The sequence below is a fragment of the Bifidobacterium sp. wkB338 genome (assembly GCF_003688325.1).
Taxonomy (GTDB): Bacteria; Actinomycetota; Actinomycetes; order Actinomycetales; family Bifidobacteriaceae; genus Bombiscardovia; species Bombiscardovia polysaccharolytica.
On the sequence record NZ_NPOR01000003.1, the window covers coordinates 1 to 57,671 of the forward strand.

The following is a 57,671-nucleotide window of genomic DNA, read 5'->3' on the forward strand; positions in this document are numbered from 1 at the left end:
CCGCATTATTTTCTCTTTACTGATAACATTTTGGCGGTGATGGTGATTTAAAGCTGAACCTGTGGTTCAACATAACCATTGGCAAAACACTCCAATAGGAAAGCATGAATGACTTCACGACAAAACCCGCGGGACCATCCTCATCAATCGGATACTCAATTACTGCTGACACGCTACTAGCTCGTCCACGAATTCGTCTACTGCTAGCATGCCGACATCACCCAATCGGGAGTGCACGAGCTACGCCTGGAGGACCTAGCACAATGAGAAAACTGAACTCAAGATCTTAGAGTCAGTCGAATACCACGCAGATGAAACCATATACCAAGAAAATTCCTATCAAATCGTGTATGAGCGCGACGTGCCCTCTAGATCATCCAAGACTACCCACAGATACTTTACTCAAACCGCTAGTATCACAATGCAAATTGGCAGCCAAATCAACTATGCCTTTCTGCAGAACGGCTAAATAATCTACTGATAGTCACAGCAAACAGAGAGATAAACCGTGGAAGCTAGTCGCTGCCAGCACAGCCGCGTTGACTCTTGCACTGGTTATGTTAGCTACGGTGCAGCCACCAGCACTACAACTCAACCAATAAACTAAACAGCAGATACTTCGCAGAACCGAAGAAAAATAGTAGAGGCAATGTTTTCAACCATGTAAATGACGAAGTTAACTTCATCGTCGAGAGTGCCGAGGGTCTGGCGTCTTGGACTGTCGCTGTAATCGATCTGAACGTGCAATGCACCGAATCCTACCAAGCTCAAGTAAAAAAAGGTCACCTTATTGCGCTTAACCTGACAGTCTCAACAACTCCGAAACTCACGAACCGCATATACTATTCTTTCGGCATAAGTTCAAGCAACCTATGTAAGCGCATCCAAAAAGACGGCACACTATGGAACGAGGAGTTGCTTAACAACTCTACCGAATTCCACGTACCCCCGAGATTAGAGCCTGCCAACGGATATCGGTCTTGGTGCCAAAGTACAAGGAAAGTTAATACTTGAAGTGCTCGCCACAGCCTGGTATCTGGCCCCCTCGGATAAACACGAATGAGAGCATCTGTTCCAATAAAGTGCCGCATGCGTACCCACAGCTCCAGACGCTAGCTCAGCATGGGCCAAGGCAAAGTCGAAGAGCCAGTGAAGAAAGCCATAAGGCCCTGATACAAGAAGAAGGGCGTGGGCTTGGTAAGGAACCCGACGAAAGCCGCTCACAACGAGGTATACCAAAAGACCACATTTAGCATGTGGAGCCTGTTCGAATAAGGCAACTGGTCGGCCCCGCTTCAGCGGGGGTTTCTTTTGCGAGGACTTTTGTCACTCAAATGTCACACAAAAAGCGAATTGTGGGAGAATTCCCTAAGCAAAAAGCCCCGCAGCCTTTGTGGCTGTAGGGCTTTCGTGTGGTGCGCCAGACAGGATTCGAACCTGCAACCTGCTGATCCGTAGTCAGCTGCTCTAATCCGTTGGGCTACTGGCGCATGTCATCTTGACGAGGAACTCGTTTTTGACAACTCATTTATACTACCGCAATTGTGGATTCTGTCCAGCCTGGTGTGTCGCGAAGGAAGCAGGAAACCGCAGGCTTCAGGCCGACTGTGACCAAGACAACCAGAGCAGATATTCAACGTTGCCATGGGCTCCGGTTATGGGCGATGGCATGGTAGCTCGGACAGCAAATCCATGCTCACGTGCACAGGCCAAGACGCGCTCCAGGGCCTCTTGCCTGCGGTCCTCGTCCGTCACTATGCCATGATGGCCCAGCAGGCTACGTCCGACCTCGAACTGGGGTTTGACCAGCAGCAAGCAGTTGGCAGCAGGCGCGAGCAACCTAGGCAGGACAGGAATGACATAGGTCAGCGAGATGAAGGACACATCCGAGACCACATATTCCGGGCAATACGGCAGGTCTCCCGACTGGACTTCGCGTATGTTGACACCGCTCATGTCAATCACCCTAGGATCAGCGGCAATCCGTTCCAACAACTGTCCGTGGCCCACATCAAGGGCGATAACACGCCTCGCACCATGTCTGAGCAGAACGTCAGTGAAACCGCCCGTGGAAGCCCCGATATCGAGGCAAAGCCTGTCACACGGACCAGGCATTCCCTGCGCCGCAAAAGCCGCCAGGGCACCCTCCAGCTTCAACGCCCCCCTTGAAGCATAGTCATCGCCCGGGTCCAGAAGAATCACATCGCCTGGCTGGACGCTCTGAGAAGGCCTCGATGCCGGATGATCGTTGACCGTAACCCGACCCTGACGAATCAGAGCCTGGGCTCTGGCACGCGAATCCGTCAGCCCCTGCGCAGACAGGATGCGGTCAAGCCGATCGCGGGTGAGAGCCACGGTTCTTCTATGACCGGCCCCTGCGCTGACGACCGTGTCCTCATCGTTCACTGACCCTCCCGGTTCAGGTCCTGCTGGAGCCCGGCCAGCACCTTGCCGAGCAGCTCAACCTGTTGGGCATCGTCCAGATTGTCCAATTGAGCCAAATCAGGAAAACGCTCCAAAAGAGGGGCCATGGCTTGCTTATCCATGGGCTCTTCAGGTGCTGATGCAGTCGTATCCTCATCATCTGCCTGTGAGAACCGTCTAGAAGGCTCATGCTCTACAGGCTGCTCAGTCTGGCCGGACTGCTCATGCGGCCCGCAGTGATTTGATTCCTGGGATGATCCACTCGCTCCGAGCTGTCCAGACTTGACATCTTCCGACATGGCCGTTATGCCCCTACAACGAAGGCGGGCAAATCCAGCGAGTCCATGTCCCCGCCGCGATCCTGGTACTCCCAGAGCGCACAGGCACAGGCTCGCACAGCATCCAGATCTGACAGGGGATCGCCGCCGCCCTCAAGAGCACGCAGGGCGACATGCCCGTCATCATCTACTTTTGCGGTTTGACCGCCGCAGTGCCAGGTCTGGTCTGCTTCCTTACTGGGTTGGGGTTGTGGCATAGTCAGGCCGCGCAGGTCTTCAGCCAGATAGGTCGGCCGCAACTTGGCAGGTGCAGTCAGAATGGCGGGGGTTCGGGCCACGCCTGTCAGGACGACCATGGAGTCGTACCCGCCCCTGTTAGCTGCCTCGATGTCGGTGTCCAGACGATCACCTACAGGCAGGCATCGGTCAACGTCCAAGTTCTTCTCCTGGCTATCGGCCAACAGCTGTCGAGCCTCGTCATACATGGCCGATTCCGGCTTGCCGGCCGAGTCCTCCGGCTGCTTGCCAGTAGCCAGAATCACCGGTTGGAGCATGGCTCCATTGCCTGGTGCCATACCACCTTCGCGGGGCAGGGTTTGATCCTTGTTGGTAGTGAAGTAACGTGCACCGTTTTCGATGGCAAAGGCAGCCTGGGCCAGGTCCTGCCAACTCAACTCGGGATACCAAGCCTGGATGACGGCCTCTGGCTGATCTGCAGCCTTGTCTACAGGCACCATCCCATTGAGGCGGATCTGATCTCGTAGATGATCGGATCCAATGACCAGTACCCTGGCGCCATCCTGCAGGTGTCTGCGCAGCATTCGTGCCGCAACGACGGCAGAGGTGATGACCTGGCCATCGTCCAAGGTCAAACCGAAACCGCGCAGTTGATCAGCCACCACATGCGGGAACCGGGATGCATTGTTGGTGGTGTAAGCCATGCGCATGCCAAGCATCTGAGCACGGTCAATGCCCTCGGCCGCATACTCTACAGGGTCAGCGCCCCGGTAGACCACCCCGTCCAAGTCCAGTAGAGCCAGACGGTAGGTCTTTGCCGGAGCGTCATCAGTCCCTTTGAGAAAGACTGTCACTATTCAGCCCTGTCTTCATCAGATGTACCGGATTCCTTGACCTGCGCATCCCTGACCTGCTCATTTTGATCATCGGTAGTGTCCGCATCGGATCCTGCATCCTGGACATTCACATCACTATCGTCAGCAACTGATTTATCGGCAACCGCCGTGCCGGTTTCGTCACCAGCTTGATTGCTTTGAGAACCATCGTCCGAAGTTTCTGCATTAAGGTGAGAAGGCTCTTGCTTGGATTGCTCCACAGCATCTGATGATTCCGACATTTCAGATTCCGACATTTCAGATGAACCAACTAAGCCAGACGAACCAGTTGAATCAACTGCGTCAGATGTGCCAGTCGAGTCAGTTGAGTCATCTGTGTCGACTGAATCCGTTGAGTCAACTGAATCGTTCGAAGCTACCGATTCGGGAGATTCCTCACCCTTACTGTCGTCAGCACCCTGATCAGACGCATTAGTGGCATTAGACTCGGCATCTTCAGTCTCATCCTCATCCGAGTCGTTCTCACCGCCATCCGGGTCAATGGAGAGCTCCTCCATCATGGCCGAATCCAGGTGCTCCAGGTCGTAGTCAATCAGGATCTCCTCGGACTGTCCGTCCTTCTGGCTATCTTCGTCTTCATCCTCGTCGGCATACTCCGCTTCCAGCCGATCCAGTAGGGGTTCCAACTCCAGAGCCTCCTGGCTGCGACCAGCCTGTTCAAGGAAGTTCTGCTCGGCCTGCACGGCACGCATCCGATAGTCACCGCTGAGCCCGCGGGCCTTGGCCAGGGCCTGAACAGTCTCGATGGCTTTATCCCACAAGCCCAAATCGCCCAGTGCTCCGGCATAAACCAAGAACATCTCCGCCTTGGACTCGCCCTGCAGCTGGCTGCCCTCCTCGGAGGTAGCCTCCTCAATGGCCTTGCGAGGATTGCCCAGACCACGTTCACAGTCGGCGATGAAAGGCAGGTAATCAGAATAGCCGTTCATGCGGTGTGCAGTGCGGAACTCCTTCAAGGCCAGCTTGTAATCGCCCTGACGGTAGGCCACCAGCGCCAACGTCTCACGGGCAAGATCGATCCGCGAAGCCTGCCGAGCAGCCCACTTAGCATGGGCCAGAGCACCTTGGGGATCAGTCTCTTCCAAGGCATAGGCGGCCAGGATGTGCAGGCCGATGTTCTCTGCGTGCTCCTTGCTCAGTCCGCGCAGGCGCAGGCGATCATCCTTGGAGAGCATGGACCATTCCAGGCCCTTGGGCATCTTGGGCTCGCCAGGCCGACGATCAGTGTAGGGGTTCTGCGAGGGGTAGGAGATGGTCCCGTCAGAGTTGCGGCGACCACGGTCATAGCCATTCTGGCGGTCACGCTGATAGGCCCCGCGGCGGTCGTCATGGCGATAAGCGTCACGACGACGGTCATCACGGCCATGCTGGCCCTGATACCTGTCACCACGGGAACGGTCGCCCCGATAGCCCCCTTGACGATGATCATCACGGGAACGATCGCCATAGGAGTGGTTACCGTAGGGACGATCCCCATGTGAACGGTCCTGGCGTGGACGGTCATCACGGGAGCGGTTGTTCCAGGGGCGATCCCCACCGGACCGCTCATCCTGCCGACGATCAAACCTCCGGTCGTCATCCCGACGGCGGTCCCCGTGGAAACCCTGGCTACGATCACGGTCACGGTCATGCCGCTGGTAGCCATACCCCGACCGACCGCGGTTGTTGTCACGATCACGATGCCCATATCCGCCATTCCCGTTGGCATGGAAGTCGCGACGTGGACGGTCGCCATCCTGCCGACGGCCGTGGCGGTCACGGTCGGAATCCCTGTGGAAGCCGCCGTGACCATCCTGACGGTCATGTCTGTATCCGCGATTGTCGCGCTCGAACCGGTCGTGACCGCGCCCGCGGAAGGGCCGCTGGTCATTCTTGTTCTCGGAACGGCGCTCTTCGCCGCCCTCGCCGTCATGGTTGTGGAAGTTGCCGGAACGGTGACCCCCCGAACGATAGCCGCCAGAGCGGTATCCGCCCGAGTGCGAACCGCCCTTGTGGAAGCCCGAAGAGCGACGACCGCCCGACCGGAATCCGCCCGGACGCGAACCGCCCCGGCCCCGTCCGCGATCGCCCCGGGAATGATTGTGTTCTTCTGCCATCAGTGTCCTTAATTCCTACGTTCCTACTTGCCGGCCCGACGCTCAAGTGCGCCCAGGGCCTTCTTTCCTCTGCGAACCAGGGCGAAGCGCCCATGCAGAAAGTCTTTGTTCCCCAATACCTGATCCGGATCCTCGATCCGCTGGTTATTCAGGTAGAAACCACCCGATGCCACAGTCTTACGAGCCTCGGAGACTGAACGGAAGAGTCCGGCCGCAACCCCGGCCTCCACCAGACGCTGGCCCTCGCTGGCTGCGGGCAGGGCTCGCCCGCCTTGACCATCATCGACCTTGAGCCCGTCCAGAGCAGAATCCAGCACATCCTCGTCCAGCTCCTCCAGGGTCTTGCCACGACCGAAGAGGGCACCAGAGGCATCAATGGCCCCCTGAGCGGCATGCTCGCCGTGCACATAGGAGGTCACCTGCCAGGCCAGGACCTTCTGGGCCTCGCGAGCGCCCGGATCCTGGGCGGTCTTCTCCTCCAGACGCTCAATCTCGGCCTTGGGCAGGAAGGTGAAGGTCTTCAGCAGCTTGACCACCTGGTCGTCAGGCTGGTTGAACCAGAACTGGTAGAAGCGGTAGGGGCTGAACATGGTGGGATCCAGCCAGACTGCATTGCCCTCCGACTTGCCAAACTTTTTGCCCTGGGAGTCGGTGATTAACGGGCTGGTCATAACATTGACAGATGCATTGCGCACCTTGCGAATCAAATCCAGACCGCTGGTCAGATTCCCCCACTGGTCGCTGCCGCCAAGCTGCAGACTGCATCCGTAGCGGTCAAAGAGCTCCAGAAAATCGTTGCCCTGGAGCACTTGATAGCTGAACTCAGTAAAGGAGATGCCTTCGTCGGAGTCCAGACGGCGGGCCACCGTGTCCTTGGCCAGCATGGTGCCCATGCGGAAGTTCTTGCCCACATCGCGCAGGAAGTCGATGGTGCTCATGGAGCCGGTCCACTCGTAGTTGTTGACGAACCGGACGGGGTTGTCTCCCTCGGTATCCAGGAAGCGACCGATTTGCCCACGAAGGCGCTCGGTCCACTCGGCCACGGTCTGCTTGGGATTCAGGGTGCGCTCCCCCGACTGACGAGGGTCGCCAATCAGCCCAGTGGCCCCGCCCACAACGGCGATGGGATGCAGACCGGCCGCCTGCAGGTGGCGCATGTTGAGCAGCTGGACCAGATTGCCCACGTGCAATGATGGGGCCGTGGGGTCAAATCCGCAATAATAGGTCACCGAGGGATCGGCCAGCACCTTTCTGAGCTCGGACTCGTCCGTGCACTGGGCAATGAGACCGCGCCACTTGAGTTCGTCGAAAAGCGAGTCGAAACCCGCCTGCCTGAAATCGGTGACCTGCGACATGAGAGGCTACTCCCTATCGAATATTTGATGAATGTATGCTAAACCCTACTATTCTTGCAACAGATACCGACACGGCAGACCCGCAGACCGCCGCAAACAAGGCCTGACCAAGCCGGACTGATTATTCATTGCCAATCAGCCGCTGTTGATTGACTATTGACCGCTAACCGTCTCGCTAAGGCAGAACGACCAGCGGGAACTTCTCAGAGCAATCGTTGCATTCAAATCAGGAATGCGCATTCACGGACAACTGATCAATTAAGTCTTGGGGAATATGGTCGACCACACAGGCAGCCATGCGCCGGTAACCTTCTATCCCCGGATGGAAGTGATCGATGCCCCAGAAGTCGGGTCGGTCAGTGCCGACATCGTCGCGGGTAGCATCCACGAAGGGCACCGAAGCCTCTTGACAGACCCGACGGCTGGTCTGCGTCTGGCGGGCTATCCGACGCTCCACCTCGACCCTAAGCGCCCGGCCCAGGGCAGGATCCCGATAGAGCTGACCGGAGCTGAGGACCAGCACCTGGCGGCCCTTGTCTTTAGCCAGCTCGATGCTGGCTGCCAGGTCATCCCGCCACTGCTCATCGGTGCGGTTGGCCATGATGTCATTGGAACCTGCACACAGGACCAGCAGATCAGGATAGTCCTGCAAGGCGGGCAGGAACCGGTAGCGGACCCTGCGGATGGTGGCCCCCAGCCGACCCTGGGTCGACCAGGAGACCGGACGCACCAGCCGAGTGGCCAGGCATGATGCTATGTCAGGGACGAAGCCCTGACTCTGGTCCTTTACCCCGCAGCCGACCGCCATGGAGTCGCCCACCACCAGCATGGTCAGCGGCTCCAGGTCACGGCCTTGGTCCGGAGGTGAACACAGTCCTCGGCGTGAGCCGGGCGGCTCTGTTGCTAGAGTGATGTGCTCCTTGGCCCACCAAGCCTGGACCAGTGCCACCGGATTCATGTACCCGCCGCCTTTCGCCGTTTGCCGTCCCTCTTGGGGAATTGCCGTTCGGAATTTTAACGCGGACACCGGCCTGGCGGAAACCAGAAAGCTCACCTGGGCGGATGATAGGCAGGCCCATCAGACTGCGAGTCAGCGAAGGTCTTCAGCTCCTCCAACGCATGTGCAGCCTGATCCATCTGCTCCTTTACCCTCTCCGGTGCAGTGCCCCCCTGGCCCTGGCGAGCACGCACGGCTCCCCCGGCGGTCAGGACTGAACGGACCTCTGGGGCTTGATCGGCAGGTACCCAATCAGCGAAGACCCTGACGAAATCGTCATCATCCAAGTCAGCCAGCTCGCAACCACGACCCTCGGCCAGCTTGACGCAGGCCCCAGAGAGTTCGTGGGCATGCCGGAAGGGCACCCCCTGTCTGACCAGCCACTCGGCCAGGTCGGTGGCCAGAGCAAATCCTGTGGGGGCTTGCTCCTCCAGGCGATCCTTGTTGAAGCTCAAAGTAGCGACCATGCCGGCAAAGGCGGGCAGCAGGACCTCCAGGGTGTCCACCTGGTCGAAGACCGCCTCCTTGTCCTCCTGCAGGTCGCGCGCATAAGCTGTCGGCAGCCCCTTGAGAGTGGTCAGCAGGCCAGCCAGATCCCCGACCAGCCGACCGGCCTTGCCGCGAGCCAGCTCAGCCACGTCCGGATTCTTCTTTTGAGGCATGATGGAGGACCCGGTCGAGTAGCCGTCGTCCAGGCGGACAAAGGCGAACTCCTGGGTGTTCCAGATGATGATCTCCTCGGCCAACCTGGACAGATCCACGCCGATCATGGCAGCGACAAAGGCGAACTCGGCCACCACATCCCTTGCTGCAGTCCCATCGATGGAGTTGGCACAGACTCGGCTAAAGCCCAAATCCCGTGCCACTGGCAGTGGGTCCAGACCCAGGGTGGTGCCGGCGAGTGCGCCGGATCCATATGGACTGGCATCGGCACGCTGGTCCCAGTCCCTCAGGCGTTCCAGGTCACGGATGAGAGGCCAGACATGGGCCATGAGCTGGTGGGACAGCAGGACAGGCTGAGCGTGCTGCATGTGTGTGCGGCCAGGCATGACTGTGGTACCCGCCGCACGGGCCTGATCCATCAGAGCCTGTGCCGTGCGCAGCAGATCCTTGGCCAGCACCCGGGCGTGACGGCGCAGCCAGATCCGAATAAGGGTGGCGATCTGATCGTTGCGCGAGCGCCCGGCCCGCAGCTTGCCGCCCAGCTGATCCCCCGCTATGTCAATCAGGCCCCGCTCCAATGCTGTGGCCTCATCCTCATCGCCAGGTTCAGGGGCGAAGGCGCCGGAATCCACCTGGTCCTGGAGCTCATCCAGGGCCTTCTCCATGCGTGCCAGTTCGTCATCATCCAGCAACCCAGCACGGTTGAGAGCCCGAGCGTGGGCCCGGGAACCGGCCAGGTCGTCATCGGCCAGTCGCCAATCAAACTGGGTGGACCGGCTCAGCTCGACCAGCGCCGGTGAGGGACCTCCGCTGAAGCGCCCGCCCCAGAGAGCCATGGGCTTGTCGCCGGTGCTCACTGCTCTTGTCCGTCCTGCGCGATGCCGTTGCCGAAGCGCATATCACGGGCGGCGGCCACCTTGTCGGCCAGGCCATAGATGGCGATGAACCCGTTGGAGGCATTCTGGTCGAAGCTGTCACCGGACTCGTAGGTGGCCAGGCTGTAGTCGTAGAGGGAGCTGTCGGAGTGCCGACCAGTGACCACGGCCCGTCCCCCGTGCATGACCATGCGGATGCGGCCGGAGACATAGCGCTGGGTCTCCTCGATGAAGGCGTTCAGCGAGCGGACGGCCGGCGAATACCACTGGGCATCGTAGACCAGCTCTCCCCAGCGCTTGTCGATGTCGCGCTTGATCCGGTGCTGTTCGCGCTCCAAGCAGCAGTTCTCCAGCTCCTGGTGGGCGGTGATCAGGGCCACGGCGCCAGGAGCCTCATAGAGCTCGCGGGACTTGATGCCCACCAACCTGTCCTCGATCAGATCCACGCGTCCGATCCCTTGGGCTCCGGCGCGCCGGTTCATCTCCTCGATGGCCTCCAGAGGCGTGACAGCCCTGCCGTCGATGCGCACGGGGATGCCCTGCTCGAAGTCGATGGTCACCTCATCCTCGACCGGCGGGAAGGCAGGATCGTCGGTGTAGGAGTAGACATCCTTGGTGGGCCCATTCCAGGGATCCTCCAGGTAGCCGGTCTCGATGGCCCGCCCCCAGACGTTCTGGTCGATGGAATAGGGGCTCTCCTCGGTCTGCTCGATGGGCAGATGATGCTCCTTGGCGTAGGCGATCTCCACATCTCGCATCAATCCCAGATCACGGATGGGGCTAATGGCCTTCAACGAGGGGTCGATGGACATGATGGAGACCTCGAAACGGACCTGGTCATTGCCCTTGCCGGTGCAACCGTGGGCTATGGTGTCGGCACCGTACTGGTGGGCCGCCTGAACCAGATGCTTGGTGATCAGCGGCCTTGAGATGGCCGATACCAGCGGGTAGACGCCCTCGTACATGGCATTGGCCTTGAGCGCCAGCATGCAGTAATCCCGGGCGAACTCGTCACGGGCATCCACCACGACGGACTCGACAGCCCCGCAGTCCAAGGCCCGCTGGCGGATGGTCTGCAGACGCTCGCCGCCCTGCCCAACATCCAGGGAGACGGCCACCACATCCTTGCCGGTGCGCTCCTTGAGGTAGGGAATGGACACCGAGGTGTCCAGGCCGCCCGAGTAGGCCAGCACGATGCGATTGTTTTCGGTCATGGCGATCCTCTTTCCTTCTAATTTCACACTTTTAGATATTCAGTTCGTGCTTTCAGCGATCATCGGGCCCGGGGGTCCTCCTGGCCGGAGACGATGGTCATCAGCCAGTCGGCCCGGGATGAAGCCGATTCATCGTCTGCAGCGATGATCAGAATCGTGTCGTCCCCAGCTATGGTGCCTAGGATTCCATTGATAGGCTGGCGGTCCAGGGCGGAAGCTGCATACTGGGCGGCGCCGGCCGGGGTTCTGACCACCAGCAGGTTGCGGGCCCTGGCCACTGAGGTGATCAGCCCGGTCAGAATCTTAGCCAGGTAAGCATCGGTCTTGTTCTCCCCCTCGACCTCAGGCCCTTCGGCGGCAGCGGCCTCCATGGCCTGCTGATCGGTAGTGGCGGGAATCCAATAGGCCATACTCCCGTCTGCATACCGCAGCTTGGTGGCATGCAGGTCGTCCAGGTCCCGGCTCAGGGTGGCCTGGGTCACCTCGATGCCTTGCTCCGCCAGCAAGGCCGACAGTTGCTGCTGGGAATTGACCCGATGCCGGTTCAGGGCCTGGCGGATGGCATCCAGCCGGGCCACCTTGGTCGTCGGACGCATCAGCACACCCCTTGCAAAAGGGATTCATCACCCCAGGAACGGGCCACCAGCCAGGTCATCAGGGCCTTCTGGGCGTGCAGCCGGTTTTCAGCCTCGTCCCAGACCACGGACTGTGGGCCGTCGATAACCTCGGACGTAACCTCCCGACCCCTGTAGGCGGGCAGGCAGTGCTGGAAGAGGGCATCCGGACGGGCATGGGCCATAAGTGCGGTATTGACCTGGTAGGGCTGGAAGGGATGGGAGCGGATTTCATACTGGTCCTCCTCGCCCATGGAGACCCAGGTGTCGGTGAAGACGCAGTCGGCGTCCTCGACAGCCTGAACCGGATCCGTGGTGACCAGAATGGATCCGCCGTTTTCAGCGGCCAGGATCCGCGCCTGATCCACCAGTCTTGGATCGGGCAGGAAGCCGTGGGGGCCGGCAATCCGCACGTTCATGCCGGCCACTGCCCCGCCCAGCAGATAGGAGTTGGCCATGTTGTTGGCTGCGTCTCCCAGGTAGGCGATGGTCATGCCAGCCAGGGCATCGACCCCACCCCGATGCTGTGCCAGGGTCAGGAAGTCTGCCAGAACCTGGCAGGGATGGAAAGAATCAGTCAGCGCGTTGATGACGGGTACGGTAGCATGGGCAGCCATGGTCTCCACCCGATCCTGCCCAAAGGTGCGCCAGACTATGGTGGATGTCATCCGTGTCAACACGTTAGCGGTGTCCGCCACAGGCTCGCCACGGCCAAGCTGCGAGCCTGAGCTGTCAATGACCATGGGATAGCCACCCAGCTGGGCAACGCCCACGCAGAAGCTTGTCCTGGTGCGAGTGCTGGGCTTGTCGAAAATGATCGCCACGGCCTGAGGCCCATGGTAAGGCTGGGATAAATAGGGATTAGTCCTGAAGGCCATGCCTAGTCGAAGCACCTCCAGCTGCTCCTCGTGGTTGAGGTCGTCGTCACGCAGCATGTGCCGCAAACCGTTGCTCATCTCTGCCTCCCTATCGCTATGATTACGCACGTCATTGATGGCTGATCTCACTGACCATCCTGCCGCAAGCCCTTCCCGAGACTGACCGGAGCCTTAGACAGGATATCCACGGCCAGGTCGATCTGGTCGGCTTGAATGATCAAAGGCGGAGCCAGACGCAAGGCATCAGGAGCCACTGCATTGACGATCACCCCATGGTCCAAAGCCCAGGAAGCCAGATCCCCGGCACAAGGAGCGCTTAGCTGGACCGCATCCAGCAGCCCCCTGCCTCTAACCTGGTTATAGAGGGGATTCCCGCAATCGGTAAGTCCAGCGCGCAGCCTCTCCCCCATCTGCCGTGCCCGTTCCAGCAGGCCCTCCCGCTGGATGGTCTCCAAGGTGGTCAGTGCCAGGGCCGATCCCAGAGGATTGCCTCCAAAGGTGGATCCGTGCATGCCAGGGGTCAGCAGACCTGATGGCCCAGGACCGAAGGTGATCATCCCGCCCATGGGGAATCCGCCTGCGACCCCCTTGGCGAAGGTGAGCACATCAGGACAGGCTCCCCCGGACAGGCTCTGGTCCTGAAAGGCAAACCAGTGACCGGTCCTGCCCATGCCGGTCTGCACTTCGTCCAAAATCATCAGGGCCCCATGCCGGCTACAGAGCTCACGCACCTGCCGAACGTAGTCAGGATTCAGTGGTAGCACCCCGGCCTCTCCCTGGATGAGCTCCAGAATGACGGCAGCCACCGGCTCTCCTGAGGTCTCCCCCTGTGCAAAGGCCTCCTCTATAGCATCGCCGTCTTCTGCCGGCAGGAAGCCCATACCCGGGACCAGGGGTTGGAAGGGCTCACGGATGGCCGGCTTCCATGTCAGGCTCAAGGAGCCCATGCTACGGCCGTGGAAACTATGGGTCAGAGCCAGGATCCGGCCAGGGTGACCGCCCATGCGAGCGCCATGCAGCCGGGCAAGCTTGATGGCCGCCTCATTGGCCTCGGTTCCCGAGTTGGCGAAGAAGACGCGGGACCCCTCCGGAGCCTGAGCCAGGTCCAACAACCGTTCGGCCAGCTCGATCTGAGGCTGGGAGGCGAAGAAGTTGCTGATATGGGCCATCTTTCCGGCCTGCTCAGTCAGGGCCTTGTTCCAGGCAGGATGGGCGTAGCCCAGGGCATTGACCGCGATTCCGGCCATCATGTCCAGATATCGGTTACCATCCAGGTCCCAGATCCAGGCGCCTCGGCCATGGTCCATGACTCTGCCTGGGCGTCCGAAGACCTGCATATGGACGCGGTCATAGCGGTCTGCCCATTGACTGCTCTGCGGCCCTTCGGGAGTCCTCTTGGGCTCAGCAGTTTTGGCAGTGGGCGCATCAGCCTTCGTCATGGCTCCTCCTCATGATCATTTCCCGGCCCGGCACGACCACCGTGCCGATGCCGTTGCGGGTGAATATCTCGTTGAGCATGGAATGCGGTCGCCGTCCGTCGATGACGTGCGCCTCGCCCACTCCGGAGCGTACAGCCTGCAGGCAGGCCTCCATCTTGGGGCGCATCCCCTCATGCATGTCCTCCAACATATCCTCGAGCTGATCCACGCCGATGCTGGAGACCAGGGAATCGGCTTGGGGCCAGTTGGCATACAGTCCCTCTACATCGGTAAGAATGACCAGTTTCCGGGCACCCAGAGCTACTGCCAGAGCAGATGCGGCTGCGTCGGCATTCACGTTGAGCACCTGGGTGGGATCCTGCTCGTCAGGAGCCACGGAGGAGACGACAGGGATCCGCCCGGCATCAATCAGGTCTTCGACGGCCGAGGCATCCACGCCCACGACCTCGCCCACCAGGCCCAGATCGACCGGCTGGCCATCCGCCATGCCAGTACGGCGGGCCGCACTGAACAGGCCGGCATCCTCCCCTGACAGGCCGACAGCCATGGGACCATGAGCATTGATGGCGCCGACCAGATCCCTGCCTACCTGTCCGGTCAGCACCATGCGAACCACCTTCATGGTCTCCGGAGTGGTTACCCGCAGGCCGCCACGAAAGACTGATGGAATCCCCAAGGCCTGAAGCATGAGGGATATTTGCGGGCCGCCACCGTGCACCACCACCGGATGCATGCCCACCTGCCTCAGGAAGACCATGTCCTGGGCGAAGCACTGGCGCAGATGGTCGTCCACCATGGCATGGCCGCCGTATTTGACTACGATTCGCTGGCCGGCGAACTCCTCCAGCCATGGCAGGGCTTCGATGAGCACCTGGGCCTTGCGGGCGTCGTCCAAGGCCTTTTCAGCTTCGGCATCCTGCTCGTCATCCGCCATCCTCTTCCCCTTCCTTATGACCATCTTCCGATTGCTGCGGCTCTCGGCACTGCGTCCGATCAGGCCTGCTGTCAGGTGTGGTAGTCGGCATTGATGGTCACGTATTCGTGGGTCAGATCATCGGTCCATACCGTGGCTTGGTTGTCGCCCTGGCCAAGGTCGATGTCGATATGGACCTCGGGAACGTGCAGGTCGACCAGCTCTGGGTCCTGGCCGGGACGACCTCCTTGGCAGACCTTGATGCCGTTGAAGCTGACATCCACATGGGCCGGATCATAGGCCGCCGTAGAAACAGGCACAGTGCCCAGGGAAGATACCACTCGACCCCAGTTAGGGTCTTCCCCGGCCACAGCGCATTTGAGCAGCGTGGAGCCGGAGACCGCCCGGGCGCAGGCAAGGGCTGCATTCTCGCTCTCGGCACCGTCCACACGGATGCGGATCCGATGCCTGCTGCCCTCGCCGTCAGCCACGATCCGATGAGCTAGATCCGTGCATGCCTGACCGAGCTTTTCCTGGAACTGCTCAGAGTCCGGCCGTACACCAGAGGCCCCGGAGGCCATCAGCAGGACGGTGTCGTTGGTAGACATACACCCGTCCACGTCGATTCGGTTGAAGCTGAGCCGGCAAGCCTCGGATAGGGCTTGACGTGCCTGTTCCGGCTCCAGAATGGCGTCAGTGGTGATTACACAGATCATGGTGGCCAGCTGCGGGGCAATCATCCCGGAACCCTTGACCATGCCCCCCAGCCGCCAGCCAGACCCGTCCACGGCCACAGTCTTGGTACAAGTGTCGGTGGTCAATATGGCCTTGGCGGCCGCTTCACCAGCCTCCTGACTGGACGACATCCCCTGGGCAGCTTGGTCGATGCCAGTCAATATGGAATCCAGATGGAGCAGATGACCGATAATCCCGGTGGAGCAGACAGCGACCCGATTGCTCGGCAGGCCTAGTTTCTCTCCTGTCCGCTCGGCCATGGCTCTGGCCTGGTCCAGGCCCTCAGGACCAGTACAGGCGTTGGCATTACCAGAGTTGATGACCACGGCTCCGGCACGGCCTTCTTCAAGGATCCTGCTGGTCCAGATAACCGGAGCGGCCCGGAAACGGTTGGGCGTGAAGACTCCCACAGCCGTGTCGATGGGTCCGCTGTTGACGACCAAGGCCAGGTTGCGGCGCTGTGAGCCTCCCGGACGATGGGCGATAGCGGTGCCGGTCCGGAAGCCTGCAGGGTAGGTGATGCTCATGGTGCCACTCCTATAGTTGTCAGTCCGGTCTCCTCAGGTAGGCCCAAGGCCAGATTTACGGCCTGGAGAGCCTGGCCTGCGGTGCCCCGGGTCAGGTTGTCGATGGCTGCAAAAGCGTAGAGGCGGTCAGCGCGCTGGTCCACAGCTACCTGGACCTGGGCCCGGTTGGAGCCGTAGACATCGGCCGTGGAGGGAAGCCTGCCCTCGGGGAGCAGATCGACAAACTGCTCCTCGGCATAGACCTCTTCCCAGATTCCGCGAACATCAGACAACCCCATGCTCCGTCCACGCGTGCTCAGCTTGGCTGAGACCACTGCCAGAATCCCCCTCGACATGGGGACCAGTATAGGGGTCAGCCCCATGCGGATGGGTTGTTTCCCAAGACCCCCTATGCTCGGGTTCGCGGATGCGGCTTTGCGCAGATTTTGCAGAATCTCAGGGATATGCCGGTGGGTGCCTCCGACCGAGTAGGGATGGGCTGAATTGATGGCCTGGGCTGCCAGCAGATCCATTCTGCCGCCTGAGCGTCCGGCGCCCGAGTAGCCAACCGCCAGGTCAGCAACCAGATCATCGGTCTGCACCAGTCCTGCAGCCAAAGCAGGCTGGAAGGCCAGAGTGACTGCCGTGACATTGCAGCCAGGACCAGCGATCCGCCGAGTCTGTCCAAGCAGCTGACGCTGGCGACCGCCGCCCGGATTGAGCAGCTCAGGCATCCCGTAGGTCCACGGGCTTGAGAAAGGTCCGCCGTAGTAGTCTTGCCAGTCGTCCGGATCCTCCAGCCGGTGATCAGCACCCAGGTCGACCATCAGCGATTGCGGATCCATCTGCTCTGCCAGGGGACCCGAAGCCCCGTGAGGCAGTGCCAGAACCACCAGATCGTGGCCGGCCAAGATCTTTGGATCGGTATCCTGAATCTGCAGCGAGGCTATCGACTCCGGTAGGTTGGGCGAGAACTCCCCCAACAGCCGGCCGGCCGAGCCATGACCGGTGACCGTGCAAACCTGAAAGGCTGGATGGGCCGCCAATAGACGGATCATCTCCGAGCCGGCATACCCCGAAGCTCCCGCTACAGCCACCGTGTATTGCCGCATGAGTGCTCCCTTCATCGGGCACCATCATACATACTCATGCAGTAAAACGCATATTTATGCAATTCGGCGTGTCGCTATATATCTGCTCTAGCTGTGCAACACTTTCAACTATGCGAAGGGGTCATAACCGGAGTCTCTGTTGCGGATATATTCCATTTGCATGCTGGCCTTTTCCGCAGCCTCGGACCCGCACGCCTCCTCTACAAAGGCCAAGGCCATATCGATGCCGGCCGAGATACCCGAAGATGTACGAAACTTGCCATCGACCACCCAGCGCGCATCCTTGATCCAGTCCACACGCTTCCCTGTGCTGACGACCCAGTCAAAGGCCAAGTCATTTGAGGTCGCACGCCGACCGTCGAGCACACCAGCGGCAGCCAAGAGAGCCGAGCCTGTGCAGACCGTCATTACCTGCGGCGACCTGGCGGCCAAGCTTGCCAGCTGCCCTGTCCATTGGTCGTCCCCAACCAGAGTTCGAGTACCGGACCCGCCGGGTATCAGCAGAACCCCTTGGGAATTGATATCTTCTGGCCCCACAGTTTCGACCCTGACACCGCCCTCACCGACATTCATACCGGGCCCGTCAAGAGAGAAAAGCCGCACTCGGGCACCATCTGTATTGATGAAAACCTCAAAGGGGCCAAAAACATCCAAGGGTTCAAACCCGTCGAATACGACGATATTGACATCCAAACCCATCTGATTGAACATCCCCCTCGTAGATCTCTATATCCCAAGGCTGACAGCATATGCACAAACATGAATTCCGGCTAACGCAAATGCATAATCGCATCCAGAAGGAGCCAGCGCCTTGAGTTTTCAGGCACTGACGCCACCTGAGCCGGATCCGCCGCCCGTCGAGGGCGATGGCATCATCTGCTGATAGAAATCATTCAGGGAGATGCCGTTGACCAGCAGCCAGATCCAGGCAAGCGTGAAAAGCAGGTTGATGATCAGGGCAGCCATGGCCAATCCATAGCCCTTCATATGCAGTCGACGGGTCCGATACATGGAAACGCCACCCAGCAGAGCAGGAATCACAGGCATGGGCAAGAAGAGGGCCATAAGGAAGGCGATGATGGCGCAGGGATCCCAGTGGCCGTAGGCCGGATTTTGGGAGGGATCGTTCAGATCGGGCATGCCCTGGGAAGGCCAGACCGGAGCGCCGGGACGGGCTTGAGGATTCCCGGGATTTCCGCCGCGTCCTGGGGCCGGCTGCCCCGCCATGGGCATAGGCCGGTTGGCGGGGTTGCCTTGTGACGAATCGGATTCCTTGGCCTTAGGTTCGGGGTCTGGGCGACCGTATATGTACGGATTCCACCCTGGATAACGATCGGCGCGTGCGCCGTACAAGGGCTGGTCACCTCCATCATGATCCTGGCGGTCAGGTCCACCGGCTGTGCCCTGTTCTTGAGAATCCGTCATGCCCCTCGGCCCCCTTGTGATGCCCGGTCAAGCGCGCAGTACGGCGCCCAGACCCGCAGTCTTGTCAACGATGGCCTGACGCAGGGATTCGCTGTCCTCGGACGCCAAGGTGCGGTCCGGGGCGCGGAAGGTGACTGCGAAGGCCAGTGATTTTGCATGCTCACCGATCTGATCGCCAGTGAAAACGTCGAACAGCTCGATGGATTCAAGACTAGACCCCGCCGCTTCTCTGATGGCGGAAGTCAGATCGGCTGCCGAGACCGTGTCCGGCACAGTGAAGGCCAGATCCTGACGGACCGGCGGGAAGGTCGAGACCGGCTTGGCCTGCAGGGGTGTGTAGTCCAGGTGGTCCAGCACCATGTCCAGGCTCAGCTCGAAAGCGGCAGAATGGGCAGGGAAACCCAGAGCCTGATCAACCCGAGGATGCAGCTCGCCCACCATGCCGACAAGCGTGCCGTCACCCAGGACCAGCCTGGCGGTACGGCCCGGATGCCACTGGTCAGGCACCTGCTCGGCTGAGGGCTGCTCCAGCCGATAATCGGCACCCAGCCTGTCCAAAACCCGGCGAGCCGATTCGACTGCATCAGTCCAGTCCACGTCCCTGCTGTCCTTAAGCCAGCCGTCTTCCTGGGCCCGGCCGGTCAGCAAGGCCGCCACATGCAGCCGTTGCTCTGGCAGACCCTGGTCCAGGCGGGCCAAATCCTCGTCGCTGGGCCGCACGCCGCCCGGAAGTGTAGGCACCGCAGGAGCCTTGGGATCGCGACGGAAGACATAACCAATCTCGAAGAGACGCACATCAGTGTTGCCACGTCGCAGGTTGCGCTCCACGGTGTTGGCCAGCGGCAATAGCAGGCTCTGCCTCAGATAGGGCCTGTCAGCGGCCATGGGGTTGGCCAGCTCCACGCTGTTGATATGGACCTCATCAGGATCCATGCCGAAGGCCTTGAAATCATTGTCACCGACAAATGGATAGTCCAGAACCTCGGTCAGCCCATACTCGGCCAGGGTGTCAGCCACCCAACGGCGACGCTGCTGACGATCGGTCAGACCAATTGCTCCGGAAACCTTGGGTGATGGCACGGTGACGGGGATACGGTCGTAGCCCACCAGGCGGGCCACCTCTTCGACCAGGTCGCAGCCCTCGCCCAGGTCGGGCCTCCAGGTTGGCGGAGTCACCGACAGCCGGTCCTGAGGATCGCCTTGGACCGTGCAGCCTATGTCGCGCAGAATGGCCACAATGCGCTGGGGTTCCACATCCAGTCCAGTCAGCCTGGCCACCTCGCTGACAGCAAAGTCGATGACTGACATGGGCTTGGTCTGGTTCATATCCAGCGGAGCATCCAGGTCCTGGCCACCGGCAAGGCGATGCAGCAGGTCAGCGGCCATAGCCGCGGCAGCCGGCTGCATCTGTGGATCGACCCCGCGCTCAAAGCGCTTGGAAGCCTCGGATGGCAGCTTGTGGCGACGTGCGGTCCTGGCGATGGTCACCTGGTCGAAGTGGGCGGACTCAATCAGAATGTTCCGCGTCTGATCGGTCACCTCTCCATACAGACCGCCCATGACTCCGGCCAGACCCAAGATACGGGATCCCTCTTGCCCCTCGGGCGAGTCGGTAATGAGCAGATCCTCGGTGCTGAGCTCGCGATCCTTGCCATCCAGAGTGGTCAGGTGCTCACCCTGCCTGGCCCTACGGACTACGATGGGCCCGCTGAGCTTGTCCAGATCATAGGCGTGCAGGGGCTGGCCCAGATCCAGCATGACATAGTTGGTGATGTCCACCGGCAGACTGATGGAGCGCATGCCGGCACGTACCAACCGCCGACGCATCCAGCTGGGAGTGGCCGCCTTGGGGTCACACCCGGTCAAGGCACGCAGGTAGTACCGATCACAGCCTGGCTGACCGTGAATAGGGTTCTCGTCCTGAATGTGCACGGCCAGCGGAGCCTGATCCTCCTGAGCTGCGGGGGCCGGCACTGTCTTGTTCAGCTCAATCACCGGATCCGTGTACTCAGCACCCGTGGAGTGGTGGTATTCCCTGGCAACCCCCCGGTAGGAGAAGGCATAGCCGCGGTCGGGTGTGATGTTGATCTCAAGAACAGGCCTGTTCATATGGAGCAGAGCTATGGCATCGTCACCTGGCTTGAGCTGCTCGTACTGCTCGGGGGTGAACCCGTAATTGCGCAGCAGGATGATGCCCTGATGGTCCGAGCCCAGCCCCAGCTCACGCTCTGAGGCGCACATGCCGTCCGAGATGTGGCCATAGGTCTTGCGCGGTTCGATACGGAAGTCCCCAGGCAGGACGGCCCCTGGCAGGGTCACCACCACCTTTTCGCCTGCAGCCATGTTTGGGGCCCCGCAGACTATGCCCCTAGGCACCTTGTGACCCTGGTCGTCCACAGCGTTGTACTGCTCGCCCACATCCACATGGCACCAGTTGATGGTCTTGCCGTTCTTCTGAGGTTCAGGCTCAGCATCCACCACATAGCCGACCACGATAGGACCGGTCACCGTGGACTCATGAATGTCCTCCTCCTCCAGACCGACCCGAACCAAGTCCTTGGCCAGCTGTTCATAGGTCAGACCCTCAGGGACCTGCACATGCTCCTTGAGCCAGTCGATATCTACCATTGGCATCTGACGGTCACTCCCCCATCTCGAACTGCTGGCTGAACCGCACGTCACCTTCGACCAGGTCGTGCATATCGTTGATGTCATGGCGCAGGAGCAGGGTGCGCTCCATGCCCACGCCGAAGGCGAAGCCTGAATAACGCTGCGGATCCACGCCGGCCGACCTCAGAACGTTGGGATTGACCATGCCGCAGCCTCCCCATTCGATCCATCCAGGGCCGCCCTTCTTGTCGGGGAACCAGAGGTCCATCTCGGCGCTGGGCTCGGTGAAGGGGAAGTATGAGGGACGCAGTCTGGTCCGGGCCTCGGGACCGAACATGGCAACGGCGAGCTTGTCCAGGGTGCCCTTGAGGTCGGCCATGGTCAGGTGCTCGTCGACGGCGATGGCCTCGCACTGGTGAAAGACCGGGGTGTGGGTGGCATCCAGTTCGTCGGTGCGGAAGACCCTGCCCGTGCAAGCCACATAGAGCGGCACGCCGCGGGTTATCAGAGAACGGGCCTGGTCGGGCGAAGTATGGGTGCGCATAACCATGTTGGAGCCGACGAAACCGGCGGCGTCCCTGGCCTGGCTGCCCTTGACATAGAAGGTATCCTGCATCTGGCGGGCAGGATGGTCAGGGCCGAAGTTAAGGGCATCGAAGTTGTACCACTCGGCTTCCAGCTCGGGGCCCTGGGCGATGCTCCAACCCATGGAGACGAAGAAGTCCTCCACGTCCTCCATGAGCTTGGACAGTGGATGCCGGGCACCCTGCGGATGGCGGTTGACCGGCAGGGTCATATCCACCTGCTCGGCAGCCAGACGGCGGGATTCCTCCTCCTGGCGCAGCTGCCGCTCCTTGAGCCCGTAGGCGCGGCCAAAGTCAGCCTTGAGCTTGCCAGCTAGGCGGCCGGCGGTCTTCTTCTGATCCGCTGGCAACGTACCGATAATCCGACCGGATCCGGCCAGGGCTGAACCTGTCCCCGCATACCGGGCCTTGATCGCCTTGAGCTCCTCCAGATCAGAGGCCTCGCGAATCCTGCCGATGCCCTCGTTGACCTCGTCGGTCATCGCCGCGGGGTCGAATTCTTCCTGTGCCACCATGGACCTTTCCACTGTTGCCAATGCCGTATCCGGGCCGCAAATCAGCGGAAATCCCGGTCGTTGACGCCTTCACATTCTTTCAATACGACTCGACATGGCTATGGCGTAGAGCAGCACCGCAGCCGAGGTGGCCAAGTTGAGGGATTCAGCCCGCCCGTATATAGGGATGCGGACGATCTGATCCATGGCCTGCAGCAACTCGTTGGGCAGTCCGCGTGCCTCATTGCCGAAGAGCAGGACCATGGGCTGACCCGCCGAGTCTGGCCTGGTCAGGGCTCCGCTCGCCATCAGATCGGTCAGGGAGCGGACGGGTTTGTCCGGTGTTCCATAGACATCGGCCGCCACCATGGTCCGACCCTGCCGTCTGCACAGGGCCAGGAAGTCCTCGGTGCCCATGGTCATCAGGGGTATGTGAAAGGCCGATCCAGCCGTGGAGCGAATGACCTTAGGATTGGTGAGTTCCACGCACTGGTCCACCAGGATGACTGCCTTGCAGCCAGCGGCATCGGCAGTGCGGATCACAGTGCCAGCATTGCCCGGATCACGAATCTGCCAGAAAGCTGACACCAGGTCGGGCCCCTCTTTCGTCAGGCGCTGGGGATCTTCGAAGTCCATCGATTGTGTCAGAAATCCGTCCGTACGCGCCTGGGCCACGATCCCCTGTGCATTGCCGCTGATGGCACGCATGACCCTGGCGGAGACGAAATGTCCGTAGCAGTCAGGCAGCTCCCGAGCCTGCTCCATGATGGCGCCCACAGTCTCGTTGAGCGGCCGCGGATGACCGCCCCGGGCTGCAGGAGAGGATTCGTCCGACTGAATATAGAGGTCAGTCAGCAGGTCAGAACGCCAGCGGACCGCCTCGCGCACGCTCTGCGGCCCCTCTATGAGGAAGCGGCCATGACGCTGCCGTGCCCGCCGATCCTGCAGTTCAGCCAGGCGACGAATTCGTTGGGCACGGGGATTGTCGAGAATGGAATCATCAAAGGGCATGGGCATAACTCTAGCCTCGACAGTCGAGAGCTCTGCGATCGGACCTCAATCAGCCTACATCTGTGGGAAAGTTCACTGAAAGAAAGGCCTGCGCCCCTTGTGCTCGCCGGACAAGGGGCTAGGGTAAAAGAACCGGTCGGGTCGACCACGTCCGTCATTGGTATGGCGCAGACCGACCATGGCACATCTGGCTTAGCCAGAATCATTGTGAGGAGACAATATGCCCGTATACACACTTCCCGATCTGCCCTACGACTACTCGGCACTGGAGCCGTACGTGTCCGGCAAGATCATGGAGCTGCACCATGATAAGCACCATCAGGCTTATGTGAACGGGGCCAACAAGGCCCTGGAGCAGATCCATGACGCGGCCGAGTCCGGCAACGTGGCCCAGTCCAACCTGCTGGAGAAGAACCTGGCCTTCAACCTGGCCGGGCACAAGAACCACTCCATCTTCTGGAAGAACATGGCCCCGGCCATCGGCCAGGAGCCCACTGGCGAACTCAAGGCCGCCATCGAGGATCAGTTCGGGTCCTTCCAGGGCTTCCAGACATACTTCGAGTCCATGTGCGCAGGCATCCAGGGCTCCGGCTGGGCCGTCCTTGCCTGGGATACGCTGGGTGAGCGCCTGGTCACCCTGCAGATGTACGACCACCAGGGCAACCTGCCAGTCACCATCTTCCCGCTGGTCCTGCTGGACCTCTGGGAGCACGCCTACTACCTGGAGTACCTGAACGACCGGGCCAGCTACGTCAAGGCCTGGTGGCACATCGTCAACTGGGAGGACGCCTCCAAGCGGTTCGACGAGGTGCGCAACATCAACACCACTCTGGCCAGGTAAAAGACCGGCGCTTCCAACCACAGGCGGACCCCGGTCCTTTCCCCTCTCTGCGGGAGGTGGAAAGGACCGGGGTCCCTCCATATCTGGAGTCTGCTGCGGAAAACCCTGACAGTCAGTTGCCGAAGAAGGCGATGGAACCGGTCAGCGCAGCCACGGTCAGTGAGATTGCAGGCACAGATAGACATATGAGCAGGAAGCCCACATCACGTGGTCTGACCTGGGAGACCCTGGCATGGGTGCGCGGTGTGCTGCCGCCGAAGCCCCTGGCCTCCATGGCTGTGGCCAAGGTAGTCGAACGCCTGATGGACAGAACCAGCAGGGCGAAGGCCTGGGGCATAAAGGCCTTGAAGCGGTTCTCATCGCCCAGCCCACGACTGCGGCGCGAGGCGGTCAGCGCCGACCAATCATCCTTGAGGACAGTGAAGAGCCGCATACCTGCCAATCCGCCATAGACGAAGCGATCAGGCAGGTGGAGCACCTGGCTGAAGGCATCGGCCAGGTCGGTGGCATCTATGCCCAGAACAGTGATGATGGCCGGGATTCCGATGGCCAGGATTCGCAACGCAGTGGCCAGGGCCAGGTCCAGCGAGCGCTGGGTGATGTGGATCATCCCCCATTGCCAGAAAGTGGCGCCGCCGCTCTTGCCATAGAGGATGATCGCCAGGGCAGAACCAGGCGCCCCAAGGAAGATGGGCCAGGTGGATCTGACCACGCGCAGGGGCGTGAAGCCTGCCGCGCCCAGTAGCAGAAACTCCAGGATCAGGGCCGTCGTGGCCGAGACCGGATCCAGGCTGATCAGCAGGGGCAGAGCCGCCAGAAAGGCCCCAATCAGCCGAAAGGCCGGATTGATGGAGGCTATATAGGACGACCTGCTGGCCGGCTTGATTGGCTCATCCCGCTGATCCATGGGCGTGACGGTCAGTCTGGTAGCAACAGCCTCCTGCCTGGCCTGCAAATCTGACCCGACTGCAGGCCAGACGGCCTTCTGGCCTCCCGGAGGCGTCATTTCCACCAGGCGGGCATCCAGGGCCTGAACCAGTTCCCGGTCATGGGTGACCAGGATGATGCAGGCTCCCTGGTCGCGCAGGTCTGCAATCAGCTGGGCCATGCTGACCCAGGTGTTCCTGTCCTGACCAAAAGTGGGCTCGTCAAGAATCAGCACCTGGGGTGCAGCCGCAAGAGCCGAGGCCACAGTGAGCCGTCGCTTTTCGCCGCCCGAGAGTGTGTAGGGGTTGGCGCGGGCGTACTGCCTCAGCCTGAAGCGGCCCAGGAGTTCTTGGGCGCGGGCCTGGGCCTGGTCCTCGGTCATGCTGGTGCGGATGGGGGCCAGCTTGACCTCATCCAGGACCGTGCCTCGGGCGAACTGATGCTCGGGATTCTGAAAGACATAGGCGATGCGCGCCGCCAGCTGGGATGAGGTCCATCGAATGGGCTCGGGCTCCGCAGGCATCTGCCCCTGAGGTCCGCGAAGCAGACGATCCTGAGCAAGGACAGAACCGGCCACCGGCTCCAGCAGACCAGCCAGGGTCATGGCCAGCGTGGACTTGCCGGCCCCGTTGGCCCCAACCAGGGCAGTGATCTGACCGGCCCGGAATTCCAGATTGATGTGCTCGGCCACTGCTTTGCCCTGACGACCAACCGCCAGATCCTGGGCGGTCAACAAGACGGGATGATCATCTTGGTCGTGGCCGGATTGCCCAGACCGTGCCCGGACCCGTCCAAGCTCAGGGAGCGAATCCTTGACGCTCCTATAGGCCTCAGGAACCCAGATGCCCAGGGAGGCCAGGTCGAGCCCAGGATCATTGAAGACCTGCTGGGGGCTGCCGTCGGCCATGATCACAGTCTTGCGATAGGCCGCAGTGCCCGAACCGCCGGTGTCGTCTTCAACCTCGCCCAACCCGAGCACAATGACCCGGTCGATCATATCCATCCAAGGCCCTGCTCGATGTTCGACCAGAACCATGGTGGAGCCTTGCCGGTCCAGGACCATCCTGACAGCATCGACTATCTGCTCGACGCCAACAGGATCCAGATTGGCCGTGGGCTCGTCCAGCAGAAGCAACCCAGGCTGCATGGCCAAAGCACCCGCCAGTGCCAGACGTTGCATCTGTCCTCCGCTCAGATGCATGGTGGACCGGGTCAGCTGCAGGTCAGCCAAACCCACTTCGGCCATGGCCTTTCGCACCCGTGGCCAAATCTCCTCACGGGACAGCCCCATGTTCTCCGGCCCGAAGGCCACATTATCGCCCAGCCGCTGAAAGATGGCCTGAGCATCCGGATCCTGCAGGACCAAACCCACTCGCCCCCGGCTGGATACGGCAGGATTGCCGTCAATCAGGACCTGGCCCTGGGTCACTCCGCCCTCATCGTCCTCAACCTGGTCCTGACCACTCTGCGGGGCATGATCGCCCAGCAATCCGGCCACACCCTCAAGGATGGTCGATTTGCCAATGCCGGAGGCTCCCAGCAGAAGCACCCGCTGACCTGCAGGAATGCGCAGGGACAGATCCCTGACGGCAAAGTGGTTCCTGTAAGCATGCCGATAACCCCAGCCACGCAGTTCCAAGGCTGCTGGTCGGTAGGGATTGTCCTGGATGCTCTGGTCCACGTCCGAACCTCTACTTCCCGGCCGTACGAATATCGCGGCCGGAGGCGAAACGGTCCAGAGCCCCGGTCGCGGCGATGGCCTTGTAGAGGTACCAAACCAGTACTCCGGCGATCAGAGCGCCCGAAATCAGGGTGGCTATCAGATAGATCACACCATAGGGGCCGGTGAGGTTGATGGCCTGCAAGTGCGTGCAGAAGGAGTACAGCCAGCAGCCGAAACCAGCGGCAGCACCCGACAGTGCCACCGTGGACATGTTCCAGCGCCGGTAACGCAGCAGCATAAAGACCAGCTCGGCCATGAAGCCCTGAAGCAGACCAATCAGTATGGTCTCCACAGGCACCCAAAGGCTGCCCAGCAGCGACTCCAGGATGGCGGCGACCAGCTCGGCATAGACGGCAGCACCCGGTTTGCGCACGATGACCGATGCCAGGGGCCCGGCGAACAGGTAGAGGCCGTTGAGAATGCCGCCCAGACCGGGCACAACCCCGTCCAGGAAGGACCAGGGAATGGTGGTTACCATGGCGACCACCCAGTAGATGACGGCGGAGGCCACCCCGATGACCGAGGCTACGGCGATATCCACCACCCTCCACCGTTTGGAGGGGATTCTGACCTGTGATGGAGTTCCTTCAGACTCCGGCTCTGATCCAGAAGCAGTGTTGTTTATGAAATGACCATCGGTCATGATCTTGTGCCTTTCCTCGGGGCGCTCCCTATGAGCGCCATCCCGTTCAGGCACGGGTCCAGTGACATCCGTGCGCCGGCATTACCCGGTAAACGTTCGTCCGGTTGAGGCTGAGCCTCCTCTCAGCCGCACGCCCTTAGGCATACGGCCCCCGTGTCACCTGTAACCTTAGAACACGCCGTGGCCAAAAGTCAGTTCTGGCCCTCTCCCAAGGAATCCAGCAAAAGGGCCTCGGTGATGATGTTGTCTACCAGCCCCTGCAGGGAGATGGACTCATTTGGGCTGTGGGCGTTGGACTGGGGATCCTCGGGGCCGGTCACCAGGACCTGGGCCTCAGGGAAGAGCCGCTTGAGCTCGGGGATGAAGGGGATCGATCCGCCCTCGCCTTTGTTGACCGGGTCGCGTCCAAAGGCCTGCCGCATAGCCTCCTCGGCCTGCCGGACCACCGGGCTGTCGGCATCCATGGCCCACCCCATGCCCATATTGCTGGGCGTGACCTCCACCTTGGCCCCTTGAGGTGCATGGGCGATCAAGAAATCGGCCAGGGCCTGCGCGGCCTGCTCAGGCCGCTGGGTGGGCGCAGTACGCAGGGAAATGCGGAAGCGGGTCTTATCGGCCAGCACGTTGAAGGAGCCCTCCACCGGGTGGGCATCGAAGCCAATCACCGCCGCTGCCGGCTTGGTCCAGAGACGGGATGCCAGGGAGTCGGTTCCGGCCAGCCGGTAGGAGTCCACCACACCGGCATCTGAACGCAGCTGGGCCTGGTCCAGGTCACGCTGCAGGCCGCCGATAGGCTGGCCGCCCTCCAGACCGGGCACCGCAAGCTGACCCTGGTCGTCATACATGGAGGCGATCAGCATGGCAGCCAAAGTGTTGGCATCCAAAATAGGCCCGCCGAACTGGCCGGAGTGGACCGGATGCTCCAGGGCTGTGACCGTGACATCCAGGTCCGCATTCCCTCGCAGAGAGGTGGTCAGGCTTGGGGTGTCCGCCGACCAGTTGCCCGAGTCAGCCACAATAATCAGATCCGAGGCGAAGTCGTCCCGATGAGCCTGAAGGAAGGGGATGAAGCTTCGCGAGCCCATCTCCTCCTCCCCCTCGATAAAGACCTTGACGTTGACGCGCAGGTCCTTGCCCAAGGCATGCAAGGCACCCGAGTGGATGGCAATGCCGCCTCCGTCGTCGGCCGACCCACGTCCGTAGAGCCGTCCCTCCTTCTCCACACCGGTAAAGGGATCAGTGGACCACTGGGAGGGATCGGGCACCGGCTGCACATCGTGATGAGCATAGAGCAGAACAGTCGGAGCATTGGGATCCACTTGACGGGATCCGATGACCTCGAAGGCACCAGGGGTCCCGTCAGGATTGGTTGCCTGGACCACATGGGCGTCCACACCCACCTGCCGCAGCTGTCCGGCCACATAGTCGGCTGAGCGCCGCATGTGATCCCCGGTGATTCCCTTGGCTGAAACCGAGGCCAGGGAGATCTTGTCCTTGAGCAGATCGACGACCCGGCTCTCATCGTCCTGAACACGTGTGCGGATCGTTTCCAGGCCCAGCTTTGCCATCGCTACCTCCTGTGATTGCTTGTGAATCAATGCTTGCGAGTCTAGGCGTCACCGTAACCTGTTCGCATGACATGGAACCCCTTCTCACGCAAGGATCGACGGGACAAAGAGGCTGAGGCGGACCAGGCCGCCTCAGCTGCAGAGGTACGAGGCAAGGGACGCCCCACACCCAAGCGCAAGCAGGCCGAGGCAAGGAACCTGCGTCCGCTGGTCCCCAAGGACCGCAAGGCCTCACGCAAGGCCGCCAAGGCCCGGATCCGAGCCCGTGAGGATGCCCAGTATGAGGCCATGAGGACCGGCGACATCGACCACATGCCCAAGTCGGAGCGCCTGCCTTGGAGAATCTACATCCGCGACTATGTGGACGCCCGCTTCAATCTGCTGGAATGGATCTTCCCGGCCATCATCCTCATGTTCGTGGCCACCCTGATGGGCATGTTCGTGGGTCCGCAACATTATGCCGCCTTCACCATGGTGGTCACCATTCTTCTATACGGCTACCTGATCGTGGCTCTGGTCGACACCTGGCTGATGTGGCGCAAACTCAAGCGCCTGCTGATCGACAAATTCGGCGAGCGCTCGGTGGCCAAGGGCTCACGCTCGGCCTCCTATGCCTGGCAGCGGGCCATGATGGTCCGGCGCTGGCGGGTCCCCAAGCCCAACCAGAACAAGCGTGGGCACTGGCCCAAGTAACCGCCGGTTGCCCTGACTCACTGAGCCATCAATTAGCCGCGTCGCCCGGTTCCACTTGAGGTTCCGGGCGTTCTTCGTATTCACTCCACATTCTGCTAATAGTCTTCATTCTCCCAGCCTGTACGGCTAGCATGGATTGCTATGCAGCAATCGATCAACCAACCCGGTACAGAGTCTCTCGACCCCTGGGATGCCAACAGCCGCCAGTACGACACCATCATCATCGGATCCGGCCCGGGCGGCTATGCCACGGCCCTTCGCACGGCAGAGCTGGGCGGACGGGTGGCCCTGGTCGAACAGGACCCTGTGGTTGGCGGCGTCTGCCTGAACCGAGGATGCATCCCCACCAAGGCCCTGCTGACCGCCACACAGGTTCTCGAACAGGCCGACCTTGGGGCCGCCATGGGCATCAATGTCGAGTCGGCCAATATCGACTACCAGAAGCTCCAGGATTATCAGGACCGAATGGTAGACGCCATGACCGGCGGCCTGTCGAGCCTGCTGAAGCAACGTGACATCACAGTGGTACACGGCCACGGCACCATCGTCGGCGACGGCCTGGTGGAGGTGACCGACGATGACGGCGATCGAACCCGTCTGACCACCTGCGACACCATCCTGTCCACAGGGTCTCATCCCCGGGCCTTGGAAGAACTTCCCTTCGATGACCTGGTCATCGACACCGACCGGGCCCTGACTTTCAAACCCTTCCCCCGTCGGGCTCTGATTATTGGATCAGGGGCTGTGGCCCTGGAATTCGCCACCATTTGGAATCAAGCCGGTTGCCAGGTGACCCTGATGGTCAGACGGGACCGGGTGCTCTCCCACTGGGGTCGCCGGACCGGTCAGATCATGACCCGGGAGCTGGAGCGTCAGGGAATTCAGATCATCACCCATGCCCGCTGTTCGGGCGGGCACCGTCTACCCGCTGATGGAGGCATTCAGGTCGACTACCAGCCAACGGATGACAAGGGCCAGGCGGGAGCAATCGAAACTGATCTGGTCTTGGTGGCCATCGGCAGGGATCCCAATACTGACCCCGAGCACATGAAGGAGCTGGGCATTGACCTGGACGAACATGGCCAGGTCCTGACCGACTCTCAGGGGCGCACCAGTCGTGATCGGGTCTGGGCCCTGGGGGACATCACCCCGGGTCACCATCTGGCCCACAGGGCCTTCCAACAGGGCATCACCCTGGCTGATGCCGCCTCCGGTCTGGACCCCGAGCCGGTCAACGAAGCCACCATTCCCCGCGTGGTCTTCTCCTCCCCCCAGGCCGCAGCTGTGGGCTTCAGCCGTCAGGAAGCCGAGGACGATCCATCGCTGAACCAGGTCAAGGAGACCATCTACCCTATGATGTCCAACTCGCGCATGCGCATGAGCGGCATGCAGGGCACCCTCAGCCTGATCACCGCCTGCCAAGCCACCGACATGGAGAAGCAGATAGTGGTCGGTCTGGAGATGGTATCTCCCCAAGCCTCCGAGAATATTGCCGAGGCTCAGCAGCTGGTGGGCAACCAGATTCCCCTGCACCGGGCAGCCGGGCTCATCCACCCCCATCCCACCTTCTCGGAAGCCATTGGAGAGGCCCTGCTCAAGGCTGACGGCAGACCCCTGAATATGCGTTAGGCATGCGGTAGACTGGTCAACCAGTGAACGTTTCCGAGTGAGGATGGCATGGCTACAGAGGACACCAAGGGCAAAAAGGCAAAAAAGAAGAACAGCACGATCAGTCAGATCGTCAAAATCTATCAATTTACTCACGCAGAGGACAAGGCCCTTCCCTGGCTGCTGGCCGCGGCCATCCTGGTGCCCACACTGATAGCAGTCGTGATCTGCCTGCTGGCCCACTTCGGCTGGTTGTCCTGGATCCTGACTGTGCTTCTGGGCATCATGGTCGGCCTGCTCCTGGCCACCATGACCCTGACCAGGCGCTCCGACAGAGTCGGCTACGCCAAGATGGAGGGCCGCCCAGGTGCTGCCGCCGCCGTCCTGAGCAGCATCTCCAAGGCAGGCTTCTCCTTCCCCCAGGAACCCGTCTGGATTGATGCCAAGACCAAGGACGCCGTCTGGAGGGGCACTGGCCGCACCGGGGTCTATCTGATAGCCGAGGGCGACTACAACCGTGTCAACAAGGCCATGAACCGCGAAGAGGAGAAGATCCGCCGCATCACCCGCGGATCGGCCATCCCCATCTACCGCATCAGCGTGGGCCACGGCCCTGACCAGGTCCCGCTCAACAAGCTCCAGCGCACCGTGATCAAGAAGAAGATCAAGCTGACACCCACTGAGCTGGAGACCCTCAACGACCGGCTGGTCACCCTGCAAAAGCGGCAGAGCGCCTTGGGGATGCCCAAGGGCATCGATCCGACCAAGATACACGTCAGCCGCAAGGCCATGCGCGGACGCTGATGTTTTTGAAGGTCCCGGTCTCTCCCCAAGGGAGGCGCCGGGACCTTCGCATGAAACACCCCCGTAACCTCAGCGGCGCATTACCGAAAAAAGCGGTCCCCTAGACTGGGTGACCGTTACGGTTTTCCAGGAAAGGAGCAGTTCAGTGAGAGAACTGAAATCAAAGGCCGATTGCGAAGCTGTGATCAACCAGGAGGGCGTGGAATACGTCTCAGTCAGGTTCACGGATCTGATCGGCGTCCAGCAGCACTTCACCGTACCTGCCAGCGAATTTCTCAAGGACGCCTTCACGGACGGCATGGCCTTCGACGGCTCCTCCGTACAGGGATTCCAAGCCATCAATGAGTCCGACATGAAGCTGATTCCGGACCCTGAAACCGCCTATCTGGATCCCTTCCGCCGTCATCGCACTATGAATGTGGCTTTCTCCATCGTGGACCCGGTGACCGACGAGCCCTACTCGCGTGATCCCCGGCAGATCGCTTCCAAGGCCGAGGCCTACCTGCGCTCCACCGGAATCGCCGACACGGCCTCCTTCGCTCCTGAGGCTGAGTTCTTCATCTTCGACAAGGTCCGTTTCGAGAACAGCATGCAGCGCTCTTTCTATGAGGTCGACTCGATCGAGGCCCCATGGAATTCAGGCGTGGATGTCGAGGAGGATGGCTCCGACAACATCGGCTTCAAGAATCGTGTCAAGAGGGGCTACTTCCCCGTACCACCCATCGACCACTACCAAGATCTGCGCGACGACATGGTTGCCAACCTGCAGAAGGTGGGCCTGGTTCTGGAGCGTTCCCATCACGAGGTGGGCGGCGCCGGCCAGCAGGAGATCAACTACCGTTTCAACACCCTGCTGCACGCTGGCGACGATCTGATGAAGTACAAGTACGTGGTTCACGAGACCGCCGCTCTGGCTGGTAAGGCCGCTACTTTCATGCCCAAGCCCATCGCCGGGGACAACGGGACCGGCATGCACTGCCACCAGTCCCTCTGGAAGGATGGCAAGCCCCTCTTCTATGACGAGAATGGCTACGGCGGACTCTCCGACATCGCCCGCTGGTATGTGGGCGGCCTGATTGAGCATGCCTCGTCCGTCCTGGCCTTTACCAACCCCTCCACCAACTCCTACAAGCGACTGGTGCCCGGCTATGAGGCCCCGGTCAACCTGGTCTACTCGGCCCGGAACCGATCGGCAGCCATCCGCATCCCCCTGGCCGGCACTTCACCGGCTGCCAAGAGGATCGAGTTCCGCGCCCCCGACCCCTCCTGCAACCCCTTCCTGGCCTTCTCGGCCCAGCTGATGGCAGGATTGGACGGCATCCTCAACCACACCGAGCCGCCGGCCCCCATCGACAAGGACCTCTATGAGCTGCCTCCAGAAGAGCATGCCCAGATCAAGCAGGTACCCGGCTCCCTGGAGGAGGCTCTGAACGCTCTGGAGGAGGATCACGACTTCCTGAGCGAAGGCGATGTCTTCACCGACGACCTGATTCAGACCTGGCTGGACTTGAAGCGCGGCGAGCTGGACCAGACCCGTCTGGCCCCCACCCCCCTGGAGTACGAGCTCTACTTCCACATCTGAGTTCGCATAACGACTGACGCCGACTAGCCAGCCAGGTCACATAAGGCCCGATCCTTCCTGCTGAAGGGTCGGGCCTCTTTGCATTATCACGACCATCGGCATCCGCCCATTGACGGCAACACGCCAGTCCCGGCATCCCGGCTGGCGGTCAGGCCAGAATGAGGAGAGGCATGAAAAAAGATTCGATGGAGGTGGAGACCGATGCGCTGGCTACGTGAGTTCATGGAGTTGCCCGTATATCTGCGAGCCATGCTCATCGTGGACCTTATGTGCAACTTCGGCATCGGCCTGGTTATGCCCATCGAGCTACTCTTCGCCACCCATTCTCTGGGCGCCACCATGAGCGAGGCCGCCCTGCTGGTGACCATCAGCTCGGTAGGATCGCTGATCTCCAACCCCATCATCGGATGGGTCTCGGACCGGCGTTCCTCCTGGCTGGCCATGCATACGGCCATGATCTTCTCGGTCATCGGCCCCCTGATCTTCACTGTGGCCCACGACTACCGGGCAGCAGTGGCGGGAGCCTTCGTCTCGGGCCTGGGGATGGGCATGCAGACTTCCTGGGCCAGCATTCTGACGCAGATCTCCACCAGGGAGCAGCACCGAATCGTCTACGGCATCAACCAAGCGGAGCTCAACCTGGGCATCGGCCTTGGAGCGGCCGTTGGCGGGCTGCTGGCCGCTGGTGGTCAGGACTTCCTCTATCGGCTCGGCTTCGGCGGTAGGGCCCTGGGGTTCGCTCTGCTCAGCCTGTCCCTGCTGGTCATCGAACGACACTGGCAGCTACGCCGCTTGACGGCTGAGCTCAAGGCTCAGGCGGAGCGGGAGGCCGTCCAGGAATCCGCAGGGGCAACCCATGTCCTGCAGAACAAACAGTCAGACGGCAATAAAAGCATGACCATCAACGGTACCTTCGGCGGGCGGACCAGCTCCCTGACCAGGGTGCTGGCCTCCATGGTTCTGCTGACCTTAGGAACCTTCTTCATGGACCTGTTCGGCTACTCCCAGTTCGACGCCGGCCTGGTCACCACTCTGATCTCCGATCCGCACATCCCCCGTTGGTCCCTGTCAGTGGTGGATGTAGTCAACACCTTCTCGGTTGTCATCATGAACATCGTGCTGCTGCCACGGCTCAAGGACGCCAACCATGTGCGCCTGTTGCGCACCGTGCCGGTCTTCTGGGCCGCAGCCTGGGTGATCATCGTCCTGGGCCTGCGCCTGGATTCCACCCCCGGTGCCCTGAGCGTGGCCTCTCTGGGCATCACCATCTTCGGACTGGGCGAGGTCATGATGGGCATCTCCCAGCCGGTGGTGGCCGCCGAGCTGGCCGGGCCATCGTTCAGTGGACGCATGTTCGGGCTGCTCAACACGGCCGCCTCCCTGGGCTACATCGTGGGACCCATGTTCGCCTCCTACGTCCTGGCCGGGCATGAGGTCATTCCCTTCCTGGCCATGTGCGCCATCGGGCTGGTCGTGCTGGCAGTCCCCTGGTTCCTGGCCATTCCCTCGCGGCAGATCACCAGCCAAAAGAGCCCGGCCGCCGTCTAATCTCAGACAAGGTACGGCACCGGATTAAAAACGTAGAGTCAGTCTTCACCGGCGGCCCGACGGACATCGCCAGGCTCTGAACCGGCCATCAGGGTCTTGGCTAGGTCCACGAATCGCATGGTCAGCGACGAATCGTCCAAGGAGCCATCTGATCTGAGGACAGCCGGTCGGCCGGACTCCCCCGATTCGCGCAGGTCAGTCTGCAGGGGCAACTGCTCCAGCAGGGGCACCTGATACCCCAAATCCCGGGTCAGCTGATCGGCTACACGCTGGCCGCCTCCCTGACCGAAGATGCGCAGCCGCTCGCCATTGTGCTCGTACCAGGACATGTTTTCAATTACACCCTGGACCTTGGTGGGCAGCTGGAGGGCCACCAGCCCTGAACGCACGGCCACCTGTGAGGCCGACGGCTGGGGGGTGGTGACCACGATCAGACGGCTGTTGGGCAGGGCCTGGGCCACGGACAGGGCCATGTCCCCGGTGCCTGGGGCCAGATCCAGCAGGAGCACATCGGGGTCGCCCCACCAGACATCGGATAGGAACTGCTCAAGCGAGCGCTGCAGGCGCGGACCCCTCCAGAGAATGGCCCGGTCCGACCCGGCGAACATGCCGATGGAAATCAGCTTGACCCCCCATGCGGTGACCGGCATCAGCATGCCGTGCAGATTGGTGGGCCGGCTGTGTACACCGAAGAGCCCAGGCAGGGAGAATCCGTAGATGTCCGCGTCGATGGCAGCCGTGTCATAGCCTAGGGCAGCCAACGTGGCCGCAAGATTGACCGTCACCGAGGACTTGCCCACGCCGCCCTTGCCCGAGGCAATGGCGAAGATGCGGGTGCCCACGCCGGGCTTGGAGAAGGGGTTGCTACGCCGGGCGGCCTTGAGGTCGGCTACCAGGTTGTCCAGCTTCTCCCGGCTCATGGAGGAAACATCGATATGGGGGCGCAGCCGGGCTCGCGGGTAGGAGGTCACGGTGCCGTTGATCTGGTTGGTGATGGTGGTCGACAACGGGCATCCCTTGATGGTCAGTTCCACCCGCACGGTCACCTCATAGTCGGCCTGGGCATCCCTGGCTGGCTCGACAATGATGTCGGTGATCATGCCCAAATCGGTAATGGACCGTCCCAGCTCTGGATCGATGACCCGACTGAGCCGCTCATAGACCTCCCCCTTGATTCTTCGAGGCAGCTCCTCCAGATCCCGGGTCCCTTCCTTGCGATGCTCTACTTGTTCCATGCCGTCACCATATCGCGCCCAGCCATCGGCTGCTAGGGCGCGGCTGGTCGGATATTGCGAATGTCACAATCAACCTTGGGCTGGGTTGGGGTCGCCGGTGTCAAGCAGGCGGTGGAAGGCCGCCTCGTCCAGGATTGGCAGGCCCAGACTCTCAGCCTTGTCGGCCTTGGAGCCCGGGTTGGCGCCCACCACCACATAGGTGGTTTTTTTACTTACGGATCCTGAGGCCTTGCCGCCGCGCTCCACGATGGCCTCCTTGGCGGAGTCCCTGGAGAAGTCCTCCAGGCTGCCAGTGACCACCACGGTCATGCCCTTTAGAGTCTGTGGCTTAGTGCTGCGCTCGACATGAGCGCCCACGCCAGCTGCCTGCCAGGCATCCAGGATGCGTCCACGCCAGTCGTCGGGCTGCCGAGCACCCTGGAACCAGTCGTGGATGGAATGCGCGATCTCGGGGCCCACACCGTCCAGCTCGGACAGGTCCTCCACGCTGGCTTCCTCCACGGCCTTGAGCGACGGGAAGCGGGCGGCGATGGCCCGGGCCGAGGTCGGTCCCAGGTGTCGGATGGACAGGGCCACCAGGACCCTCCACAGGTCGGCATGCTTGGCTTTGTCGATCTCTTCAAGCATCTGCAGGGTGTTCCTGGAGGGTTGGGCGTCGGCACTGCCCAGGGCGACCTCCTGGACCTGGGTCTCATGGCTGTTCATAGCCCGCTCGCCCTGGCCAGCCTGGGCGCTCTTGGGCAGGTTGTAGAAGGCAGGCACCCGGTACCAGAGACCGCTGCCGCCAGTCCGGCGCTTGGTTGTGGCACGTCCCTGCCGGCCTTCGACCTCCGCCTGCTCCATCAGGGGAACCTCACGCCAGACATAGACCTGGCGCAAATCCTCCACCTTCAAGTTGAAGAGACCCGCCTCGCTGGTCAGAACAGGTTCCTGACGAGGTGGAAGCTTCAGGTCCGGGTCCGGCTGATACTGGGCTGCCTGGCCGCCTTGGTCGACCAGGACCTCACGCAGGCCGGGAGCGTAGACCTCCACGGAATCGGGCCGGTTCTCATCGGGGTTGGTCAGGGCTATGGCGCTCTGCTCCCCAAGATGCTCGATGTCCAGGGCCTTTCGAGAGGCCATGTGGATGATCCGCTCGGTCAGCTGGGCCGGGCAGGACTCCACATTGGGGCAGCGGATGTCCACATCGCCCTCCTTGGCCGGGGCCAGCCGGGCACCGCAGCTGGGGCAGGTCTCGGGCATGATGAAGGGTCTCAGTTCCTTTTCGCGCCCCTTCCTGGCCTCGATAACCGGTCCGACCAGCTCAGGGATCACATCGCCTGCCTTGCGAACCACGACCGTGTCCCCGATCAGAATGCCCTTGCGCTTGACCTCGGAAGCGTTGTGGAGGGTGGTCCTGGAGACCGTGGACCCGGCCACGGTGACCGGGGTGAGAACAGCCACCGGGGTAATCCGTCCGGTCCGGCCCACCTGGACGGTGATGTCCAAAAGCCGGGTATTGACCTCCTCCGGGGGGTATTTGTAGGCCACGGCCCAACGGGGCGCACGCGAAGTAGCGCCCAGCCTGCGCTGAAGATCCCGGTCCTGCAGCTTGACCACGATGCCGTCCAGGGCATGTTCGATGTCATTGCGGTGCTGACCGTAATAGTCGATCATGTCCAGGATCTGGTCGAAGGAGGTGACGACCCGATTGTGGGGGGAGACCGGGATTCCCCACTGCTTATAGAGGTCATAAGCCTGGGACTGGTCGATGACCTCGTCGTGGGTCCCCCTGGGATGGGCCGGGCCCCACCTCAGGGAGCCCAGGCCATGGGCGTAGAAGCTCAGACGGCGGCTGGCCGTGATGCGTGGATCCTTCTGCCTCAGCGACCCGGCGGCGGCGTTCCGGGGGTTGGCGAAGGGCGCCTTACCCTCCTGCTCCTGCTGCTCGTTCAAGGCATTGAAGTCATCGAACCGCATGAAGACCTCGCCACGGACCTCCACGAACTCGGGGATATCACTGGCAGGCCCAGACAGGTTCTGCGGAATGCTCGAAATGGTCCTGACGTTCAGGGTGATGTCCTCCCCGGTAACGCCGTCCCCCCTTGTCAGGCCCTGTTCCAGGACCCCATTGCGGTAGAGGAGGTTGAGGGCCAGGCCGTCTATCTTGACCTCGCTGGTCATGGGCAGGGCCTTGCCCTGCGGCCAGTCGAGCTCGTTGCGAAGTCCGTCATACCACTGACGCAGCTCTGCGACGCTGAAGACGTCATCCAGGCTGAGCATCTGGGAGGGGTGACGGACGGAGGCGAAGTCGTTGGAGAAAGTCCCTCCGACCCGGTGCGTCGGCGACTGGGGTGTGTCCAGGCTGGGGAAGCGGGACTCCAGCTCCTGTAGGCAGCGCATCCGGGCATCATAGGCCGCATCAGAGGAGACCGGCGCATCGTCTATGTAGTAGGCGACCTGGTCGGACTCCACCCAGGCAGCCAGTCTGGACCAGAGACGCTGGGCCTGCTGGGCTCCCAGAGAGTCAAGATCCAACTCCCCCAGTCGCATGGCATCAGCATCGTCGGGCTGCAGGGAGGCTATCCATCGGTCAGTGCCCGGCCTGGGCCTGGACTCGGCATTCCCGCCCTCATCACGGGTTTGCTGAATATCTTCCTGAGCTGTTTTGTCATGCATTGAGCGACCTCATGAACTGTGCCTGTACCACATCAACACCTTCATTATCGTCGTCGTTCATCCTTGCGGCCGCCATTGACAGTGTTCGGGCCGGGACGAAGAGCCCACCATCCACACAGATGCGCGCTGCCTGGCGCACTATCGAAGCCACCTCGGTGTGAGGCCAGACCGGCAGGCCGTGTTCTGCCAGCACCCGGCGGGCCTGCCTGTGGTCTTCGGGCAGGACCACGCACTGGGAGCGGGCCCTGGCCTGCAGCTCGGCAAGCTCGCTCTTGAGGGCTGGTATCCGATCGGGACTGATGTGCTCGCTCATCAGGTAGGCCGCTGCAGCCACGTCAAACTCGTCGCGCATCCATGAGGCATAGGCCAGGCGATAGTAGGCGAAGGAGGCGTCGTCCCGATCCAAAGCCACCCGCAGGGCGTTGAGCGTGGCAGCCCGTGCCGAATCCCAGTCCTCCCGGTTAGCCAGCATGACCGCCAGCTTCAGGTGAGAAAGCGGATAGGCGGGCGCATAGGCCACCATGGCGTTCAGATGCTTGAGGGCCGCCTGGTCCTCCTTGATCTGGGCCAGCAGGTCGGCTATCTCGAGGTGGGCATAGAAGAGATTGTCAGGAATGAGCAGGGTCCGCTCTCCCGGTGTGGCGAAGAGGCGGTTGTAGACCACCCGCTCGGCATAGGAGTTGAAATAGCGGGGTACCTGGCCCTCGGCCGCAAAGATGGCATCCAGATGAGCGATAGCGTCTTGTTCAACCTGTATGCCCTGGGCTGCCCCACCGGAGAAGAGCAGGTCACGGGCTTTGACGCGCTCCTTGTCCAGCTGGGAGGACAGGGAGAAGTCAAAGTCTGGAACAGGGGTGCCATCGATCATTGCACTGGCAACCTGGGGGGCCAGCTGTTCCAGCTCCGGGTCGCCAATACTCTGGATGATGCCTGTGGCCGCCTGGGCCTTGGCCGCTGATGTCATGGTCCGGTCCGAGGCCAGCTGGTGGAAACCGCCTACAGCTCTCTGCAACAGGTCGGCACGCTGGATGGACAGATCCACGGCCTTATGTGCGCCCAGGGCCTTGGCAGACTTGTCAGCAAAGGCCACCTCGGAGAACTCGGGTTCCTCCTGACTGCCATGGGGGCTGAAGCGGTCATCGCGCATGTCGAACTCGGCCTCGGTAGGTTTGAGTCCGCCCTGGGGATCCACTTGCATGGCCGCGTCGAAGAAGCGGTAGATGGCACGTGGATCCTTCAGACCCTGTGAACGGATGCGGGAGAGGAAGAGTTCCCTGCTGAAGACCACCGAGACCAGGGTGCGGATGGTCGGATTGCTCTGCAGGGCGCTGAGCGGATTCTGCGATGCGTCGTCGTCAGTCTTGTCTGCAGAGGCATCATCATTCGAGACATCCTCCTTCGATGCATCATCAGCAGTCGACTCATCCGCGTCGGAGTCATTGGCTGACGACGGCGGCGCAAAAGCAGCAGAGTCAAGGTCCACGCCCTGCATGAGATCCTTGAACTCACGGTCCACGGATTCCTTTTCACCCTGATCTTCGGCCTTGTCCTCCTCGTTCCCCTCTTGCTGCTCCGGGGCCATCCGGGAGGCAATGGGCTTGGTGGGATCACCGTGCACGTCGCCATCCTTGGGATCAGCCTTGGACCCGGTGGGGGCCACCTCGCCTGAACGCATGCGCTCAAAGGCCTCAAGGGCCTGTCCCATCATGGTCCTGATAGCCGAGTTCTGCTGGTCGACAGCCTCTTCCAGACCAATGGAGTCGATCTGCAGGCTGACCTCGCGCACGGACGGATCCACCCCAAAGGCCAGGGCAGCCATCATCAGCCCGACGCGCAGGTTGTAGTCAGCGCTCATGGCGGATCGCTCGCCGTCGTCCAGATCCCGCCAGGCCCGCGACTGGTCCTCATAGCGGCTGGAGGGCATCATGGTGCGTCCTGCCGCAGTGAAGGCCAGGGCCACCTGTCCTTGGGCGAGATTGGACCTGAACTCCACATCGAAGCGGAAGGGCAGCCGGAGGGATCGCATCAGCATGGACAGCGTCTGCCGGTAGACCCATTCGGATCGCACCGGCTCCTGACCCTGGCCGTCCGCTCGCACAGGCAGCGCCTGGGGAGCCTGTTGACTCACCATAACGGCGGTCGCCGCAGCCTTGTCGACCATGGCATTGATGGCAGTCCGCCCGTCGTCCTCCAGTGGATCGAAGCGAATCGGATAGTCCCCCGGGCGCAGCAAGGCGACAATGGCAGGATCATCCAAAAGTGCCTGGTCCAGCCGGGTTGCCTGGACACGGTTGATCGAGTCCTCGGTGGGCAGCGTTCCCAGGCGCGCATTGCGTTCCAGCCAGGCGCTGACAGCGGCGAACCTATTGAGATTGCCCTCGATGCGCAGGGCTGCAAGGGCGGCAGTGAACTCCAGCCCATTGTCCCAGCTCAGGAAGTAGGCGCCCGAATAAGAGGAAGCATACAGATGCAGGGGCTCCGCCCCATGAACGGCCTCAAGGCCTGAGACGGGCGATAGGGCCCCAGCCTCGCGCATCAGGTCGGCGAACAGATCCTCCAGACCGGAGACCCGCTGTCCATGGGAGCGTGCCTGGATCATGTCACCCACGCTGCGTCGGATGGCTCCCATGGGCGCCTCCCGGTTGAGCCGGTAGAAGATGTTGCCCGAGCCGAACCCAGTGAAGGTTCCCTGGATGCGCGGCAGCAGGTAAGCAGCGAAGAAGGCAATGGCCACGGCATCCCTATACTCCAGGTCCAGGCGCATCTCAGGAGGCAGGAGCGGACGCAGCTGCTCAAGTGAATAGCGACCATCGGCTCGCAGCCAGGAGGCCAGCCAACGCATGTGGCCGGCATCGTCACGGCCTGCTACAGCACCCTGCAGGGCGCGGACCGGCCCCGAATCCTGACCCGGATCGCGGCCCAGCCGACGACCGTCGGCCAGGGTCACCTCCTCCTCCCGGCCCAACAAGAAGGCAGGCTCCATGTTCTGTAAGTCCATCCGGCTCTGCTCGCCGATGAAGACCCGGCCATGGTCGTCGGCCAGAGCAATCTGGGCGAAGTGACGACGATCGGTGAAGACACCTAGCGCAAAGCCGCGGCCTGGTGCATCAGGCCATTGGACCCAGCCAAGTGTCAGACCATCGGGAACGCCCTGCAGGCGCGGAAAAAGCCGACGCTTGACGGCGATGCCCAGAATACGGCTGTGGGAGGCCAGAAATTCGCGCATCTGCCGATCATCTGGGTGGTGCCCCGTCCGGTTGATCAGATCGACCATGTCGGCCACCGAAGAATCCAGGGGACGATCCCCGCGACTCCCAGTAGTCGGACGAGAGGAGCCGACCAGTCCCTCCAGTGAGGAAAGAATGGAACGGCCCAGGCCGGACAGATCCCCGAACCCCCGGGGCTTCTTCGCGTTCTTGGACATACCTTTGATTGTCCCAATCCAGCCCGACATGTCGCCGTTAGAATAAAACCGTGATGACTCTGCCAGCCCTGAGACGCCCCACCCCGGCCAGGGGCGCAGCCATCCGCCTGCTGCTGGCACTTTTTGTTGTGCTCACCCTGGAACTGGGGGTCTTCAATCTGGCCCATTGGCAGTCGCTGTCGGGTTCATCCTCAAACTCTCCGACAAGGACTGCTGGCGATGTCGCCTCACAATCGCACCAGCTGGGACCAGGGCTGTCCCCGTTGCCGGGCGGAGGACTGAAGGTCACCGATCCAGCTGGTGCCTGGATGGACGTCCCTGTCGCCAATGGACGGGCATCCTTCCTTCAGGCTCAGCTGGCAGAAGACATCAAGGGTTCACCCTTGTCGCAGATTCATGTACGTCTGGACCTGCACCTGGCCGGCGACAAGGGCTGGATCCAGGGCACCCGAGGGCTGATCTGCCCCGGTCAGGCCCGTAGCCACTATCTACGCATCAGAGGCAATCCCAACGGCGGTCGGATCCAGGCCATGCGACTGTGGATACAGGAGCCCGTCGGATCTCAGCTGGAGCTGACCGGAATGACTCCGGCCGATGTGGTACCCCTGGAACTCAACCTGGCGCGGATACTGATGCTGGCCTGTCTGGCGGCGCTGATCTTAGGCTACCTACCCGGCTCGGTCCTCTGGCGGACCCGGCTGGATACGGGTTCAGTAAGCCAGCGCCTGGCACTGGTCCTGATTTTGGCTCCGCTGGCAGTCTGGTCCTGCTGGAGCATCCAGTATGATCTGTCCACCTTTACCCCCGTGGCCTACCATCACCCGCAGGCCTACGTCTACGACTTCAACCAGTACGATCATGTGGCGCAGGCCCTTCTGCATGGACGCCCTTGGCTGGATCTGGGCCAGGCGCCGGGTCTGTCCAAGGCAGCCAACCCCTTTGACATAGCCACCCGCAACGCACTGCTGGCCCAGGACCAGCAACCCATATTTTGGGACTACGTCTATCACAATGGCCACTGGTACTCATACTTCGGTGTCCTGCCGGTACTGCTGCTCTTCCTGCCTTACAGGGCGGTGACCAGCCTGGCGCATCCGGGCGGGTATGCCCTGCCCACCAGTTCGGCTGCCGCCCTGCTGGTCACGGCGGCCACCATCATGACCGCCCTGGCCACCATCCGCCTGCTGGCCCGATGGTTCCCCCGGGTCAACCTGGCCGTGGTCGGCATGGCTCTTATAACCATGCTGGAAGGATCCGGCATGGTCTATCTCTGGTGCCGCCGCAACTTCTATACGATTCCCTTCGATGCCTCCATATTGGCGGTCATGACTGGACTCTGGCTCTGGATGGGGGCCAGACGGGTCCATCGACAGCCTGCAGATGCCGGTAAGCATTCGGATCGTGGATCAACGCGGATGTGGACCATGGAGGACGGGGACCAACCATGGCAACTGTCCAGACCTCGACTTTTTTTGGGTTCGCTGTCAATAGCTGCCACCCTGGGCTGCCGACCCACCTTCTTGGCTGCCGGACTACTGGCGCTACCCCTGTTTGCCAAAGAAATAAGGGCAGTCATCAACACCCTGTTCGCTCGCAGGAGCCATCCTGCCGACCTCTCTAGGAAACGGGCGCTGTCGCTGCTGGTCTGTGGCCTGTTGCCAGTCATCCTGGTAGCCGCTCCCCTGCTCTGGTACAACCGCTGGCGCTTCGGGTCCCTGCTGGACTTCGGCAACAGATATCAAATGACCGCCCTGGACCTGACCAACTATCATCCTGGCACCCAAGGTCTGCTTCAGATTTTTGGCTACTACCTTCTGCAGCCGTTGACCACCCTGCCGGTCTTCCCCTACCTGCAATTCTCCCCCGCTCCCATGCGGGTCTGGCACTTCACCGAGCCTGGCCTGGGCGGGCTGTTAGTCACCACCCCGGTACTCGTACTGGCCCTTGTCCTTATCGTCCTGCCCCGGGTGCGAAAAGAACTGCAGCGCCGAGGATGGATGCCCGCCTTGATCCTGGCCCTGGCCTTAGCGGCTCTGGTTATGGCTGCAGACTCCTATGTTGGCGGGTTCTCGGTGCGCTACACCATCGACTTCGCCTGGCTGATCTGCCTGGCTGCCGTTGTAATCATGGCTGCCGCATCCTTGGCATACGAAGGCGGCCGCTTCAGAGCGGGAGCGGCCGTCATGAGCCTACTGACACTAACCTGTCTGGCTGGCCTGGTCCTGACCTTGATCAACGCCATGGTCCTGCTGGAGCACTTCGACCCCAGTCAGGCCATGAACGTAGCCGTCTGGTTCCTAGCACCCTGAGCCCAGCCGACAGTGATGTCAGGAGTCCAGGCCCTGCTGCTTGAGGACTTGGTGATACCGGTCGACCATGTCAGCCACGGTGCCATTGCCATCGCCGCCTGACAAGGTGATGACCGATGCCAGAGGCATGGTATCGAAAAGCTGAGCCGTGTTGGGATCGTCAGGCAGCGGTATGCCATCCTTATCGATACGATCGCGCAAGATGGGCCCGCCAATCGAATTCTCGCGCCACTCGGCCATAGTCGATTCGGCATTCAGCGGAATGAACCTGCCGTCGCCATCCACCTGCAGGTCCTCTTCTGCAACCAGATCTCGGCTAGAAGTACCCACCTGGATGCGGTAAGTGCCCGCCTCCACATGCCAGGCATCCATAGCCGTGGACCAGTAGGCGAAGTCGCGCTCGGTCAGGTCCATGCTCACCCGGCTGGACTGTCCGGCTTTCAGGAAGACCTTGGTGAAGGCCTTGAGCTCATGGCTGGGCCGATTCACCCGGCTGGCGCAGGGGGCCACGTAAACCTGCACGGTCTGAGCGCCGTCCACCTGCGAGGTGTTGGTCACAGTCACCTCCACCCGAGCCGAGTTGGCGCCGGTTTTGGTCACCGTTACCTGATCCAGGTCAAAGTCGGCATAGGACAGCCCGAATCCGAAGGGGAAGGCCACCGGGCGCTGGAAGGTGTCGTAGTATCGGTATCCCACGTAGACACCCTCGCCATAACGGGAGTGACCCTCCTCGCCGGGGAAGGATGTAATGGTGGGGTTGTCCTCCAGCCTAACCGGAATGGTTTCAGGCAGATGGCCCGACGGGTTGGCAGCACCAGTCAGCACGTCCACCACCGCGCGTCCACCCTCCTGGCCCAGCAGCCAGGTCTCCAGCAGGCCCTTGGTCTTGTCCATCCAGTCGGCAACCGTCACCACTGCTCCATTGGAGAGGACGGCGACCACCCGGTCGTTGACCTCGGAGACAGCCTTGAGCAGAGCCACCTGCTTGTCAGGAAGATCCATGCTGGTGCGGTCAAAGCCCTCGGACTCGGCATCTTCAGGCAACCCCAGGAAGAGCACAACAGTATCGGCTCCGCGCACAACATCAAGCGCCTGCTGGGTCAGAGCAGGATCCTGCTCCTTGTCATCAAAGGTGAACCCGGGAGCGAAGTCCACATTCGTGCCAACCTCTTTGAAGCCATCCAGAGCCGAGGAGACCTCGGTCGGCGTGATGTGCGAGGAACCCCCACCCTGATAGCGCGGAGTCCGTGCAAATTCACCAATGACAGCGACCTTCTCTTTCGGATCAAGGGGCAGAATCCGGTCCTCGTTGCGCAAGAGGACAATGGACTCCTGGGCAGCCCGACGAGCCATGTTGTTGTGCTCCTGAACATCGTAACGATATCCCTGGTGAGACATGGCCGGACGTGCCTTGTCAATCAGATCCAGAATCCCCTGTGCCATCCGGTCCAGCTGCTCCTTGTCAAGCTGGCCGGCCTGCACAGCCTGGACCACCTGGTCATCAGTGCGGGAGGGCGGCATCTCCAGGTTGAGTCCGGCCTGCAGAGCGTTGACCCTGTTGTGGACGGCCCCCCAATCGGACATGACCATGCCCTGGTAGCCCCACTCGCCGCGCAGAACGTCCGTCAGGAGCCAGCGATTCTCTGAGCTGAAGACCCCATTGATCTTGTTGTAAGCGCACATAATGGTCCAGGGCTTGGCATTCCTGACCACGTATTCAAAGGCCGGCAGGTAGATCTCGCGCAGGGTGCGTGCGTCCACGTCAGAGCTGACCCTGAGCCGGTCGGTCTCCTGGTTGTTTGCTGCAAAATGCTTCAGAGAGGTTCCCACTCCCTTTGACTGGACCCCCTCGACCAAACCTGCGGCTTCATGCCCGGCCAGCACAGGATCCTCCGAGTAAAACTCGAAGTTGCGGCCACCCAGAGGGCTGCGCTTGATGTTGATGCCGGGGCCCAAAATCACGGCCACCTTCTCCTGGATGCACTCCTCGCCCATGGCTTGGCCCACCTGGTAGGTCAGATCGGGGTTCCAGGAGGAGGCCAGCCCCGCAGTCGGGGGAAAGCAGGTGGCCGGGACCGATCCGTAGACGTCGGAGCCAGTGGCTTTGCGCAAGCCATATGGACCGTCTGTGATCATATAGCCTTCATAGCCCTTGTCAGGCAGCCCCTGCAGGTGCCAGGAGTCCGACCCCGAGGTCAGTGAGGCCTCCTCTTGCAGCTCCAGATCCTTGGCTTTGGTATGTGATTCTTCTGTCATGTCTTTTTCCCTTTCATGTCTTTTTCTTTCGGGTTCGATTGACCGGACCGCTGCTCAGCACAGCTCCGGATTACAGGTTTTCAGACTCACTTGACCTTGCGGATCATCATGATGAATACGGTTCCCACCAGCAGACAAACGATAGCGACCGGGAAGATCATCCTGTAGCCTCCGAAGAGGCCAATGACCAAAGTCGTGCACCCGGGGGCGATCACCTGGCCGATTGTATTGGCCAGGTTGAGGATGCCCAGGTCCTTGCCGGCTTCCTTGGCATTCGGCAGCACATCGACGTTCAGCGCCTGGTCGACTGACATATAGCAACCGTTGCCGATTCCAGCCAGAGCAGCATAGAAGTACATGCCCGTGGCGGTTGGCATCAGGAAGGGGAAGAGTATGCCGACGGCGAGAATCAGGCAGCTGGTGGCTACGATCACCTTCCGCCTGTGCAGGAAGTCCGAGAGCGGGCCTGAGACCACGGAGGCCAGAATGGTTGTCACCACCGAGATCAAGGCCATGATTTTGAGTGTGGCTGCGGCCTGGGCATCGCTCAGGTGGCAGTACTTCTGCAGTATGTAAAGCTGGTAGCCCTGAATCATGAAGCAGCCGACAACGAAAGTGAACCTGCCCAGAAGCGCCAGATAGAAGTCGCGGCAATTCTTAGTGGGAGGTATGAAGGACCGGCCGACATCTGCCCAGGTTCGTTCCACGACCGTGTTGGCAGCCGACTTCTCCCGGGGCCAGATCAGCACGGTGAGAATACCGGAGAAGAGGAAGATGATCATGGCGACTACTAGGCCGGTATGGATGTTGGCTATGAACGAGCTACCGATAATAGTCCCCAACTGCTGGCCGACAACCTGGCTAGCTCCATACAGCGCCGAATAAGTTCCCCTGGTCGACTCAGGTATCCTGTCGGAGAGGACCGCCACGGCCGGGGCTATCAGGCAGTTGATGCCAACCTGCACAATGCACCAGCCGAAGATGATCATGGGAAGTGTATGGGACTGGATAACCAACAGGAAGCCAAGGGCACCAATAATGCCACCCAGTACGATCCAAGGAGTGCGCTTGCCGACTCGGAACCTGGACATGTCTGAAAGAGCACCGAATACAACGTTGGCCACCAAGGCGAACACACAGCCAATCGAATTCATTGTCCCCAGAGCCGCTTCAGGGCTAACTCCATGCAGGGAATTGAAAATCTGTGGCAGGAGAACCCCGGACCCCATGGTAAAGGGCGCAGCCCAGAGCAGGGATACCAGGACGAAGCCAATGGCAAAGCGGACCTTCTCCGCATTGTTGAGCCTTCTGCCCGTATCCGGAGCCAGGCTTGGGTCCACGCCTTGATTCGCCACAGCACCTCCAGTCTCATCTGCAGAGGCCATGGCCTTGATGTCCTCCCCGATTCGGGCACCAACCCCCTTGGCTGGATTTCCCCTTCGATCCTTATTTTCGTCTAACATCGTTATCACTCCTTCGTGTGCAGCCTTGCAATCAGTGGCTCATCATTGAGCCGTGCCAATCTCCCCCTTCCATAACCGACAATTGTTCAGAACTTATTATCGGAGTGAACAGGGCGTTACGTGGGCTATAAACACATTATTTTCCCGATAGCTGAGACGACTGAGTTCACATTTCGGCGGAATTCCAAGGATTCTGGAAGGAGCGACAGGGCCAGATATCCGTTGCCTGGCATGTCGAAAAAATATCCGGGCTGGCCAGTCAACCCGTAGGACCCAATTAGCCGAAGAATCAGTTCCTCCTCGTCGATGACCTGAGGAAAACGCAACAGAACGTTCCAGCCTCCCTCAGGCCTGAGCAGGGAGACGCAGGACTCCTTTTGGTTCAATGCCTGTCTAAGGATTTCGAGATTGCCCCTGACTCGTTCCCCCACTCGGCTGGTCTGGCTGGGAATATCCGATAGCATGGCCTCCATGTCCCTGGTGATAAGAAGACTCATGGGCAAGTAATCGTCGGCTATCATGTCAAGATGGCGTTTGGCCTCGGCAACCTGGTCGGCTGGCCCGGAAACCTGAATCCAGCCCACCTTGGCATGGGGAGCTGCCAGGCTCTTCGAGAACCCGTCCAGGGCGAAGGTCAACATCCTATCCTCCCCAGCCAGTCGTGCGCGGCCCGGCAGAGGATCCAAGGGATAGTCAAAAAAGACCTCATCAGCAATGATGGCCACCCCATGCCGCTGGCAGAGTTCCAGCAGCGACTGGCGTTCTTCTGGATGAATGTAGGACCCCGTGGGATTGTTGGGGTTGATAAGGACCAGGGCACGGATACGGTCGCCCTCAGGCCCCTCCAGGGCCTGCCTGACCGTGGCCAGGTCAAGGACCCAGGACCCGTCGTAGGCCAGGCGGTATGGAATTGTTCGGACACATTCCAGACCAGCGATGGATTCGATCAGGGGATATCCGGGCCGGGGCTCCAGAATGGCATCACCCGGGTCACAGAGGAGCTTCATCAGCCAGGAATAGGCCTGAGATGTGGAAGAGAGCAGGTAGAGGTTATCAGGATCAACCGCAATACCACGATCCTTGCCGTACAAACTCTGACGCCTGGTCAGAAACTCAGCCAGAGCCTGCCGAGCCTTACGAGGCCCCCTCGGTTCGGCCTCGTAGACCTGAGGCAGAAATGCCGGGGCCAGTCCGAAACGGGTGGGATTGGAATCATTCAGCCTGCCCAACTTGAGACCATGGGCTCGTGCTTCTGACTCGGCCAGAGCTATGCGATTGGGGCGGTCAGACCCGGTGCGGTGAGAAAAATGCATGATTTTTCAGCTCCTCATCCGATCCAGCAGCCGCCTAAACGCCCTGCTTCACCCCAGGTGCTTTTGCCGAAGGTCAGCCAGATAGGCGGCTCCCACAATGCCGGCCTGGTTGCGCAGCTTGGCAGCCACAATAGGAGTCTTGATGTCGATGTGGGGCAGGAACTTCTCGCTCATCCTGCTGACTCCGCCACCGACAACGAAGAAGTCAGGGTTGAAGTAGTGCTCAAGCAAGCGGTAGTACTTGGTCAGACGATTGGCCCACTTCTTATAGCTCAGCTTTTTGCGGTCACGCACCGATGATGCTGCGTACTTCTCTGCGTCCTTGCCGTCCAGCGTCAGATGGCCCAGCTCGCTGTTGGGAATCAGAACGCCGTTATAAATCAGCGCCGTGCCGATGCCAGTGCCCAGTGTGGTGGCGATGACCAGACCCTTCTGGCCCTTGGCAGCCCCGTACTGCACCTCGGCAAGCCCGGCCGCATCCGCGTCGTTGACAACGCTGACGGGTCTACCGCAGGCCTTGGAAAGAACCTCTTGGACATTAGTACCGACCCAGGCCTGGTCCAGGTTGGCCATGAAATCCAGCGGCTTGTCAGGCTTGACAGGGGCCGGGAAGGCGATGCCCACAGGCACATCCGACGGAACTTCAAAACGGTCCAATAGCTCCTTTACAACAGCCCCCACAGCCTCTGGCGTGGAATGTTCCGGAGTCAGAATTTTTTTGCGAGGCTCTGCAAAATCGCCGATCGTCAAGTCAACAGGGGCAGCCTTAATGCCGGATCCACCAATATCCACTCCGAAAGCCTGCGCTGTATCAATCATTGCTGCTCCTTAGCTGATCAAAGATGAGGGTCCGAACCGGCACGGTAGCGATTGTACCCCAAGCCATGCCTCTGCAACCCGTAGGAGCGGCATGGGCCGGACCAGGGTCAGGCTGTTCCGCTGGCCTTGTGCCACAAACTGCAGGAAGAAGAATTGAGTGGAATAATAAGGTTATGACCGAACACACACAGCTCATTGATGCAGTCAACGTACGCATCACCACCAGAGAATACGATCCTAAGCCTATCGATCCCGACCTCGCCAGGCAGCTCGACAGCACCTTGAACGCTCTGAATACGCTCAGCGGTCTGGACATGCAACTGGTCCTAGGCAAACCGGACGCCTTCGCTGCCGACAATGCCTCCGGCCACCTGGCCAATGCGGCCAACTACCTTGCCCTGGTCGGACGCAAGGATGATCAGGAGAGCCTGGAAAAAGCCGGCTTTTATGGCGAGCGCATGGTTCTTGCCGCCACACTGTACGGACTGGGGACAGGATGGGTGTCAGGCAGCTGGGACCGTCAGGCAGCCGAGCGCCATTGCCGGATCACTCCTAGCCAATCGCTCTATCTTGTGGTCACCATCGGCTATCCGGCTGACCAGGTCGGCTACGGCAACCAGGACTTCGACAAGCTTTGTCAACGTCAGAGCGAGCATCGAACCTCCAAGAGCTATGAGGAGCTGACTTCTTCCATGAGCGCGCAGGACCGCCAGGAGGCTCCGGAATGGTTCAAGGCCGGCGTGGCTGCCGCCGCCAAGGCGCCTTCGGCCATGAACGGACAGCCCGTGGTTTTTGCCTGGGACAAGAACACGGGCGATGCAATCGCCACTCTGGACCCCTCAGTCGCCTACGGCTCCGCAGTGGATCTGGGCATAGCCAAAATGAATTTCCAGATCGGATCCGGCGGCGGCACATGGACCTGGGGCGATGGAGGCCGTTTCATCAGGTCCTGACCGGGGCTGTATCCCAGTGCCCCGGCAAGGGGACCGTGTAGGGTGATGAACTATGAACAATGGAGCATCATCATCCCAGTCCATCACCGAACCGAGCACTGAAGCAGGTTCGACAACCCTTTACCTGACCCGTCACGGAAGAACGACGGCCAATGTCATGCATCTGATGCAGGGCTGGTCAGATTTCCCTCTGACCAGGCAAGGTCGCGAGGATGTGCGCCAGTTCGGTCGGGGCCTGCGGTCCATTCGTTTCCGGGCAGCCTGGAGCGGCAATCTGAGCCGCCAGTATGAAACGGCCCGCCTGGCCCTTGATATGTCCGGCAATGGAGACCTGCGCGTGGGCGTGGATCCTGACCTGCGCGAGGACAATTTCGGAAGTTTCGAGGGCCGGGACGAGCGCACTACTCTGGACCAAGTCTGCGCAGCCATGGGGTTCGAGAACTTCGCTGCGGCCAAGGCAACCTATGGCAGGAACATCGCCGTCCATATGCAGGACACCTTCCACCGGCTGGATGCCCAGGACATCCTGTCCGCCGGTCTGGAGGAACAGGATCGGGCTGAGACCACGGCCCAGGTCCGCAGCAGAATGATTGCGGTGCTGACGCGCATCGCCCAGTCTGCCATCGAAGAGGGCGGCGGGCCTGTCCTGGTGGTCTCCTCCGGCATGTGCCTGCAACAGTTCCTGACAGCCATCGACGACCACTGCACCATCCCTGACATGGACAACACCGCGGTCACCAAGGTCGTCTACCAGGACGACGGTTTTCACCTAGTAGGACCTATCTGTTCCATGGAGTACTTCCAGGCAGGAAGCCAAGAAAAGTAGCAGCCGAATTTATTCAAGCTCGCTGTGTTCCCCCGGCTGGTCGGTCCTTGAGGGGCTCCATGGGCCTCCAGTCAGGATCATGCAATATCTGGCGCGAATCCACCCATCCCTTCAGGATGGCAGGAATACCGGTCATAATGTGACTGCGATCAACAGCCAGAAGGCGAATGACTTCCTTAAGAGCTGTTGCCAGGGTTCCTAGGGCGAAGGCCAGGGGCCGATAGTCCCCATGAACCATGAAATACCTGGCCATAAAGCCCCGGTTGCGCATGATGTGGTAACGATTCATATCCGATGTGGAATTGAGCTGGCGCACACCAGCGATGTTCCAATTGGCGATGTTGCGAGTCCGACGCATGACTACATCGGAGACGACCACAGGCTGTGTGACCTTGGATGCCAAATACCCATAGATGGTGTCATCCCAGTAGATGAAGAAGCGCGGATCAGGCAGACCGATTTGCTCCACAACCTGCCGGGAGAAGAATCCTCCTTCAAAGCACATGGTGTTCATGGGACGACAGCCCGATGGGCCGAACTCCCCTGGTGCTATCGGGTCTGGAATGCCCAAGGCGGTAAGAAAATGATACTGCCAATAGAAGGGGCCGCCATCATAATCCAGCCGGGAACCCTGCACCACCTGATAGCGTTCACTCCACTTAGCCAGCAGGTCAAGTCCTTCGGGCTCTACTGCAACGTCATCATCCATGACCCAAAACCATTTGGCACCAAGCTCGTATGCCTTGCGCACACCGGCGGAGAAGCCTCCCGCGCCGCCGCCATTGTGGTCCTGTGGCAGATAAACAACACGATCCTGATTGCCGGATCCGTCGATGATGGTCCTGCCCCAACGTCCTGTCACACGTTCTGAGAACTGCTCGACCATGGTTCGCGTGTCTGCCGAATTCTCGTTATCCACCACCACGATCCGCCAGGGGGCCTGGGTGAGCCGGAGGATGGAGTCGAACAGGCCTGTCAGCAATTCCTGACGCTTATAGGTTACGACGACCATAGCCGCCTTATTCAAGGTCTTTCCCATGCTCTCCATTGTGACACCGCCCCGCAACTTTGCTTACTGAAGCAAAATCCTCCTAGTAGGTTCAGCCTTCTTCCATCTTCCTGGATCGCAGGCTACACACCCAGGATGTGAACACCGCCACCAGCAGCAGAACCACAGTCACCAGAAGGAACCGGCCGACGGGCACAGGGGTCAGAGCCATAGACATGCCAGCCTGGACAAAACTCAAGGCAATACAGCCCTCGACAATGGCGATCCCCAGCAGCGCCATCACTGCACCGCCCGCCACATCGGTCAGTGTCTCTATCATTCCCGACCAGGCTATTGACCTCCAGGCCACCCCGATCTGATTGAGCCGCTGGTTCTGCCACTTGCGCTCCCATGCCGAAATGGCGATGGACTGCATCATGAAAATTAGGGCAAGAATGGTCCCGCCGACGATCATGACCTTCATGGCCGTCTGCCCGGACAAGCCTCGTTGAATGAAGTCATCTATATACTCCTGCCTGGTCTGCACCGCGAAATCGCCCTGGAGGCCACTCTTCAGACGGGAGGTAATCCCGTGCGCATCAGTCGGATTGACAGCCGATATGGGAATGATCGTATGTGCGTCTTCACCCAATTGAGGCAGGTCACCCTCCGCCGTCAGAAGCAGAGGATAGTTATTGCCTGCAGATAGTTCTGGAATGCCCTCAGGCGACTGAACAAGGGCAACGACCCGCACCTCATGCGATTGATCATGGCGATCAAGAAGACGAACGGTGTCGCCTATGGAATAGGAGGAATCCTGATTCACAGCGACGCGGTCTGAACCGAGATCAGACGAATTCCCTTGGACAAAGGAGAAATGAATGCTCGGCGAACTCTGAACTTTCTGACCCTGCAGTTGCTCGGCAGGTTCCCATACCACCGTTGCCGTCTGGCCCGCTGATCCTTCCATAGCCCATTGCTGAGTCTGGTAGGTAACAAAGTCTCGAACCTCAGGCATCCCACCGATCAGATCGGATGGGTTGCGGTTTTGGGCATCCGAATCAAGGGAAGTAGCCATAACATCGGCCTTCAGCGGATATAGGCTCAGAACCGCCCCTCCGATGGAGCCAGCCTGCATGGCTGCCACAAGGGAAATGACGATGGTCAGGATCATCATGGCGGGGAGGGCTATAGCGGTTGAGCCTGCGCTCTCCTTTCGAGCACGCTGCAGGGCCAGAAGACCTGGCCCCCCGGCCACCTTCGCCGGAATCAGACCAATGACCGATACAGTCAGGACAACCAGGATCGGAGCCGCCAAGTAGACCGTAGTAATGACAAGAATGACCTCGAGCATAATACGCAGGTCCTGGGTCATAGAAGGCAATGGGGCGAACCCGACCACCAAGGTCAGGATCAGGAAGACCAGGGCTACCGAAGAACGAATCCATCCGATCCGCTTGGTTTTGTCACTGGTCTCCGTCATGAGCTGGAGCGGAGCTGCCCCGCCCACCTTGCGCATAGCCATCCATACTCCCAACAGGCAGGCGACCATCATCATGATGAAGGTGACAACTGCAATGGAAGGTCGAATCCGCGGTGTGAAAACCATGCCACTGTCGCTGAACTCGGCAGAGCGCGCGTAAAACCGTCCAACAGGTATGGTCAGGAGAGATCCGACCAGGCAGCCAATGAGATTCGAGAGGGCCAGGGGGATCGAGAATTCCAAGATACCTATGATCAGGATCCTCCTGCGCGAGGCTCCGTTCAACCGCATCATTGCATACTCGCGTCGGCGTTCCTGAATCAGAAAAGCGACCGACGAGAGGACCAAAAAGACCGACACCAGCAGGCAGCAAGCCAGCGCCGGAATAGTGACCATGGAGAGATTTGAATAAGGTACCTTGGCTTGGAGACGCTGGTAGGTGTTCAACCTATTCAGATCGCCGATATTGTCAAAGGACTTTCCCGCTTGGTAGACCTGCATGGTCGAAGAGGTCAGCAGGGATGCCAGGAAGGTGGATAGACCCATGACCGCGTACGATGCTCGATGCTTCCTGATCAGGGACAAGACCAAGGAGAACAGGGTCGGTCGACTGATCGAGGAGAATGCATGCAGGGAATCCCGTCCGGGAACTTCTCCTCTTCCTGCTTGGCCTTTACCCGCATGCATCATCGTCCTACCCCCTGGCCGACCTGAGTCATGCTGGTCAGGTGAGTGGACAGCTGCTCGGCCGTATATCCTTGGCATATCGAATGCACTGTGCCGTCCACCAAGAAGACCGTGCGCTGTGCCCAGGCCGCCACATTGGGGTCATGGGTCACCATGAGCACGGTCCGTCCGCTCTCCACCAAGGTCGAAAAGGCATCCAGAACCATTTCCGAGCTGCGCGTATCCAGTGCCCCGGTGGGCTCGTCCGCGAAAATCATATCTGGCTGGGCGACCAGCGCTCTGGCAATGGCCACACGTTGCCTTTGACCGCCAGATATGTCAGACGGATATTGCTGCGCATACCCATCTAGACCCAAAATCTTCAAGGCCTGCAGCGATTGGGCGACACCAACTTTGGGACCGCCGAAGAGCTGGGGCAGCATGACGTTCTGCAAGCAGGTGAAGGCCTCGACCAGGTTGTAATCCTGAAAAACGAAACCGATATGGTCGCGGCGCATCCTGGTTAGGGCGGACTCCTTCATCCTGGCTATGTTCTGGCCGGCTATCTCGACCGATCCCTGCTGTACTGGCAAGAGCCCTGAGGCGCAATAAAGCAAGGTGGTTTTCCCCGCTCCGGAAGGACCCATAACTGCAGTCCAAGATCCTGTCGAGCATTCCAGGCCGACTTGGTCTATTCCAGCTTCACCAGCCTTGTAATGGAAGGATACCCCCTCCATTTTCAGTGGCAGTTCATTCATTGATCTTCCTTTCATTCAGATCGCCTAGGCAACAAAGCTTTCTGGCCGACCACCAGCAAAGACAAAGGGTCAAAACCAGCAGTCCCAGGATTAGGTAGAGCTCAATGCCGGGCAATGGCACAATCCGAGTCACCACACTGCCAATACAGCATGGATCCACGAGAAGCCAGGCGACAAAGACATGAACGGCCAGCAACACCACCGGGACTGCAAGCAAGACCAAGCGTGTGTAGGTCCTGCAGTGCATGGAAATCCAGAGAACCAAGAGAAAAACAAGAAAGGCGGACCCCAGGCAGAGCAATACGAACACAGCCAGATACTCCCCCAAGGACCAGGTGAACCAAGGCAATGCATGTCCATCAAAAACCGAAAGATCCTGCAAACCCGCGATCTTGGGCACCCACATCAGGAATGATCCCGCTGCCACCATGAGCATCATCAGCAGGCCCGCACAGACAATGGCGAACACCTGCAGCCCAGGCAAGAAGCGTCCGGTCCTTGTCGTCAACTGCGTCTGCCGGACCCCATGGACCTGGTCTTTAACAAGGCGTGGGGCCACGACAACCAAGGCTGCCAGAAGCGGGACCAGATAGACTGAAAGTCTGAAGTTGCTCTGAGTGTAGTCCAGTAATTCAGGAGCGGCCAGGCCCATACCCGCCCCGCACTGTCCACTTAAGATGTCAAGCCGCTTCGTCACCGATTCAGGCAGTTCGATGCCATTACTACCGCCCTTACGCAACTGTTTCTCGGCTCTTGCGGTCAGGGCTTCCCGGTTGCATCCACGATAGGCATCCATGACATCATGGCAATGAACAAGCCGACGATAGCTAGGCAAGGCATTGATGCGGCCGGTCAGTTTGCCCCGGTCTGTATTCAGTACTGAAGGATTTGTCCAGCGCGAGCTCTCGACCGAATCGACCAGGTCCCTGGCCGACTGATAATTCTTGACGCCCAGTTGAACAGCCTGAGGACCAAGTGCCATCAGATCTTTGGATACCACCGGTTCAAGTCTGTCAGCCTCACGCTTGAATCCAGTAATGGTGGACTGACTGACATACGGTCCGTAGCTAGCTAGGTCATGATGGGCTTCGTCAGTGGGAATTTGGTCATACATAGCTAGATTCATACAGAAAACGAATCCAAGAGACAGACTGAGCACCACCCAAAAAGAGGTACCCAGAAGGTGCCGCATCTCGTTCCTGATCACCATCCATCTCATTGAAGACA

42 protein-coding genes, 1 tRNA gene, 2 pseudogenes and 1 riboswitch are annotated in these 57,671 nt (G+C 60.6%); of the genes and pseudogenes, 9 read left to right on the plus strand and 36 right to left on the minus strand.

Annotation, left to right across the window (positions count from 1 at the left end):
* Positions 1-1,413 precede the first annotated feature (1,413 nt).
* From CI603_RS00805 to CI603_RS00895, 20 genes are all read right to left on the minus strand, one after another.
* Positions 1,414-1,490: transfer RNA gene (locus CI603_RS00805), tRNA-Arg, on the minus strand.
* 106 nt (positions 1,491-1,596) lie between these two features.
* Positions 1,597-2,355 carry a TlyA family RNA methyltransferase gene (locus CI603_RS00810; RefSeq protein ID WP_183122183.1) on the minus strand — a complete coding sequence of 253 codons (759 nt, stop codon included), beginning with the start codon at positions 2,353-2,355 and terminating at the stop codon, positions 1,597-1,599.
* Between the two features lie 47 nt (positions 2,356-2,402).
* Positions 2,403-2,723, minus strand: a complete 321-nt coding sequence (locus tag CI603_RS08900) for a hypothetical protein (protein ID WP_147438253.1) — start codon at positions 2,721-2,723, stop codon at positions 2,403-2,405.
* Between the two features lie 5 nt (positions 2,724-2,728).
* On the minus strand, positions 2,729-3,793 hold the full coding sequence (locus CI603_RS00815; protein ID WP_121912659.1) for an HAD-IIA family hydrolase: 1,065 nt from the start codon (positions 3,791-3,793) through the stop codon (positions 2,729-2,731).
* Complete coding sequence (locus tag CI603_RS00820) at positions 3,793-5,931, minus strand: helicase (RefSeq protein WP_183122181.1); 2,139 nt, start codon at positions 5,929-5,931, stop codon at positions 3,793-3,795. Before CI603_RS00820 ends, CI603_RS00815 begins: the two co-directional genes overlap by 1 nt.
* A gap of 23 nt (positions 5,932-5,954) precedes the next feature.
* Positions 5,955-7,286, minus strand: a complete 1,332-nt coding sequence (gene tyrS, locus CI603_RS00825) for a tyrosine--tRNA ligase (protein ID WP_121912660.1) — start codon at positions 7,284-7,286, stop codon at positions 5,955-5,957.
* Between the two features lie 226 nt (positions 7,287-7,512).
* Entirely contained in the window at positions 7,513-8,244 is a 732-nt protein-coding gene (locus tag CI603_RS00830; RefSeq protein ID WP_121912661.1) for an SGNH/GDSL hydrolase family protein, read from the minus strand.
* A 92-nt stretch (positions 8,245-8,336) separates the two neighbouring features.
* The gene (gene argH / locus CI603_RS00835) at positions 8,337-9,782 is read right to left on the minus strand and encodes an argininosuccinate lyase (RefSeq protein ID WP_121912688.1); all 1,446 of its coding nucleotides are present in this window, start codon (positions 9,780-9,782) and stop codon (positions 8,337-8,339) included.
* A gap of 17 nt (positions 9,783-9,799) precedes the next feature.
* The gene (locus CI603_RS00840; RefSeq protein ID WP_121912662.1) at positions 9,800-11,035 is read right to left on the minus strand and encodes an argininosuccinate synthase; all 1,236 of its coding nucleotides are present in this window, start codon (positions 11,033-11,035) and stop codon (positions 9,800-9,802) included.
* A 59-nt stretch (positions 11,036-11,094) separates the two neighbouring features.
* Entirely contained in the window at positions 11,095-11,631 is a 537-nt protein-coding gene (locus tag CI603_RS00845) for an arginine repressor (RefSeq protein WP_121912663.1), read from the minus strand.
* Positions 11,631-12,605 (minus strand): ornithine carbamoyltransferase, encoded by a 975-nt coding sequence (argF, locus tag CI603_RS00850; RefSeq protein WP_121912689.1) that lies wholly within the window; start codon positions 12,603-12,605, stop codon positions 11,631-11,633. The genes CI603_RS00845 and argF overlap by 1 nt, the downstream gene beginning before the upstream one ends.
* A gap of 47 nt (positions 12,606-12,652) precedes the next feature.
* Positions 12,653-13,966, minus strand: coding sequence for an acetylornithine transaminase (locus CI603_RS00855; RefSeq protein WP_121912664.1), 1,314 nt, complete (start codon positions 13,964-13,966; stop codon positions 12,653-12,655).
* The gene (gene argB, locus CI603_RS00860) at positions 13,953-14,900 is read right to left on the minus strand and encodes an acetylglutamate kinase (RefSeq protein ID WP_121912665.1); all 948 of its coding nucleotides are present in this window, start codon (positions 14,898-14,900) and stop codon (positions 13,953-13,955) included. Before argB ends, CI603_RS00855 begins: the two co-directional genes overlap by 14 nt.
* 71 nt (positions 14,901-14,971) lie before the next feature.
* Complete coding sequence (argJ, locus tag CI603_RS00865) at positions 14,972-16,141, minus strand: bifunctional glutamate N-acetyltransferase/amino-acid acetyltransferase ArgJ (RefSeq protein ID WP_121912666.1); 1,170 nt, start codon at positions 16,139-16,141, stop codon at positions 14,972-14,974.
* Positions 16,138-17,232: an N-acetyl-gamma-glutamyl-phosphate reductase gene (gene argC, locus CI603_RS00870; RefSeq protein WP_121912667.1), complete on the minus strand. Its 1,095-nt coding sequence runs from the start codon at positions 17,230-17,232 to the stop codon at positions 16,138-16,140. Before argC ends, argJ begins: the two co-directional genes overlap by 4 nt.
* Positions 17,233-17,340: 108 nt before the next feature.
* Entirely contained in the window at positions 17,341-17,931 is a 591-nt protein-coding gene (locus CI603_RS00875) for a DJ-1/PfpI family protein (RefSeq protein ID WP_220702240.1), read from the minus strand.
* 120 nt (positions 17,932-18,051) lie between these two features.
* A complete protein-coding gene (locus CI603_RS00880) occupies positions 18,052-18,657 on the minus strand; it encodes a DUF4190 domain-containing protein (RefSeq protein WP_259465437.1) in 606 nt (201 codons plus the stop codon).
* Between the two features lie 27 nt (positions 18,658-18,684).
* Positions 18,685-21,291, minus strand: coding sequence for a phenylalanine--tRNA ligase subunit beta (gene pheT / locus CI603_RS00885; protein WP_121912668.1), 2,607 nt, complete (start codon positions 21,289-21,291; stop codon positions 18,685-18,687).
* A gap of 7 nt (positions 21,292-21,298) precedes the next feature.
* Positions 21,299-22,366 carry a phenylalanine--tRNA ligase subunit alpha gene (gene pheS, locus CI603_RS00890; RefSeq protein ID WP_110413115.1) on the minus strand — a complete coding sequence of 356 codons (1,068 nt, stop codon included), beginning with the start codon at positions 22,364-22,366 and terminating at the stop codon, positions 21,299-21,301.
* 69 nt (positions 22,367-22,435) lie between these two features.
* A complete protein-coding gene (locus CI603_RS00895; RefSeq protein ID WP_121912692.1) occupies positions 22,436-23,356 on the minus strand; it encodes an RNA methyltransferase in 921 nt (306 codons plus the stop codon).
* Between the two features lie 220 nt (positions 23,357-23,576).
* On the opposite strand from CI603_RS00895, the gene CI603_RS00900 reads away from it, so the two are divergent.
* Positions 23,577-24,197, plus strand: a complete 621-nt coding sequence (locus CI603_RS00900) for a superoxide dismutase (protein WP_015022073.1) — start codon at positions 23,577-23,579, stop codon at positions 24,195-24,197.
* A 112-nt stretch (positions 24,198-24,309) separates the two neighbouring features.
* On the opposite strand, the gene CI603_RS09230 is transcribed toward CI603_RS00900, so the two are convergent.
* The 5 genes and pseudogenes from CI603_RS09230 to CI603_RS00915 form a co-directional block, all read right to left on the minus strand.
* Positions 24,310-25,305: an energy-coupling factor transporter transmembrane component T family protein gene (locus CI603_RS09230; protein ID WP_395947958.1), complete on the minus strand. Its 996-nt coding sequence runs from the start codon at positions 25,303-25,305 to the stop codon at positions 24,310-24,312.
* Between the two features lie 90 nt (positions 25,306-25,395).
* Positions 25,396-25,788, minus strand: a pseudogene (locus CI603_RS09235) (ATP-binding cassette domain-containing protein); the annotation flags it as partial.
* A 456-nt stretch (positions 25,789-26,244) separates the two neighbouring features.
* A pseudogene (locus CI603_RS09240) lies at positions 26,245-26,805 on the minus strand (energy-coupling factor ABC transporter ATP-binding protein); the annotation flags it as partial.
* A gap of 10 nt (positions 26,806-26,815) precedes the next feature.
* Positions 26,816-27,490, minus strand: coding sequence for an ECF transporter S component (locus CI603_RS00910; protein ID WP_121912670.1), 675 nt, complete (start codon positions 27,488-27,490; stop codon positions 26,816-26,818).
* A 49-nt stretch (positions 27,491-27,539) separates the two neighbouring features.
* Positions 27,540-27,655: riboswitch (TPP riboswitch) on the minus strand.
* A 26-nt stretch (positions 27,656-27,681) separates the two neighbouring features.
* On the minus strand, positions 27,682-29,058 hold the full coding sequence (locus CI603_RS00915) for a dipeptidase (protein ID WP_121912671.1): 1,377 nt from the start codon (positions 29,056-29,058) through the stop codon (positions 27,682-27,684).
* 66 nt (positions 29,059-29,124) lie between these two features.
* On the opposite strand from CI603_RS00915, the gene CI603_RS00920 reads away from it, so the two are divergent.
* From CI603_RS00920 to CI603_RS00940, 5 genes are all read left to right on the plus strand, one after another.
* Positions 29,125-29,751, plus strand: coding sequence for a DUF3043 domain-containing protein (locus CI603_RS00920; RefSeq protein ID WP_121912672.1), 627 nt, complete (start codon positions 29,125-29,127; stop codon positions 29,749-29,751).
* A gap of 141 nt (positions 29,752-29,892) precedes the next feature.
* A complete protein-coding gene (locus CI603_RS00925; protein WP_121912673.1) occupies positions 29,893-31,380 on the plus strand; it encodes an NAD(P)/FAD-dependent oxidoreductase in 1,488 nt (495 codons plus the stop codon).
* A gap of 48 nt (positions 31,381-31,428) precedes the next feature.
* Positions 31,429-32,163, plus strand: coding sequence for a DUF4191 domain-containing protein (locus tag CI603_RS00930; protein WP_110425462.1), 735 nt, complete (start codon positions 31,429-31,431; stop codon positions 32,161-32,163).
* A 145-nt stretch (positions 32,164-32,308) separates the two neighbouring features.
* Positions 32,309-33,745: a type I glutamate--ammonia ligase gene (gene glnA, locus CI603_RS00935; RefSeq protein ID WP_046323088.1), complete on the plus strand. Its 1,437-nt coding sequence runs from the start codon at positions 32,309-32,311 to the stop codon at positions 33,743-33,745.
* A gap of 201 nt (positions 33,746-33,946) precedes the next feature.
* Positions 33,947-35,293: an MFS transporter gene (locus tag CI603_RS00940; protein WP_121912674.1), complete on the plus strand. Its 1,347-nt coding sequence runs from the start codon at positions 33,947-33,949 to the stop codon at positions 35,291-35,293.
* Between the two features lie 38 nt (positions 35,294-35,331).
* On the opposite strand, the gene CI603_RS00945 is transcribed toward CI603_RS00940, so the two are convergent.
* The 3 genes from CI603_RS00945 to CI603_RS00955 all read right to left on the minus strand — a co-directional run bounded on the left by CI603_RS00945 (position 35,332) and on the right by CI603_RS00955 (position 42,610).
* A complete protein-coding gene (locus CI603_RS00945; protein WP_121912675.1) occupies positions 35,332-36,528 on the minus strand; it encodes an Mrp/NBP35 family ATP-binding protein in 1,197 nt (398 codons plus the stop codon).
* A gap of 69 nt (positions 36,529-36,597) precedes the next feature.
* The gene (gene ligA, locus CI603_RS00950) at positions 36,598-39,186 is read right to left on the minus strand and encodes an NAD-dependent DNA ligase LigA (protein ID WP_121912676.1); all 2,589 of its coding nucleotides are present in this window, start codon (positions 39,184-39,186) and stop codon (positions 36,598-36,600) included.
* Positions 39,179-42,610 carry a tetratricopeptide repeat protein gene (locus CI603_RS00955; protein WP_259465438.1) on the minus strand — a complete coding sequence of 1,144 codons (3,432 nt, stop codon included), beginning with the start codon at positions 42,608-42,610 and terminating at the stop codon, positions 39,179-39,181. Before CI603_RS00955 ends, ligA begins: the two co-directional genes overlap by 8 nt.
* A gap of 50 nt (positions 42,611-42,660) precedes the next feature.
* Here CI603_RS00955 and CI603_RS00960 point away from each other — a divergent pair, with 50 nt between their 5' ends.
* Entirely contained in the window at positions 42,661-44,919 is a 2,259-nt protein-coding gene (locus tag CI603_RS00960; protein WP_147438254.1) for a hypothetical protein, read from the plus strand.
* Between the two features lie 18 nt (positions 44,920-44,937).
* On the opposite strand, the gene CI603_RS00965 is transcribed toward CI603_RS00960, so the two are convergent.
* The 4 genes from CI603_RS00965 to ppgK form a co-directional block, all read right to left on the minus strand.
* On the minus strand, positions 44,938-47,175 hold the full coding sequence (locus CI603_RS00965) for an exo-alpha-(1->6)-L-arabinopyranosidase (protein ID WP_121912678.1): 2,238 nt from the start codon (positions 47,173-47,175) through the stop codon (positions 44,938-44,940).
* Positions 47,176-47,261: 86 nt separating this feature from the next.
* Positions 47,262-48,638, minus strand: a complete 1,377-nt coding sequence (locus tag CI603_RS00970) for an MFS transporter (RefSeq protein ID WP_232339351.1) — start codon at positions 48,636-48,638, stop codon at positions 47,262-47,264.
* 125 nt (positions 48,639-48,763) lie between these two features.
* Positions 48,764-49,951 (minus strand): pyridoxal phosphate-dependent aminotransferase, encoded by a 1,188-nt coding sequence (locus CI603_RS00975; protein ID WP_121912679.1) that lies wholly within the window; start codon positions 49,949-49,951, stop codon positions 48,764-48,766.
* Between the two features lie 48 nt (positions 49,952-49,999).
* Positions 50,000-50,770, minus strand: coding sequence for a polyphosphate--glucose phosphotransferase (gene ppgK / locus CI603_RS00980; RefSeq protein ID WP_121912680.1), 771 nt, complete (start codon positions 50,768-50,770; stop codon positions 50,000-50,002).
* A 173-nt stretch (positions 50,771-50,943) separates the two neighbouring features.
* Here ppgK and CI603_RS00985 point away from each other — a divergent pair, with 173 nt between their 5' ends.
* On the plus strand, positions 50,944-51,723 hold the full coding sequence (locus CI603_RS00985; RefSeq protein WP_121912681.1) for a nitroreductase family protein: 780 nt from the start codon (positions 50,944-50,946) through the stop codon (positions 51,721-51,723).
* 52 nt (positions 51,724-51,775) lie between these two features.
* Positions 51,776-52,549, plus strand: a complete 774-nt coding sequence (locus tag CI603_RS00990) for a histidine phosphatase family protein (RefSeq protein ID WP_121912682.1) — start codon at positions 51,776-51,778, stop codon at positions 52,547-52,549.
* Positions 52,550-52,562: 13 nt separating this feature from the next.
* On the opposite strand, the gene CI603_RS00995 is transcribed toward CI603_RS00990, so the two are convergent.
* From CI603_RS00995 to CI603_RS01010, 4 genes are all read right to left on the minus strand, one after another.
* Positions 52,563-53,597, minus strand: coding sequence for a glycosyltransferase (locus CI603_RS00995; RefSeq protein ID WP_046323098.1), 1,035 nt, complete (start codon positions 53,595-53,597; stop codon positions 52,563-52,565).
* Between the two features lie 52 nt (positions 53,598-53,649).
* Positions 53,650-55,566: an FtsX-like permease family protein gene (locus CI603_RS01000; RefSeq protein WP_183122182.1), complete on the minus strand. Its 1,917-nt coding sequence runs from the start codon at positions 55,564-55,566 to the stop codon at positions 53,650-53,652.
* A 140-nt stretch (positions 55,567-55,706) separates the two neighbouring features.
* Complete coding sequence (locus CI603_RS01005; RefSeq protein ID WP_052733345.1) at positions 55,707-56,444, minus strand: ABC transporter ATP-binding protein; 738 nt, start codon at positions 56,442-56,444, stop codon at positions 55,707-55,709.
* Positions 56,437-57,570, minus strand: a complete 1,134-nt coding sequence (locus CI603_RS01010; protein ID WP_147438255.1) for a hypothetical protein — start codon at positions 57,568-57,570, stop codon at positions 56,437-56,439. Before CI603_RS01010 ends, CI603_RS01005 begins: the two co-directional genes overlap by 8 nt.
* Between the last annotated feature and the right edge of the window lie 101 nt (positions 57,571-57,671).

What these genes read in the sequence shown, in the direction of transcription:
- CI603_RS08900 (WP_147438253.1), bottom strand. Translation starts at nt 2,723, where the DNA reads ATGTCGGAAGATGTCAAGTCTGGACAGCTCGGAGCGAGTGGATCATCC.
- CI603_RS00820 (WP_183122181.1), bottom strand. Translation starts at nt 5,931, where the DNA reads ATGGCAGAAGAACACAATCATTCCCGGGGCGATCGCGGACGGGGCCGG.
- tyrS (WP_121912660.1), bottom strand. Translation starts at nt 7,286, where the DNA reads ATGTCGCAGGTCACCGATTTCAGGCAGGCGGGTTTCGACTCGCTTTTC.
- CI603_RS00830 (WP_121912661.1), bottom strand. Translation starts at nt 8,244, where the DNA reads ATGAATCCGGTGGCACTGGTCCAGGCTTGGTGGGCCAAGGAGCACATC.
- argH (WP_121912688.1), bottom strand. Translation starts at nt 9,782, where the DNA reads ATGGCTCTCTGGGGCGGGCGCTTCAGCGGAGGTCCCTCACCGGCGCTG.
- CI603_RS00840 (WP_121912662.1), bottom strand. Translation starts at nt 11,035, where the DNA reads ATGACCGAAAACAATCGCATCGTGCTGGCCTACTCGGGCGGCCTGGAC.
- CI603_RS00845 (WP_121912663.1), bottom strand. Translation starts at nt 11,631, where the DNA reads ATGCGTCCGACGACCAAGGTGGCCCGGCTGGATGCCATCCGCCAGGCC.
- argF (WP_121912689.1), bottom strand. Translation starts at nt 12,605, where the DNA reads ATGAGCAACGGTTTGCGGCACATGCTGCGTGACGACGACCTCAACCAC.
- CI603_RS00855 (WP_121912664.1), bottom strand. Translation starts at nt 13,966, where the DNA reads ATGACGAAGGCTGATGCGCCCACTGCCAAAACTGCTGAGCCCAAGAGG.
- argB (WP_121912665.1), bottom strand. Translation starts at nt 14,900, where the DNA reads ATGGCGGATGACGAGCAGGATGCCGAAGCTGAAAAGGCCTTGGACGAC.
- argJ (WP_121912666.1), bottom strand. Translation starts at nt 16,141, where the DNA reads ATGAGCATCACCTACCCTGCAGGCTTCCGGACCGGCACCGCTATCGCC.
- argC (WP_121912667.1), bottom strand. Translation starts at nt 17,232, where the DNA reads ATGCGGCAATACACGGTGGCTGTAGCGGGAGCTTCGGGGTATGCCGGC.
- CI603_RS00875 (WP_220702240.1), bottom strand. Translation starts at nt 17,931, where the DNA reads ATGGGTTTGGATGTCAATATCGTCGTATTCGACGGGTTTGAACCCTTG.
- CI603_RS00880 (WP_259465437.1), bottom strand. Translation starts at nt 18,657, where the DNA reads ATGACGGATTCTCAAGAACAGGGCACAGCCGGTGGACCTGACCGCCAG.
- pheT (WP_121912668.1), bottom strand. Translation starts at nt 21,291, where the DNA reads ATGCCAATGGTAGATATCGACTGGCTCAAGGAGCATGTGCAGGTCCCT.
- pheS (WP_110413115.1), bottom strand. Translation starts at nt 22,366, where the DNA reads ATGGTGGCACAGGAAGAATTCGACCCCGCGGCGATGACCGACGAGGTC.
- CI603_RS00895 (WP_121912692.1), bottom strand. Translation starts at nt 23,356, where the DNA reads ATGCCCTTTGATGATTCCATTCTCGACAATCCCCGTGCCCAACGAATT.
- CI603_RS00900 (WP_015022073.1), top strand. Translation starts at nt 23,577, where the DNA reads ATGCCCGTATACACACTTCCCGATCTGCCCTACGACTACTCGGCACTG.
- CI603_RS09230 (WP_395947958.1), bottom strand. Translation starts at nt 25,305, where the DNA reads ATGGCCCAGCTGATTGCAGACCTGCGCGACCAGGGAGCCTGCATCATC.
- CI603_RS00910 (WP_121912670.1), bottom strand. Translation starts at nt 27,490, where the DNA reads ATGACCGATGGTCATTTCATAAACAACACTGCTTCTGGATCAGAGCCG.
- CI603_RS00915 (WP_121912671.1), bottom strand. Translation starts at nt 29,058, where the DNA reads ATGGCAAAGCTGGGCCTGGAAACGATCCGCACACGTGTTCAGGACGAT.
- CI603_RS00920 (WP_121912672.1), top strand. Translation starts at nt 29,125, where the DNA reads ATGACATGGAACCCCTTCTCACGCAAGGATCGACGGGACAAAGAGGCT.
- CI603_RS00925 (WP_121912673.1), top strand. Translation starts at nt 29,893, where the DNA reads ATGCAGCAATCGATCAACCAACCCGGTACAGAGTCTCTCGACCCCTGG.
- CI603_RS00930 (WP_110425462.1), top strand. Translation starts at nt 31,429, where the DNA reads ATGGCTACAGAGGACACCAAGGGCAAAAAGGCAAAAAAGAAGAACAGC.
- CI603_RS00940 (WP_121912674.1), top strand. Translation starts at nt 33,947, where the DNA reads ATGCGCTGGCTACGTGAGTTCATGGAGTTGCCCGTATATCTGCGAGCC.
- CI603_RS00945 (WP_121912675.1), bottom strand. Translation starts at nt 36,528, where the DNA reads ATGGAACAAGTAGAGCATCGCAAGGAAGGGACCCGGGATCTGGAGGAG.
- ligA (WP_121912676.1), bottom strand. Translation starts at nt 39,186, where the DNA reads ATGCATGACAAAACAGCTCAGGAAGATATTCAGCAAACCCGTGATGAG.
- CI603_RS00955 (WP_259465438.1), bottom strand. Translation starts at nt 42,610, where the DNA reads ATGTCCAAGAACGCGAAGAAGCCCCGGGGGTTCGGGGATCTGTCCGGC.
- CI603_RS00965 (WP_121912678.1), bottom strand. Translation starts at nt 47,175, where the DNA reads ATGACAGAAGAATCACATACCAAAGCCAAGGATCTGGAGCTGCAAGAG.
- CI603_RS00970 (WP_232339351.1), bottom strand. Translation starts at nt 48,638, where the DNA reads ATGTTAGACGAAAATAAGGATCGAAGGGGAAATCCAGCCAAGGGGGTT.
- CI603_RS00975 (WP_121912679.1), bottom strand. Translation starts at nt 49,951, where the DNA reads ATGCATTTTTCTCACCGCACCGGGTCTGACCGCCCCAATCGCATAGCT.
- ppgK (WP_121912680.1), bottom strand. Translation starts at nt 50,770, where the DNA reads ATGATTGATACAGCGCAGGCTTTCGGAGTGGATATTGGTGGATCCGGC.
- CI603_RS00985 (WP_121912681.1), top strand. Translation starts at nt 50,944, where the DNA reads ATGACCGAACACACACAGCTCATTGATGCAGTCAACGTACGCATCACC.
- CI603_RS00990 (WP_121912682.1), top strand. Translation starts at nt 51,776, where the DNA reads ATGAACAATGGAGCATCATCATCCCAGTCCATCACCGAACCGAGCACT.
- CI603_RS00995 (WP_046323098.1), bottom strand. Translation starts at nt 53,597, where the DNA reads ATGGAGAGCATGGGAAAGACCTTGAATAAGGCGGCTATGGTCGTCGTA.
- CI603_RS01000 (WP_183122182.1), bottom strand. Translation starts at nt 55,566, where the DNA reads ATGGGTCTATCCACCTTCCTGGCATCCCTGCTGACCTCTTCGACCATG.
- CI603_RS01005 (WP_052733345.1), bottom strand. Translation starts at nt 56,444, where the DNA reads ATGAATGAACTGCCACTGAAAATGGAGGGGGTATCCTTCCATTACAAG.
- CI603_RS01010 (WP_147438255.1), bottom strand. Translation starts at nt 57,570, where the DNA reads ATGAATCTAGCTATGTATGACCAAATTCCCACTGACGAAGCCCATCAT.